Origin of the sequence: Saccharothrix sp., from assembly GCF_031180885.1 — a bacterium.
Classification (GTDB): domain Bacteria; phylum Actinomycetota; class Actinomycetes; order Mycobacteriales; family Pseudonocardiaceae; genus Actinosynnema.
In genome coordinates, this window is sequence record NZ_JAPSLK010000051.1 from 1 (window position 1) to 55,628 (window position 55,628).

General features: G+C 71.8%; 59 protein-coding genes and 1 riboswitch (1 of these 60 running past the window's edge). Of the genes, 19 read left to right on the top strand and 40 right to left on the bottom strand.

Annotation, left to right across the window (positions count from 1 at the left end; translation table 11 throughout):
- Positions 1 to 186 precede the first annotated feature (186 nt).
- Complete coding sequence (locus tag RIN75_RS34810; protein WP_309116337.1) at positions 187 to 1,119, top strand: TAXI family TRAP transporter solute-binding subunit; 933 nt, start codon at positions 187 to 189, stop codon at positions 1,117 to 1,119.
- On the opposite strand, the gene RIN75_RS34815 is transcribed toward RIN75_RS34810, so the two are convergent.
- The 8 genes from RIN75_RS34815 to RIN75_RS34850 form a co-directional block, all read right to left on the bottom strand.
- Positions 1,109 to 2,476 (bottom strand): HAMP domain-containing sensor histidine kinase, encoded by a 1,368-nt coding sequence (locus RIN75_RS34815; RefSeq protein WP_309116338.1) that lies wholly within the window; start codon positions 2,474 to 2,476, stop codon positions 1,109 to 1,111. The genes RIN75_RS34810 and RIN75_RS34815 overlap by 11 nt on opposite strands.
- A gap of 148 nt (positions 2,477 to 2,624) precedes the next feature.
- Positions 2,625 to 3,293, bottom strand: coding sequence for a response regulator transcription factor (locus tag RIN75_RS34820; protein WP_309116339.1), 669 nt, complete (start codon positions 3,291 to 3,293; stop codon positions 2,625 to 2,627).
- A 13-nt stretch (positions 3,294 to 3,306) separates the two neighbouring features.
- Positions 3,307 to 4,461, bottom strand: coding sequence for a prolipoprotein diacylglyceryl transferase (gene lgt, locus RIN75_RS34825; RefSeq protein WP_309116340.1), 1,155 nt, complete (start codon positions 4,459 to 4,461; stop codon positions 3,307 to 3,309).
- Between the two features lie 351 nt (positions 4,462 to 4,812).
- Positions 4,813 to 5,598: a tryptophan synthase subunit alpha gene (trpA, locus tag RIN75_RS34830; RefSeq protein WP_309116341.1), complete on the bottom strand. Its 786-nt coding sequence runs from the start codon at positions 5,596 to 5,598 to the stop codon at positions 4,813 to 4,815.
- Entirely contained in the window at positions 5,595 to 6,818 is a 1,224-nt protein-coding gene (gene trpB, locus RIN75_RS34835) for a tryptophan synthase subunit beta (protein WP_309116342.1), read from the bottom strand. The genes trpA and trpB overlap by 4 nt, the downstream gene beginning before the upstream one ends.
- Before the next feature lie 15 nt (positions 6,819 to 6,833).
- Positions 6,834 to 7,643 (bottom strand): indole-3-glycerol phosphate synthase TrpC, encoded by an 810-nt coding sequence (gene trpC, locus RIN75_RS34840; RefSeq protein WP_309116343.1) that lies wholly within the window; start codon positions 7,641 to 7,643, stop codon positions 6,834 to 6,836.
- Positions 7,644 to 7,886: 243 nt separating this feature from the next.
- Entirely contained in the window at positions 7,887 to 8,378 is a 492-nt protein-coding gene (locus RIN75_RS34845) for a Trp biosynthesis-associated membrane protein (protein ID WP_309116344.1), read from the bottom strand.
- Positions 8,371 to 9,924, bottom strand: a complete 1,554-nt coding sequence (locus tag RIN75_RS34850; RefSeq protein ID WP_309116345.1) for an anthranilate synthase component I — start codon at positions 9,922 to 9,924, stop codon at positions 8,371 to 8,373. The genes RIN75_RS34845 and RIN75_RS34850 overlap by 8 nt, the downstream gene beginning before the upstream one ends.
- Positions 9,925 to 10,018: 94 nt before the next feature.
- Between RIN75_RS34850 and RIN75_RS34855 the strand changes: the two genes are divergently transcribed.
- The gene (locus RIN75_RS34855) at positions 10,019 to 10,639 is read left to right on the top strand and encodes a TetR family transcriptional regulator (RefSeq protein WP_309116346.1); all 621 of its coding nucleotides are present in this window, start codon (positions 10,019 to 10,021) and stop codon (positions 10,637 to 10,639) included.
- Here the strand turns inward: RIN75_RS34855 and hisI are convergent.
- The 3 genes from hisI to hisF are packed head-to-tail and all read right to left on the bottom strand — an operon-like array spanning position 10,632 to position 12,128.
- Positions 10,632 to 10,991, bottom strand: a complete 360-nt coding sequence (hisI, locus tag RIN75_RS34860; RefSeq protein WP_309116347.1) for a phosphoribosyl-AMP cyclohydrolase — start codon at positions 10,989 to 10,991, stop codon at positions 10,632 to 10,634. The two genes, RIN75_RS34855 and hisI, sit on opposite strands and share 8 nt — an antisense overlap.
- Positions 10,988 to 11,353 (bottom strand): hypothetical protein, encoded by a 366-nt coding sequence (locus tag RIN75_RS34865; RefSeq protein WP_309116348.1) that lies wholly within the window; start codon positions 11,351 to 11,353, stop codon positions 10,988 to 10,990. Before RIN75_RS34865 ends, hisI begins: the two co-directional genes overlap by 4 nt.
- A gap of 1 nt (position 11,354) precedes the next feature.
- On the bottom strand, positions 11,355 to 12,128 hold the full coding sequence (hisF, locus tag RIN75_RS34870; protein ID WP_309116349.1) for an imidazole glycerol phosphate synthase subunit HisF: 774 nt from the start codon (positions 12,126 to 12,128) through the stop codon (positions 11,355 to 11,357).
- A 254-nt stretch (positions 12,129 to 12,382) separates the two neighbouring features.
- Between hisF and RIN75_RS34875 the strand changes: the two genes are divergently transcribed.
- The 3 genes from RIN75_RS34875 (at position 12,383) to RIN75_RS34885 (ending at position 13,768) form a co-directional block, all read left to right on the top strand.
- A complete protein-coding gene (locus tag RIN75_RS34875; RefSeq protein WP_121226921.1) occupies positions 12,383 to 12,586 on the top strand; it encodes a cold-shock protein in 204 nt (67 codons plus the stop codon).
- Between the two features lie 70 nt (positions 12,587 to 12,656).
- Positions 12,657 to 13,025, top strand: coding sequence for a PPOX class F420-dependent oxidoreductase (locus RIN75_RS34880; protein ID WP_309116350.1), 369 nt, complete (start codon positions 12,657 to 12,659; stop codon positions 13,023 to 13,025).
- 38 nt (positions 13,026 to 13,063) lie between these two features.
- On the top strand, positions 13,064 to 13,768 hold the full coding sequence (locus RIN75_RS34885) for a Clp protease N-terminal domain-containing protein (RefSeq protein ID WP_309116351.1): 705 nt from the start codon (positions 13,064 to 13,066) through the stop codon (positions 13,766 to 13,768).
- Here the strand turns inward: RIN75_RS34885 and priA are convergent.
- The 5 genes from priA to RIN75_RS34910 form a co-directional block, all read right to left on the bottom strand.
- Complete coding sequence (gene priA / locus RIN75_RS34890; RefSeq protein WP_309116352.1) at positions 13,752 to 14,483, bottom strand: bifunctional 1-(5-phosphoribosyl)-5-((5-phosphoribosylamino)methylideneamino)imidazole-4-carboxamide isomerase/phosphoribosylanthranilate isomerase PriA; 732 nt, start codon at positions 14,481 to 14,483, stop codon at positions 13,752 to 13,754. The two genes, RIN75_RS34885 and priA, sit on opposite strands and share 17 nt — an antisense overlap.
- 58 nt (positions 14,484 to 14,541) lie before the next feature.
- On the bottom strand, positions 14,542 to 15,174 hold the full coding sequence (gene hisH / locus RIN75_RS34895; RefSeq protein WP_309116353.1) for an imidazole glycerol phosphate synthase subunit HisH: 633 nt from the start codon (positions 15,172 to 15,174) through the stop codon (positions 14,542 to 14,544).
- A gap of 10 nt (positions 15,175 to 15,184) precedes the next feature.
- The gene (locus RIN75_RS34900; RefSeq protein ID WP_309116354.1) at positions 15,185 to 15,661 is read right to left on the bottom strand and encodes a hypothetical protein; all 477 of its coding nucleotides are present in this window, start codon (positions 15,659 to 15,661) and stop codon (positions 15,185 to 15,187) included.
- A 291-nt stretch (positions 15,662 to 15,952) separates the two neighbouring features.
- Complete coding sequence (locus tag RIN75_RS34905) at positions 15,953 to 16,837, bottom strand: transketolase (RefSeq protein WP_309116399.1); 885 nt, start codon at positions 16,835 to 16,837, stop codon at positions 15,953 to 15,955.
- 5 nt (positions 16,838 to 16,842) lie between these two features.
- The gene (locus tag RIN75_RS34910; RefSeq protein ID WP_309116355.1) at positions 16,843 to 17,529 is read right to left on the bottom strand and encodes a thiamine pyrophosphate-dependent enzyme; all 687 of its coding nucleotides are present in this window, start codon (positions 17,527 to 17,529) and stop codon (positions 16,843 to 16,845) included.
- Between the two features lie 73 nt (positions 17,530 to 17,602).
- Here RIN75_RS34910 and soxR point away from each other — a divergent pair, with 73 nt between their 5' ends.
- The gene (gene soxR / locus RIN75_RS34915) at positions 17,603 to 18,046 is read left to right on the top strand and encodes a redox-sensitive transcriptional activator SoxR (RefSeq protein WP_375296060.1); all 444 of its coding nucleotides are present in this window, start codon (positions 17,603 to 17,605) and stop codon (positions 18,044 to 18,046) included.
- 43 nt (positions 18,047 to 18,089) lie between these two features.
- Complete coding sequence (locus tag RIN75_RS34920; protein WP_309116357.1) at positions 18,090 to 18,620, top strand: RNA 2'-phosphotransferase; 531 nt, start codon at positions 18,090 to 18,092, stop codon at positions 18,618 to 18,620.
- Here RIN75_RS34920 and RIN75_RS34925 read toward each other — a convergent pair.
- The 5 genes from RIN75_RS34925 to hisD all read right to left on the bottom strand — a co-directional run bounded on the left by RIN75_RS34925 (position 18,580) and on the right by hisD (position 23,298).
- Positions 18,580 to 19,191 (bottom strand): helix-turn-helix domain-containing protein, encoded by a 612-nt coding sequence (locus RIN75_RS34925; RefSeq protein ID WP_309116358.1) that lies wholly within the window; start codon positions 19,189 to 19,191, stop codon positions 18,580 to 18,582. The two genes, RIN75_RS34920 and RIN75_RS34925, sit on opposite strands and share 41 nt — an antisense overlap.
- Before the next feature lie 872 nt (positions 19,192 to 20,063).
- Positions 20,064 to 20,219, bottom strand: a complete 156-nt coding sequence (locus RIN75_RS34930) for a hypothetical protein (protein ID WP_309116359.1) — start codon at positions 20,217 to 20,219, stop codon at positions 20,064 to 20,066.
- Positions 20,220 to 20,285: 66 nt separating this feature from the next.
- Complete coding sequence (gene hisB / locus RIN75_RS34935) at positions 20,286 to 20,885, bottom strand: imidazoleglycerol-phosphate dehydratase HisB (protein WP_309116360.1); 600 nt, start codon at positions 20,883 to 20,885, stop codon at positions 20,286 to 20,288.
- A complete protein-coding gene (locus RIN75_RS34940) occupies positions 20,882 to 21,985 on the bottom strand; it encodes a histidinol-phosphate transaminase (RefSeq protein ID WP_309116361.1) in 1,104 nt (367 codons plus the stop codon). The genes hisB and RIN75_RS34940 overlap by 4 nt, the downstream gene beginning before the upstream one ends.
- Positions 21,982 to 23,298, bottom strand: coding sequence for a histidinol dehydrogenase (gene hisD, locus RIN75_RS34945; protein WP_309116362.1), 1,317 nt, complete (start codon positions 23,296 to 23,298; stop codon positions 21,982 to 21,984). Before hisD ends, RIN75_RS34940 begins: the two co-directional genes overlap by 4 nt.
- A 151-nt stretch (positions 23,299 to 23,449) precedes the next feature.
- On the opposite strand from hisD, the gene RIN75_RS34950 reads away from it, so the two are divergent.
- Entirely contained in the window at positions 23,450 to 24,757 is a 1,308-nt protein-coding gene (locus tag RIN75_RS34950) for a M14 family metallopeptidase (protein WP_309116363.1), read from the top strand.
- A 124-nt stretch (positions 24,758 to 24,881) separates the two neighbouring features.
- Positions 24,882 to 25,403: a GNAT family protein gene (locus tag RIN75_RS34955; protein WP_309116364.1), complete on the top strand. Its 522-nt coding sequence runs from the start codon at positions 24,882 to 24,884 to the stop codon at positions 25,401 to 25,403.
- Here RIN75_RS34955 and RIN75_RS34960 read toward each other — a convergent pair.
- Both RIN75_RS34960 and RIN75_RS34965 read right to left on the bottom strand, forming a co-directional pair.
- Entirely contained in the window at positions 25,335 to 26,528 is a 1,194-nt protein-coding gene (locus RIN75_RS34960; protein WP_309116365.1) for an aminotransferase class V-fold PLP-dependent enzyme, read from the bottom strand. The genes RIN75_RS34955 and RIN75_RS34960 overlap by 69 nt on opposite strands.
- Positions 26,529 to 26,764: 236 nt before the next feature.
- Positions 26,765 to 28,312, bottom strand: a complete 1,548-nt coding sequence (locus tag RIN75_RS34965; protein WP_309116366.1) for an ABC transporter substrate-binding protein — start codon at positions 28,310 to 28,312, stop codon at positions 26,765 to 26,767.
- Between the two features lie 29 nt (positions 28,313 to 28,341).
- On the opposite strand from RIN75_RS34965, the gene RIN75_RS34970 reads away from it, so the two are divergent.
- Together RIN75_RS34970 and RIN75_RS34975 are read left to right on the top strand one after the other, a co-directional pair.
- Positions 28,342 to 29,115 (top strand): carbon-nitrogen hydrolase family protein, encoded by a 774-nt coding sequence (locus RIN75_RS34970; RefSeq protein WP_309116367.1) that lies wholly within the window; start codon positions 28,342 to 28,344, stop codon positions 29,113 to 29,115.
- 127 nt (positions 29,116 to 29,242) lie between these two features.
- A complete protein-coding gene (locus RIN75_RS34975; protein WP_309116368.1) occupies positions 29,243 to 30,070 on the top strand; it encodes a PRC and DUF2382 domain-containing protein in 828 nt (275 codons plus the stop codon).
- 288 nt (positions 30,071 to 30,358) lie between these two features.
- Here RIN75_RS34975 and nadC read toward each other — a convergent pair whose 3' ends face one another.
- The 3 genes from nadC to nadA are packed head-to-tail and all read right to left on the bottom strand — an operon-like array spanning position 30,359 to position 33,821.
- On the bottom strand, positions 30,359 to 31,189 hold the full coding sequence (gene nadC, locus RIN75_RS34980; protein WP_309116369.1) for a carboxylating nicotinate-nucleotide diphosphorylase: 831 nt from the start codon (positions 31,187 to 31,189) through the stop codon (positions 30,359 to 30,361).
- Entirely contained in the window at positions 31,186 to 32,805 is a 1,620-nt protein-coding gene (locus tag RIN75_RS34985; protein ID WP_309116370.1) for an L-aspartate oxidase, read from the bottom strand. The genes nadC and RIN75_RS34985 overlap by 4 nt, the downstream gene beginning before the upstream one ends.
- Positions 32,802 to 33,821 (bottom strand): quinolinate synthase NadA, encoded by a 1,020-nt coding sequence (gene nadA / locus RIN75_RS34990; RefSeq protein ID WP_309116371.1) that lies wholly within the window; start codon positions 33,819 to 33,821, stop codon positions 32,802 to 32,804. Before nadA ends, RIN75_RS34985 begins: the two co-directional genes overlap by 4 nt.
- 64 nt (positions 33,822 to 33,885) lie before the next feature.
- On the opposite strand from nadA, the gene RIN75_RS34995 reads away from it, so the two are divergent.
- The 4 genes from RIN75_RS34995 (at position 33,886) to RIN75_RS35010 (ending at position 37,605) form a co-directional block, all read left to right on the top strand.
- A complete protein-coding gene (locus RIN75_RS34995) occupies positions 33,886 to 34,575 on the top strand; it encodes an NUDIX domain-containing protein (RefSeq protein ID WP_309116372.1) in 690 nt (229 codons plus the stop codon).
- Complete coding sequence (locus RIN75_RS35000) at positions 34,572 to 35,240, top strand: LON peptidase substrate-binding domain-containing protein (RefSeq protein ID WP_309116373.1); 669 nt, start codon at positions 34,572 to 34,574, stop codon at positions 35,238 to 35,240. Before RIN75_RS34995 ends, RIN75_RS35000 begins: the two co-directional genes overlap by 4 nt.
- A gap of 299 nt (positions 35,241 to 35,539) precedes the next feature.
- Positions 35,540 to 36,856: an MFS transporter gene (locus RIN75_RS35005; protein ID WP_309116374.1), complete on the top strand. Its 1,317-nt coding sequence runs from the start codon at positions 35,540 to 35,542 to the stop codon at positions 36,854 to 36,856.
- Positions 36,853 to 37,605: a putative hydro-lyase gene (locus tag RIN75_RS35010; RefSeq protein WP_309116375.1), complete on the top strand. Its 753-nt coding sequence runs from the start codon at positions 36,853 to 36,855 to the stop codon at positions 37,603 to 37,605. Before RIN75_RS35005 ends, RIN75_RS35010 begins: the two co-directional genes overlap by 4 nt.
- On the opposite strand, the gene RIN75_RS35015 is transcribed toward RIN75_RS35010, so the two are convergent.
- From RIN75_RS35015 to bioD, 4 genes are all read right to left on the bottom strand, one after another.
- Complete coding sequence (locus RIN75_RS35015; RefSeq protein WP_375296061.1) at positions 37,602 to 38,192, bottom strand: DUF2567 domain-containing protein; 591 nt, start codon at positions 38,190 to 38,192, stop codon at positions 37,602 to 37,604. The genes RIN75_RS35010 and RIN75_RS35015 overlap by 4 nt on opposite strands.
- 78 nt (positions 38,193 to 38,270) lie before the next feature.
- Positions 38,271 to 38,465, bottom strand: a complete 195-nt coding sequence (locus tag RIN75_RS35020; protein WP_309116377.1) for a hypothetical protein — start codon at positions 38,463 to 38,465, stop codon at positions 38,271 to 38,273.
- On the bottom strand, positions 38,465 to 39,481 hold the full coding sequence (gene bioB, locus RIN75_RS35025; RefSeq protein ID WP_309116378.1) for a biotin synthase BioB: 1,017 nt from the start codon (positions 39,479 to 39,481) through the stop codon (positions 38,465 to 38,467). Before bioB ends, RIN75_RS35020 begins: the two co-directional genes overlap by 1 nt.
- A 93-nt stretch (positions 39,482 to 39,574) precedes the next feature.
- A complete protein-coding gene (gene bioD, locus RIN75_RS35030; RefSeq protein WP_309116379.1) occupies positions 39,575 to 40,291 on the bottom strand; it encodes a dethiobiotin synthase in 717 nt (238 codons plus the stop codon).
- Positions 40,292 to 40,351: 60 nt separating this feature from the next.
- On the opposite strand from bioD, the gene RIN75_RS35035 reads away from it, so the two are divergent.
- Together RIN75_RS35035 and RIN75_RS35040 are read left to right on the top strand one after the other, a co-directional pair.
- The gene (locus RIN75_RS35035; protein ID WP_309116380.1) at positions 40,352 to 40,591 is read left to right on the top strand and encodes a glutaredoxin family protein; all 240 of its coding nucleotides are present in this window, start codon (positions 40,352 to 40,354) and stop codon (positions 40,589 to 40,591) included.
- Positions 40,591 to 41,214 carry a hypothetical protein gene (locus RIN75_RS35040; RefSeq protein WP_309116381.1) on the top strand — a complete coding sequence of 208 codons (624 nt, stop codon included), beginning with the start codon at positions 40,591 to 40,593 and terminating at the stop codon, positions 41,212 to 41,214. Before RIN75_RS35035 ends, RIN75_RS35040 begins: the two co-directional genes overlap by 1 nt.
- A gap of 118 nt (positions 41,215 to 41,332) precedes the next feature.
- Here RIN75_RS35040 and RIN75_RS35045 read toward each other — a convergent pair whose 3' ends face one another.
- From RIN75_RS35045 to dnaE, 4 genes are all read right to left on the bottom strand, one after another.
- Positions 41,333 to 42,592, bottom strand: coding sequence for an adenosylmethionine--8-amino-7-oxononanoate transaminase (locus tag RIN75_RS35045; RefSeq protein WP_309116382.1), 1,260 nt, complete (start codon positions 42,590 to 42,592; stop codon positions 41,333 to 41,335).
- Entirely contained in the window at positions 42,579 to 43,802 is a 1,224-nt protein-coding gene (locus tag RIN75_RS35050; RefSeq protein WP_309116383.1) for a cytochrome P450, read from the bottom strand. Before RIN75_RS35050 ends, RIN75_RS35045 begins: the two co-directional genes overlap by 14 nt.
- 77 nt (positions 43,803 to 43,879) lie before the next feature.
- Positions 43,880 to 44,131, bottom strand: coding sequence for a hypothetical protein (locus tag RIN75_RS35055; protein ID WP_309116384.1), 252 nt, complete (start codon positions 44,129 to 44,131; stop codon positions 43,880 to 43,882).
- 45 nt (positions 44,132 to 44,176) lie between these two features.
- On the bottom strand, positions 44,177 to 47,713 hold the full coding sequence (gene dnaE / locus RIN75_RS35060) for a DNA polymerase III subunit alpha (RefSeq protein ID WP_309116385.1): 3,537 nt from the start codon (positions 47,711 to 47,713) through the stop codon (positions 44,177 to 44,179).
- Positions 47,714 to 47,943: 230 nt separating this feature from the next.
- Here dnaE and RIN75_RS35065 point away from each other — a divergent pair, with 230 nt between their 5' ends.
- Positions 47,944 to 48,846 carry an AsnC family protein gene (locus RIN75_RS35065; RefSeq protein ID WP_309116386.1) on the top strand — a complete coding sequence of 301 codons (903 nt, stop codon included), beginning with the start codon at positions 47,944 to 47,946 and terminating at the stop codon, positions 48,844 to 48,846.
- Positions 48,847 to 49,080: 234 nt separating this feature from the next.
- Here RIN75_RS35065 and RIN75_RS35070 read toward each other — a convergent pair whose 3' ends face one another.
- The 6 genes from RIN75_RS35070 to RIN75_RS35095 form a co-directional block, all read right to left on the bottom strand.
- Positions 49,081 to 50,280 carry a multidrug effflux MFS transporter gene (locus RIN75_RS35070; RefSeq protein WP_309116387.1) on the bottom strand — a complete coding sequence of 400 codons (1,200 nt, stop codon included), beginning with the start codon at positions 50,278 to 50,280 and terminating at the stop codon, positions 49,081 to 49,083.
- A gap of 68 nt (positions 50,281 to 50,348) precedes the next feature.
- Positions 50,349 to 50,600, bottom strand: a complete 252-nt coding sequence (locus RIN75_RS35075) for a hypothetical protein (protein WP_309116388.1) — start codon at positions 50,598 to 50,600, stop codon at positions 50,349 to 50,351.
- Between the two features lie 86 nt (positions 50,601 to 50,686).
- A complete protein-coding gene (locus tag RIN75_RS35080; RefSeq protein WP_309116389.1) occupies positions 50,687 to 51,616 on the bottom strand; it encodes an RluA family pseudouridine synthase in 930 nt (309 codons plus the stop codon).
- Entirely contained in the window at positions 51,613 to 52,185 is a 573-nt protein-coding gene (lspA, locus tag RIN75_RS35085) for a signal peptidase II (protein ID WP_375296059.1), read from the bottom strand. Before lspA ends, RIN75_RS35080 begins: the two co-directional genes overlap by 4 nt.
- A gap of 22 nt (positions 52,186 to 52,207) precedes the next feature.
- Positions 52,208 to 53,524: an aminotransferase class V-fold PLP-dependent enzyme gene (locus RIN75_RS35090; protein ID WP_309116391.1), complete on the bottom strand. Its 1,317-nt coding sequence runs from the start codon at positions 53,522 to 53,524 to the stop codon at positions 52,208 to 52,210.
- A gap of 46 nt (positions 53,525 to 53,570) precedes the next feature.
- Positions 53,571 to 53,685: riboswitch (SAM riboswitch) on the bottom strand.
- Between the two features lie 50 nt (positions 53,686 to 53,735).
- Complete coding sequence (locus RIN75_RS35095) at positions 53,736 to 55,208, bottom strand: potassium/proton antiporter (protein ID WP_375296062.1); 1,473 nt, start codon at positions 55,206 to 55,208, stop codon at positions 53,736 to 53,738.
- Between the two features lie 189 nt (positions 55,209 to 55,397).
- Between RIN75_RS35095 and RIN75_RS35100 the strand changes: the two genes are divergently transcribed.
- On the top strand, positions 55,398 to 55,628 hold the start of the coding sequence (locus tag RIN75_RS35100; protein ID WP_309116393.1) for a M28 family metallopeptidase. Its footprint extends 705 nt past the window's final position; only the first 231 of its 936 coding nucleotides appear in the window; the start codon lies at positions 55,398 to 55,400; the stop codon falls past the right edge of the window.

The window sequence follows — 55,628 nt, forward strand, 5'->3', positions numbered from 1 at the left end:
GCGGCGGCGCGGGCAGGCGCGGCGGCGCGGGCAGGCGCGGCGGCGCGGGCAGGCGCGGCGGAGCGGGCAGGCGCGGCGGAGCGGGAAGTGGGGCGTGGGGGCGGGGCGGCCGGCGCGAGGCGAGTGCGGCCGGTTCCTTGGGGTGCGCGGGGCTCCTTCTGAAGGTTGTGGGCTTAGGCTTCGGGGGTGCGGGTGTCCCGGCGGTCCTTGTTGCTCGCCGCGTTGACGGCGGGGGTGCCGGCGTGCGCGGCGGGTGGGCCGCCCGCGCCGGCCGAACTCGTGTTGGCGACCGGGCCGGACGGGGCGGTGTTCCGCGAGGTCGGCGGGGCGTTGGCGCAGGCCTTGGCGGACGAGTTGCCGGACACCCGGGTCGTGGCGCGGCCGACCGGGGCGTCGGTGGAGAACGTCCGGCTGCTCGGCAACGGCGAAGTCCACCTCGGACTGTCCTCTTTGGACCCCCTGATGGGCGGCGCCCTGCTCAGTGCCGAGGATCCCAACGGGATCAGCGCGGTCGGGCGGCTGTACGACAGCTTCCTCCAGATCGTCGTGCCCGCGGACGCGCCGGTCTACCGGGTGGCGGACCTGGTCGGGAAGCGGGTGTCGTTCGGGCCCCGCGAGTCCGGCACGGAGTTCACCGCGACCCGGCTGTTCCAACTGCTCGGGGTGAGCGTCGAGGCGTTGCGGATGGCGCACGCCGAGGCCGCGCGGCAGTTGGCGGCGAGGACCATCGACGCGTTGCTGGCGCTGACCGGCATCCCGACGCCCGCGATCACCGGGCTGCTCGGGTCGTTCCCGGTCCGGCTGCTGGACCTGCCCGGGGAAGCCACCGAGCTGGCCAAGGCGTACCCGGGTCCGTACGTGCCGGTGACGATCCCGGCGACCACGTACGGGGCTCTCGGGCCGTGCCAGACGTTCGCCGTGCCCAACCTGCTGCTCGCGCGGACCGCGCTGGACCAGGCCGTGGTGGAGGTGGTCACGCGGACGGTCTACACGCAGTCCGAGCGGATCGCCGCCGGGCACCCCGAGGCGTCGCGGATCAACGTGCGGACCGGGATCGCGACCGGGCAGGTGCCCCTGCACAAGGGTGCCGAGCGCTGGTTCCGGTCGGTCAAGCGCTGACCTGCGCCTTCAGGGTCACGACAGCGTCGAGGCCGTGCGGGGTGACCGGGTGCAGTTCGAGACGTCCGCCGGCACCCGCGATGAGTTCGGCGCAGATCGCCAGGCCCAGGCCGGTGCCCGCGGTGTTCTGGTGCCGGGGCGCGCGCCAGAACCGCTCGAACGCGAGCACCCGGTCCTCGTCGGACAGGCCTTCGCCGTCGTCGGTGACGTGCAGCTCGACCCGGTCGCCGGTCCGGTGGCCCCAGATGCGGATCGTGGTCGCGCCGGACAGCCGGATGGCGTTGCCGACCAGTTCGTCCAGCACGCTGCCCAGGCCGCCGGGCGGTTCGAGGACGTGCAGGCCGGGCGGGACGTCCACGTGCAGCTCGATGTCCCCGGCCAGGGCGCGCCAGCCCGGGGTGTGGGTGGCGAGGAGGGTGTCCACCTCGACCGGTTCGGCGGCGGACGCGCTGTCCAGGCGGGTCGCGGCGAGCAGGGTGTCGAGGACGCGGCCCATCTCCTCCGCCTCGTCGACGGCGATGCGCTGCGCCTCCCGGCCGGCGTCGTCGGTGACGTGGTGGGCGAGGTTGTCCACGGCCAGGCGCAGGCTCGCCAGGGGGTTGCGGAGCTGGTGGGAGGCGTCGGACACGAACGCGCGCTGCCGGCGCAGGGCGCGGCTCACGACGTCGACCATCGCGTTGAAGGAGGCGGCGAGGCGGCGGAGTTCAGGGGGTCCGTTGACCTCGTCGGCACGGGCGTCGAGTTCCCCGCCCGCGACGGCGGCCGTGGCCTCGTCCAGGGTCCGGACCGGCCGGAGCACCCACCGCGACATCGGCCACGCGACGGCGATGACCGCGAGCATCGGGACCAGGCCGATGAGCGTCAGCAGGCCCCACTGGCGCAGGATCGCCGCGCGGAGGCTGCCCGTGGGCGAGATCGTGACGACGGCGGCCACGACCTCGCTGTCCCGGCCGACGGGTTCGACGACGACCAGGTTCTTGTCGTCCCACGGCCAGATGGTCTGGTCGGTGTCGCCCCGGTAGCCGCTGAACGCCGCTTTGAGGCCGGTGTCGACGTCCGGGTCGGTGAGGGGGAACGGCTGGCGGGAGCTTTCGACGATGGTGCGGTCGGTGCTGACCAGGGCGGCGGCGATGCCGTAGAGCTGGTCGTAGCGGATCATCTCCTCGCGCAGGGCGGTGCGGCGGTTGGAGGCGAGGGCGTTCTCGGCGAGGGAGGCGAAGCGGCTGGCGTCGCCGAGGCGGTCGAGGTAGGTCTCCTGGCCTTCGCTCTGGACGACCGCGAAGGCGAGCGGCACGCCGAGGGCGGCGACGAGCGCCACCAGCAGGGGCACGATCAGGGAGAGCAGTCGACGCAGCATCACACCTCGTCCGGGGTTTCCGCCGCCATCCTGCCCCACACCGATCGACACTTCAGCCCGGACCGGCCCGGCTCGCTCCACGGCAGGCGGCTGTTCCCGGTGGGTGGCGGATGTGTGCGGCGGTTCCGGGTCTCCTGGTGGGCGCGGCTTAGGTGTCGGCGGCCACCCGGTAGCCGACGCCGCGGATCGTTTCGATCTTCAGGGCGTCGCCGAGTTTGCCGCGCAGGGCGGCGATGTGGGTGTCCAGCGTCCGTGACGGCGCCTCCCAGTGCGCCTGCCACACCTGGTCCACGATCAGGTCCCGGCTGACCACCGCGCCCGCCCGCCGCACCAGCAGCGCCAGCAGGTCGAACTCCTTGCGGGTCAGCGTGATCGGGACGCCGTCGATCGTCGCCTCGCGCGTGGCCGGGTCCAGCACGACCGGGCCCAGCGCGAGCCGGTCGCTGTGGTCCTCGGCCGCGCGGGCCGCGCGGGTGCGGCGCAGGACGGCTTCGATGCGCGCCAGCAGCTCGGCCGTGCCGAACGGCTTGACCACGTAGTCGTCCGCACCCGCGCGCAACCCCAGCACGCGTTCACGCTCCTCGCCGCGCGCGGTCACCGTGATGACCGCCGTGCCCGGCCGGTGGCGCAGCTCGCGCAGCACCTCCAGTCCGTCGCGGTCGGGCAGGCCCAGGTCGAGCAGCACCACGTCCGCGGGCGGCGCGGCCAGCGCGGCGGCGGCCGTGGCCGCCCGGTGGACCTCGTAGCCCGCGTGCTTCAAGGCGGTCAGCAGGCCCCGAGCCACCCGGTCGTCATCTTCGACGACGAGGATGCGCATCGGCCCTACCGCCTCACTCCGCCGGCTTCTCGCCCGGCTTGGTGTCCGGGACCTTGGCCCCCGCGTCCGGCACCTTGGCGTCCGCGTCCGGCACCTTGGCCCCGGTGTCCGGCACCTTGGCGTCCGCGTCAGCCTGGTCAGTGTCAGTGTCAGTGTCAGTGTCGGGCTTGTCGGGGTGCGGCTTGGTCTCGCCGTCCGTGTCCGCGTCGTGCGGCTTGGTGTTGCCGTCGGTGCCCGCATCGTGGGGCTTGGTGTCGCCGTCGGTGGTGGTGGCGTACGGGGATTCCGGTGTCTCCGCTTCAGCGGGCTCGTTGCGGACGATGACCTCGCGGTCACCTCGCTTCGCCGCGAGCACGAAGTAGACCACCGCGCCGATGAACACCACGACCGACGTGATGACGTTGATCCGCAGCCCGAACACCTGCGTGGCCGGGTCGACCCGCATGATCTCGATCCAGAACCGGCCCGCGGTGTAGCCCGCCACGTACAGCGCGAACACCCGGCCGTGGCCGAGCCGGAACTTCCGGTCCGCCCACACGATCAGCAGCGCGACACCGAGGTTCCACAGCAGCTCGTACAGGAACGTCGGGTGCACGATCTCCAGCGGCGTGTGGTCCAGCGCCACGCCGCCCAGCTCGTCCTCGAACCCGGTCGCCGGGTCGACCCGCTCGTAGATCTCCAGACCCCACGGCAGCGTGGTGGGACCGCCGTACAGCTCCTGGTTGAAGTAGTTGCCGAGCCGGCCGATGGCCTGCGCGGTCACGATGCCCGGCGCCAGCGCGTCGGCCATCGCGGGCAGCGGGATGCCCCGGCGGCGGCACGCGATCCACGCGCCGACACCGCCCAGCGCGATGGCGCCCCAGATGCCCAGGCCGCCGTTCCAGATCGCGAAGGCCTCCCACGGGTTCTTGCCCTCGCCGAAGTACTTCTGCCAGTCCGTCGCGACGTGGTAGAGCCGGCCACCGACCAGCCCGAACGGCACGGCGAACACGGCGATGTCGGTGACCTCGCCCTTCAGCCCGCCGCGGGCCACCCACCGGCGCTCACCCCACCAGATGGCCACGATGATGCCGAGGATGATGCACAGCGCGTACGCCCTGATGGGGATGGGCCCGAGCTGCCACACGCCCCGGTCCGGGCTGGGGATCGTCGCGAGGAAAGTCGTCACCACGGCCACCACCGTAGTGGGTGGGCCGGTCCGTCCTACGGGGACAGCTCGATTGTTACCGGGAAGGGTCGTTCGAGCCGCGTCCCCGCTGGTGCCGGTGCGATGTCGAGCCGTGTCGCGGAGGCACGCCCCACGGCCGGCTCCACGCGGCGCAGGTGTGCCGCCGAAGGTCGACGGGACGCGGTCGACAGCTCCCGGTCCCGGGTGGTCGAGCACCGGGTGCGGGCGGTCGGGGCGGGTTCGGGTCGGAAGTCCGGTCGGCTGGTTCATGGGAGCCGGCATGCGGACGGGCACCGACGATTCCGGGGGCTTGGCGGCCCCCGGAATCGTCAGTTCACTCGAACGTGCGTTCTAGGCCGGAGCGGGAACCTGGCGGACGCCTTCCGCCAATTCAGCCGTCAGCTCCGCCACCCGGTTCTCCGCCACCGCCGACACGAAAGCCGAGCCCACGATGACGCCGTCCGCGAAGGAAGCCAGCTCCGCCGCCTGAGCACCCGACCGCACGCCCAGACCCACCGCCACCGGCATCGACGTGTGCTCCCGCACCCGCTTGACCAGCGCCGGAGCCGCCGACGACACGACGTCGCGCGCCCCCGTCACGCCCATCACCGAAGTCGCGTACAAGAACCCGCTCGACGACCGCGCCGTCAGGTCGATCCGCTCCTCCGTGGACGACGGCGCGACCAGGAAGATCCGGTCCAGGCCGTGCGCCTCCGAAGCCGCCATCCACTCCGATGCCTCGTCGGGCACCAGGTCCGGCGTGATCAGGCCCAACCCACCGGCCGCCGCCAGGTCGCGGGCGAAAGCATCCACCCCGTACCGCAGCACCGGGTTCCAGTACGTCATCACGACCGCACGCCCACCAGCCGCAGCCACCGACTCGACCACGCCGAACAGGTCCCGCACCCGGAACCCGCCCCGCAGGGCCTCCTCCGACGCCCGCTGGATCGTCGGGCCGTCCATCACCGGGTCGGAGTACGGCAGGCCGACCTCGACGATGTCGCAGCCCGCCGAGACCATCGTCCGCAGCACGTCCTTCGACCCCTCCACCGACGGGAAACCCGCCGGCAGGTAGCCGATCAGCGCCGCCCGCCGCTCCGCGCGGCACGTCGCGAAAACCGAAGAAAGACCGCTCACGACGACGCCCCCAGTCCGAACCACTTGATCGCGGTGTCCATGTCCTTGTCGCCGCGACCGGACAGGTTCACCACGATCAGACCGTCCGGACCGAGTTCGCGGCCCAGCACCAGGGCGCCGGCCAGCGCGTGCGACGACTCGATGGCCGGGATGATGCCCTCCGTGCGCGACAGCAGCGCGAACGCCTCCATCGCCTCGGCGTCGGTCACCGGCCGGTACTCCGCCCGCCCGATGTCCTTCAAGTGCGCGTGCTCCGGGCCGACGCCCGGGTAGTCCAGACCGGCCGAGATGGAGTGCGCCTCGGTGATCTGGCCGTCCTCGTCCTGCATCACGTACGACATCGCGCCGTGCAGCGAACCCGGCGTCCCCACGGTCAGCGTGGCGCCGTGGCGGTCCGTGTCGATGCCGTCGCCACCGGGCTCCAAGCCGACCAGGCGCACCGACGGGTCGTCGATGAACCCGTGGAAGATGCCGATCGCGTTGGACCCGCCGCCCACGCACGCCGCCACCACGTCGGGCAGCCGACCGGCCTGCTCCAGCACCTGCGCCCGCGCCTCGATGCCGATGACCCGGTGGAAGTCGCGCACCAGCACCGGGAACGGGTGCGGCCCGGCCGCGGTGCCCAGCAGGTAGTGCGTGTCGTCGACGTTGGCCACCCAGTCGCGCAGCGCCTCGTTGATCGCGTCCTTGAGAGTGCGCGAACCCGTCTTCACGGGGATGACCTCGGCACCCAGCAGCCGCATGCGCGCCACGTTCAGCGCCTGCCGCTCGGTGTCGACCTCACCCATGTAGATGACGCAGTCCAACCCCATCAGGGCACACGCGGTCGCCGTGGCCACGCCGTGCTGCCCGGCGCCGGTCTCGGCGATCACGCGCTTCTTGCCCATGCGCTTGGTCAGCAGCGCCTGGCCGAGCACGTTGTTGATCTTGTGGGAACCGGTGTGGTTCAGGTCCTCCCGCTTGAGGAAGACCCGCGCCCCACCGGCGTGCTCGGCGAACTTCTTCGCCTCGGTGAGCAGGGACGGCCGCCCGGCGTAGTCGCGCAGCAGCCGGGCGAACTCGTCCAGGAAGTCCGGGTCGACCCGGGCCTTCTCGTAGAAGGCGGCCAGCTCGTCCACGGCCGCGATGAGCGCCTCGGGCATGTACCGGCCACCCCATCGTCCCCAGTGGCCGTGCTCGTCGGGGTCGTGGGGGGTGGGGGCCAATTGCCCAGGCGACATGCGCTCTCCTCCGATTTACCTGCTCGGCCGGGGACACGCGGGGTGCGACCCCGCCGTCACCAGCTTGTTCACGGCGACCTTGGGGTCGCCGCTGGTCACCAGCGACTCGCCGACGAGCACCGCGTCCGCGCCGGCGCCCGCGTACGCCATCAGATCACCCGGACCAGTGACACCCGACTCGGCGATCTTGATCGTCTCGAACGGCAGTCCGGGCGCGATCCGCCCGAACACGTCCTTGTCCACTTCCAGCGTGTGCAGGTTGCGCGCGTTGACGCCGATCACGCTCGCGCCCGCCTCCAGCGCCCGGTCGGCCTCCTCGGCCGTGTGCACCTCGACCAGCGCCGTCATGCCCAGCGACTCGACCCGGTCCAGCAGCGACACCAGGGCGTTCTGCTCCAGCGCGGCCACGATCAGCAGCACCAGGTCCGCGCCGTGCAGGCGCGCCTCGTGCACCTGGTACGGGCTGACGATGAAGTCCTTGCGCAGCAACGGCACGTTCACCGCGGCCCGGACCGCGTCGAAGTCCGCCAGCGACCCGCCGAACCGCCGCTGCTCGGTCAGCACGCTGATCGCCCGCGCGCCACCCGCCTCGTACTGCGCCGCCAGCTCCGCGGGCTCCGGGATCTCCGCCAGCGCGCCCTTGGACGGGCTGCGCCGCTTGACCTCGGCGATCACGCCCACGCCGGGCGACCGCAGGATCGACATCACGTCCAGTGGCGCGGGCACCTTGGCCGCGCGCTCCCTCAGCACGTCGAAGGGCAGTTCCGCCTCGCGCGCGGCGAGGTCTTCGCGAACGCCTTCGATGATCGACTCGAGAACGGTCATCCGAGCACCTCGCTCGTGTCCGTCGTCGATGTGCCGCCCACGGCGACAGCCATCCGATTGCCGCCTCCAAAGGCGGTCAGCCCGTCCTTCGCGCTCGCCAGCTCCCGCACGTCATGCTCCCCTTCCCGCCAGAAGGATGCTAACCCCGGCACGAACCGCTTCCCGCCACCGGGGTGGCCGGGTTCCCGCTGCTGAGGCGGGGCTGTCACGGGCCGACGTGCGCGGACGTGCGCAGCTTCGGCGTCAGTCCCGCTCCGTGGGATCGTCGCCGCGTTCCAGGGCGTTCCACATCTCACGTTCGGGATCGGCGCTCTTCTTGGCCGCGCCGGGGGTCTGGTACCCGCCGCCCAGGCGCGGCATGGCGCCGCCGCGCAGCAGCAACACGACCCCGGCGCCCACCACGCACGCCGTGCCCGCCAACGCCACCAGCAGCGCCACCACGGGCGGTCCGGCGGCCACCGAGGTGAACCCCACCGCGGCGGCCGCCAGCACGAGCACCGCGCCCACCAACCTGCGGACCCAACCGCCCAGCGCCACCACCGCGGCGATCGCCGCCGCGCTCAGCAACGCGGTCGGCAGGAGCGCGGGCGACACCTCGGCCCCGGTCGCTTCGGCCTTCACCCCGGTGGCGCCCCAGGTCATGCTCGACGCGCCCCACAGCGCGACCGCGCCCAGCACCAGCAGGGCGACCACGATCCACAGTGGACGCCGCCCGGCCCGCACCGGCTCAGACACGTGCCGTGTCCACCGCCGGGGCCACCGACTGCGACATGGTCCCGGCCGTGGCGATCGCCGACAGCACCGCGCCCGCCTTGTTCAGGCACTCGTTGTCCTCGGCCACCGGGTCGGAGTCGGCCACGATGCCGCCGCCCGCCTGCACGTACGCCACGCCGTCGCGCACCAGCGCGGTCCGGATGGCGATGGCGGTGTCCGCGTCGCCCGCGAAGTCCAGGTAGCCCACGACTCCGCCGTACAGGCCGCGCCGCGTGGGCTCCAGCTCCTCGATCAGCTCCATCGCGCGCGGCTTCGGCGCGCCGGACAGGGTCCCGGCCGGGAAGCACGCGGCCACCGCGTCGAACGCCGTCTTGCCCTCGGCCAGTTCGCCGCTGACCGTGGACACGATGTGCATGACGTGGCTGTACCGCTCGACCTTGAAGAAGTCGACCACGGTCACCGAGCCCGGCTTGCACACCCGGCCCAGGTCGTTGCGGCCCAGGTCGACCAGCATCAGGTGCTCGGCGCGCTCCTTCTGGTCGGCCAGCAGGTCCTTCTCCAGCAGGGCGTCCTCCTCGGCGTCCACGCCCCGCCAGCGGGTGCCCGCGATGGGGTGCGTGGTGGCCTTGCCGTCCCGCACGGTGACCAGGGACTCGGGGCTGCACCCGACGATGTCGAAGTCGTCCAGCCGCAGCAGGTACATGTAGGGGCTGGGGTTGGACGTGCGCAGGACGCGGTAGATGTCCAGCGGGTCGGCGGTGGTGCGCATCTCGAACCGCTGCGACAGCACGACCTGGAACGCCTCGCCCGCGCGGATGGCCTCCTTGGCCTTCTCCACGACCGCGTAGTGCTCCTGCTGCGTGCGGCGGCGCACGAACTCCGGCTTGGGGCGGGAGAACACGGCCACGGTGGGCGGTGCGGCGGCTTGCAGGTCCAGCGTCATGCGGTCCAGGCGGGCCACGGCGTCGTCGTAGGCCGCGTCGACCCGTTCGGGGCTGTCGTCCCAGTTGATCGCGTTGGCGATGAGCGTGACCGTGCCCTCGTGGTGGTCCAGGGCGGCCAGGTCGGTGGCGAGCATCATGACCAGCTCGGGCACCTTGAGGTCGTCCTCGGCCAGCGACGGCAGCCGCTCCAGGCGGCGGACGGCGTCGTAGCCGATGTAGCCGACCATGCCGCCGGTCAGCGGGGGCAGGCCGGGCAGGGGGTCGGTGCGCAGCACCTCGATGGTCTCGCGCAGGGCCAGCAGCGGGTCGCCGCCCTCGGGCAGGCCCACCGGGTGCTGGCCGGTCCAGTAAGCCTCGCCGCCGGTGGCGGTCAGCGCGCCCGCGCAGCGCGCGCCGACGAACGACCAGCGCGACCACGAGCGGCCGTTCTCGGCGGATTCGAACAGGAACGTGCCGGGCCGGTCCGCCGCGAGCTTGCGGTACAGGCCGACGGGGGTCTCCGCGTCCGCGAGCAGCCGGCGCACGACGGGGATGACCCGCCGCTGCGCGGCGAGTTCGCGGAACTCCTCGCGCGTCGGGCTGACCTCGCCCAGCCCCGCGCCGGCACCGATGACGCTCACCATGGGCGTCATTCTGCCGTGTGCATCCGTACGCGTTGTCGGCGGCACGAATTCATCGCACGTTGAAAAACTTGCGCGCGCCACTCATGATGGACAGGTGAACGAAGGCACGCAACAGGCCGAGCCGAAGCGCCGGGGCCGGCGCGCCGGCGGCGAGGACACCAAGGCCGCCCTGCTCGCCGCCGCCCGCGAGGTCTTCATGCAGCGCGGCTACGAGGGTGCGACGGTGCGGTCCATCGCGGCGCGCGCGGGCGTGGACGCGGCGATGGTCAACCACTGGTTCGGCGGCAAGGAGGGCCTGTTCGCCAAGGCCGTCCTGCAGGTCCCGATCGACCCGAACACGCTGGTCGTGCACCTGCTGGAGGGCGGCCCGCGGGACGAGATCGGCGAACGGATCGTGCGCACGTTCCTGGGCGTGTGGGACCCGATCGGCGGCGGTCAGTTCGCCGCCCTGATGCGCAGCGTCACCGCCCACGACCAAGTCGCGGACGTGCTGCGGGACTTCTTCGTGCACACCCTGCTCAAGAAGGTCGTCGCGGGCATCGGCACCGAGGACCGTCCCGAACTGCGCGCCACGCTCGCCGCCAGCCAGATCTTCGGCATGGGCATGGTGCGGTACGTGGTGCGGTTCGAGCCGCTGGCCTCGGCCGACGTGGAGACCATGGTCAAGGCGGTCGCGCCGAACCTCCAGCGCTACCTGACCGGCGACATCAGCTGACCTGTTCGGGAGCCAACAGCACGGTCGAGTCGAAGCACGTCTTGTCGCCGGTGTGGCACGCCGCGCCGACCTGGTCCACGACCAGCAGCACGGTGTCCCCGTCGCAGTCCAGCCGGACCTCGTGCACGTACTGGGTGTGGCCGGACGTCTCGCCCTTCACCCACAACTGCTGGCGGCTGCGCGAGTAGTAGGTGGCGCGGCGGGTGGTGAGGGTGCGGTGCAGGGCCTCGTCGTCCATCCACGCGACCATGAGCACCTCGCCGGTGCCCTTGCGCTGCGCTACCGCGCACACAAGACCGTCCGCGGTGCGCTTGAGGCGTGCGGCGATCGTCGGGTCGAGCGCGCTGGTCATCGGGCTGCTCCGAAGTGCTCACGGGCGGGCTTCATGTTCAGCAGCACCACGCCGAAGATGTGGCCCGCGGACAGCACGCCGGACAGCACGCGCACCCACAGCGGGCCTTCGTTGAGGGTGGCCAGCAGGTGCACCAGGCCGACCAGGCCGTAGATGAACGCGGCGGTCAGCCGCGCGGGCCGGAACCGGGCGATCAGGCCCGCCACCGCGATCAGCTCCAGCACCAGGACGATCAGCGGGAACTTGATCCACGCGGCATCACCGCTGGCCTGCCACCGGATCAGGCCTTCCAGCACGAACAGCGCGCCACCGGCCGCGCCGACGACCATCGCGAGGAAGACCTCGATGGGACCGTTGCGCACGTCAGCGCACCTCCACACCGGCGTCGCGCAGGGACTTCTTGACCTCGCCGATGCGCAGCGTCCCGAAGTGGAACACGCTCGCCGCCAGCACCGCGTCCGCACCGGCCTCGATGGCGGGCGGGAAGTGGTCGACGGTGCCCGCGCCGCCGCTGGCGATCAGCGGGACGTCCACGACCTTGCGCACCAGCTCGATCAGCTCCAGGTCGAAGCCCGCCTTGGTGCCGTCGGCGTCCATCGAGTTGAGCAGGATCTCGCCGACGCCCAGCTCCTGGCCCCGGGCCGCCCACTCGACCGCGTCGATGCCGGTGCCCTTGCGCCCGCCGTGCGTGGTGACCTCGAACCCGGACGGGGTGGGCTTCTCGCCTTCGGGGACGCGCCGGGCGTCCACGGACAGCACGATGCACTGCGCCCCGAACCGCTCGGACAGCTCCTTGAGCAGCTCCGGCCGGGCGATGGCGGCGGTGTTGACGCCGACCTTGTCCGCGCCCGCGCGCAGCAGCTTGTCGACGTCCTCGGTGGTGCGCACGCCGCCGCCCACGGTGAGCGGGATGAAGACCTGCTCAGCCGTGCGGCGGACCACGTCGAAGGTGGTCTCGCGGTCGGAGGAGGAGGCGGTGACGTCGAGGAAGGTCAGCTCGTCGGCGCCCTCTGCGTCGTAGGCGCGGGCCAGCTCCACGGGGTCGCCCGCGTCGACGAGGTTGGTGAAGTTGACGCCCTTCACCACCCGTCCCCGGTCGACGTCCAGGCAGGGGATCACGCGCACCGCGACTGACATGGGACAAAGCCTACGGGCAGGTCACCGGGCGTTCGCGGGCGGTGTCGGTCACATCTCGCGCGCCCGACGCGACGGGACTGGCCAAGATGTGGTTGACTGTTGTCGGTCGTAGGTTTTGTGTCCGTGTCATCCACGCTCGCGAAACGTTGTTCGAGCGTGTGGTTTTCCCCGGATCTTCCCGGGATCTCCTCATCTTGAAGCGGCCTCGGTGGCGCAAGGGCGTCACCGGCACCTTGTACGAGGAGAGAAAAAGCATGGCCAACGGCACCGTGAAGTGGTTCAACTCCGAAAAGGGCTTCGGCTTCATCGCCCCCGAGGACGGCGGCGCTGACGTGTTCGTCCACTACTCGGAGATCCAGGGCGGCGGCTACCGCAGCCTGGAGGAGAACCAGCGCGTGTCCTTCGACGTGGGCCAGGGCGCCAAGGGCCCGCAGGCGACCAACGTCGTGGCGCTCTGACCGAGCCACTGACTCGAACGGCCCCGTTCCCCTCCCGGGAGCGGGGCCGTTGTCGTCTAGTTTGGCGCTCATGAGCCTCGGCGACGAGAAGTACCTGCTGCTGACGACGTTCCGCAAGGACGGCACGCCCGTCCCCACGCCGCTGTGGGCGGTGCGCGACGAGGACGTCATCCTCGTGTGGACGCCCGTCGACTCGGGCAAGGTCAAGCGGATCCGGCGCAGCGGGGACGTCGAGATCGCGCCGTGCGACTTCCGGGGCAACCCCACCGGCGACCCGGTCAAGGCGCGGGCCCGGCTGCTCGACGAGTCGGGCAGCGACCGGGCGCGGCAGCTGATCGGGCGCAAGTACGGGGTGCTGGGGAAGGTGACCGTGTTCGGCAGCAAGCTGCGGCGCGGCAAGAACGGGACCGTCGGCATCGAGATCGTGCCGTCAACCTGAGGTTGACCTCTTTCGGTGCGTCAACTTAGAGTTGACGGGTGGTCACCGCACCCGTCCAGCTGACGGACCTCATCGTCACCGTCGCGCAGGAGCACGCCGACGTCCTCGGCCGGCTGGCCGCCGCCGTCGAGCTGAGCGCTCAACTCGACGAGCTGGGCGATCACCTGATCGGGCACTTCGTGGACGAGGCGCGGCGGGCGGGCGCGAGCTGGACCGAGATCGGCGAGAGCATCGGCGTCACCAAGCAGGCCGCGCAGAAGCGCTTCGTGCCGCGCGAGTCCCCGGACCTCAAGCCGAACTTCGACCGCTACACCGACCGGGCCCGGCGGGTGGTCGTGCTGGCCCGCCACCACGCCCGGTTCAGCGAGCGCATCGGCACCGAGCACCTGCTGCTGGGGTTGATGGACGAGTCCGGCGGCCTGGGCGCGAAGACCATCGCCAAGCTGGAGGCCGCCGAGGGCACCACCCGCCTGGCCACGCTCAACGCCCTGGACCACACCAGCCGGGAGCGCCCCGACCCGCAGCCGTTCAGCGCGGACTGCAAGAAGGCGCTGGAGCTGTCGGTCCGGGAGGCGCTGCGCCTGGGTCACACGTTCGTGGGAACCGAGCACGTCCTGCTCGGCCTGCTGTCCGAAGAGGACTGCACCGCGGCCAAGGTGATGGCCACGACGGGCATCACCAAGGCCGCAGCGGAGGCTTACGTGGTCGCGGAGTTCGAACGGGCGGTCAACGCACCGCGTTGAGGGCCTCCGGCAGCGTGAACGCGCCCGCGTACAGGGCCTTGCCCACGATCGCGCCCTCGACGCCGTCCCGGGACAGGGCGGCCAGCGCCACCAGGTCGTCCACACTGGACACACCGCCGGACGCGATCACCGGCGCGTCGGTCCGCGCGCACACCTCGCGCAGCAGCTCGACGTTCGGGCCGGTGAGCGTGCCGTCCTTGCTGACGTCGGTGACGACGTAGCGGGCGCAGCCGTCCCGGTCGAGCCGGTCCAGCACCTCCCACAGGTCGCCGCCGTCCTTGGTCCAGCCGCGCGCGGCGACCCGGTGGCCCTCGGCGGTGATCCGGACGTCCAGGCCGACCGCGATCTTGTCGCCGTGCTCGGCGATGGCCTTCGCGCACCACACCGGGTCCTCCAGCGCGGCGGTGCCCAGGTTGACCCGCGCGCACCCGGTGGACAGCGCGGCGGCCAGGGACGCGTCGTCCCGGATGCCGCCGGACAGCTCGACCTTGACGTCCAGCTCGCCCACGACCCGGGCCAGCAGCTCGCGGTTGCTGCCCCGCCCGAACGCGGCGTCGAGGTCGACTAGGTGGACCCACTCGGCCCCGTCGCGCTGCCAGGCGAGCGCGGCGTCGAGGGGTGAGCCGTAGTGGGTCTCGGTGCCGGCTTCGCCCTGCACGAGTCGGACAGCCTGGCCGTCGGCCACGTCGACGGCCGGAAGCAGCGTGAAAGTCACGCGAACAGCCTAGTTGCCGCTGGTCCGACGGCCACTCCCGGTCTCACCCACCGGACGCTCAGAAGCTCTTGAGCCAGTTCTCGAGCAGGTGCGCGCCCGCGTCGCCGGACTTCTCGGGGTGGAACTGGGTGGCCCACAGCGGGCCGTTCTCCACCGCCGCGACGAAGTCGTCGCCGCCGTGGGTGGCCCACGTCACCAGCGGCGGGCGGATGACGTCCGAGGCCTCCAGCTCCCACTTGCGGACGGCGTAGGAGTGGACGAAGTAGAAGCGGGTGTCCGGGTCGAGGCCGGCGAAGAGCTTGGTGCCCTCCGGCGCCTTGACGGTGTTCCAGCCCATGTGCGGCACGATCGGCGCTTCGAGCCGCTCGACCGTGCCCGGCCACTCGCCGCAGCCCTCGGTGAGGACGCCGTGCTCGATGCCGCGTTCGAACAGGATCTGCATGCCGACGCAGATGCCCAGCACAGGGCGTCCTCCGGCAAGCCGCTCGCCGATGATCCGGCCGCCCTTGACGGCGTTCAGGCCCGCCATGCACGCGGCGTACGCGCCCACGCCGGGGACCAGGAGGCCGTCCGCGTCGAGCGCCGCGCGATGGTCGGACGTGACCTCGACGGTCGCGCCCACGCGCTGGAGGGCGCGTTCGGCGGAGCGGAGGTTGCCTGATCCGTAGTCCAGTACGACGACTCGTGCCACGTCCACCAGGCTATGCCAACGGGGAGCCGCCCTGCGTCACCGGTACCACGGGGAGGACCGTGTTGATGGGCAGGCCGGCGCGGTCGGGGAGGGCGGTGACCCAGGTGTCGGCCCTTCCTTCGTCGACCAGGGCCTTGACCTCGGCGACGTCTTTGGGCAGCTCCAGCGTCCCGGCTTCGGCCTTCAGCCGCCACCAGGTGACCACCCCGACCAGCCTGCGCGCCCCGCCGCTGTACCCGGCGTTCTCCCCGTTCGACCAGAGGACGGCGTCCCCGGACCACCGCACCAGCAGGGCGTCGCTGTTTATCGTGCGGACCTGCGAAGCGAGCTTGGCCGCGTCCGAGAACCCGATCTGCCGGCGCGGGAGCAGCACCGTCCCGGACGGGATCGGCACGAGGGCGGCCGGACCCGCGACGGCGCGGTGCAGGGCGAGCTGCAACTCGGCGGTCGGTGTGGGTGTCCAGATCAGGGTTCTCGGCACGCTCACGGACGCAGATCATGCCGCAGTCCGCCCTGAACCCGTCAGCCGACACACGTTCAGCCCCCGCCACCGCACCCTCAGGAGACCCGTTCACCCGCCCCGCAACCACCGCCTTACCCAGCCGCAGCGTCTCAGCCGGCGCCACACCCCGGCCGCAGCGTCTCAGCCGGCGCCACACCCCGGCCGCAGCGTCTCAGCCAGCGCCACACCCCGGCCGCCGCCGCGCTTTGCTGCCGCACCCCAGCCGCCGCCAGACCTGGCTGAGGCCGTTGTCCCGGCGAGCACCGACAAAGCCGCTCAAGCCGCCACCGGATGGGTGAACAACCGCCGCGCGGCCGCGGCGATGCCCAGCACGTCCAAGTCGTGCGCGGCGTCGTGGTCGTCCGCCGTGCCGTACGCCCGCAACTCGGCGTCGCGCCGCACCCCCAACGACCGCAGCCGGTGCGGAACATCGGACAGCGCCTCCGACGCCAAGTGCGCCGACGTCCCCTCCAAGTACGGCTCCACCAGCAGCACGTCCGCCCGCGAAGCCGCCACCGCAGCCCGCAACCCAGCCCCGTCGAACGGCCGGATCGTGGTGGCGTACAGCACCGTCACGTCCAGGTCCGCGGTCGCGGCCAACACCGGGTCCAGCATCGGTCCCACGGCCACCACGACCCCGCCCGACCCCCGCCGAACCGCGGTGAACCCCTCGACCACCGGGAACGCGTTCTCGTTCTGCCGCAACGACAAGCGCAGGTACCGCCGGTCGTCCGCGGCCAGCGCCGCGCGCACCATCGGCTCGACCTCGTCGGGGTGGCCGGGCACCTGCACCCGCCACCCGGGCATGCTGTCGAACAGCGCGACGTCCCCCGGCGACTGGTGCGTCCGCCCCCACACCGGGTCGTCGTACGACCCGCCGATGCTGACGAACACGCCCCCGACGTCCTGGTGCCCGAAGTCCAGCTTGATCTGCTCGTACGGCCGCTCCACCAGGAACGGCGCGTAGGAGTGCACGACCGGCCGCATCCCGGTCAGCGCCAGGCCGCTCCCCACGCCCACCATCAGCTGCTCGCGGATACCGACGTTGACCACCCGCGGCGACGGGCGGAAGGCGTCGCGGGATATCTCCGCGATCACCACGGCCACCCGCGGGTCGTCCGCCATGACCTCCTGCACCGTGCTCGCGAACACCTCGCGCATCGTCTTCACGACGCCACCACCCGGGCCACCACGACCATCGGACGACCCGGGTGGGCCGCGGTGAAGGCCTCGTACAAAGATCCCTGATCACGTCCGTCCACTGTGGACGCCTCCCATCCCTCGACGGCGAACCGCGCCGCCACCCCGCCCGGCCACCCGTGCGTGCCGGATTCGTTGTCCACCACCACGACGGTCAGGTTGTCCAGCCCCAGCCGGCCGGCCAGCGCGATCGCCTCGTGGTTGCTGCCCTCGTCCAGTTCCGCGTCCCCGACCAGCACGAACACCCGCGACGACCGGCCCTGCAGGCGCAGCCCGACCGCCTGGCCGACCGCGATCGGCAGCCCGTGCCCGAGCGACCCGCTGCTGATCTCCACGCCCGGCACCAGCACCCGGTCCGGGTGCTGCCCCAGCGGCGAGTCCCACGACGTCCATTCGTCCAAAATGGACGGTTCGATGAACCCCTTGGCGGCCAACACGGCGTAGTACGCCATCGGCCCGTGCCCCTTCGACAGCAGGAACCGGTCGCGGTCCGGGTCGTCCACCCGGTCCGGCGACACGTCCAACACCCGGTCGTAGAGCACCCACAGCACGTGCAGCGTGGACGCGGCGGCCCACTCGTGCTTCTCGTCCCCGGTCATCCGTTCGAACAACGCGGGAATGTCCGCGAAGCCCGTCTTCTCCCCTACTCGCATGGCAACCAGCCAACAACTTCGACTTAGGTCGAGGTCAAGCACTAGGCTGGGCCGCGTGAGCAAGTTGCCGGAGATGTTGACCATCGGCCAGGTGGCCGAGCGCAGCGGAGTGCCGCACACCGCGCTGCGGTTCTACGAGGAGCGCGGCCTGATCCACTCCGAGCGCACGGCGGGCAACCAGCGCCGCTACGCGCGTTCGGTGCTGCGCCGGCTGGCGTTCATCCGCACCGCCCAACGGGTCGGCCTGAGCCTGGAGGACGTGCACGACGCGCTGGCCACGCTGCCGGACAACCGGACGCCCACCAAGTCCGACTGGAGCAGGCTGTCGACGAACTGGCAGGCCGAGCTGGACGCCCGGATCGACGCGCTGATCCGGCTGCGCGACCGGCTGACCTCGTGCATCGGCTGCGGGTGCCTGTCGCTGCGCAGTTGCACCCTGCACAACTTCGACGACGAGCAGGCGTCCGACGGCCCCGGCGCGCCCAAGCTCAAGCCCGCCAGCGAGGGCGGCACGTGAAACCGCTGGCCCGATCGGGCACGGGCGTGCTGCACTGTGGTCGATGGAAGAGAAAGACGTGGTCCGCTTGTCGAAGCGGATGTCCAAACACCTCCGCCACCAGCCCGAACGGCTCGGGCTGACGCTGGACGCGGCCGGCTGGGTCGACCTGGACGAGTTCGTCCGCAAGCTGGGGACCACCCACGAGGCGGTGCGCGAGGTGGTGGCGCGCAACGACAAGCAGCGGTTCACCATCGCGGACGGGCGCATCCGGGCCAACCAGGGGCACACCGTGGCCGTGGACCTGGACCTGCCCCCGGCCGAGCCGCCCGCCGTGCTCTACCACGGGACGGTGGCCCGGTACCTGCCCGACATCCGGCGGGACGGGCTGCTGCCCATGTCCCGGCACGACGTGCACCTGTCCGCGACCGTCGACACGGCGGTGCGGGTGGGTGCGCGGCGCGGGAAGCCGGTGGTGCTGGAGGTGGACGCGGCGGCCATGCACGCGGCCGGGCACGAGTTCCGGGTCAGCGCGAACGGGGTGTGGCTGACGGCTACCGTTCCGCCGGGCTACCTGCGAGAACGCGTCGGCTGAGGTACTCGAGGTTGGCCGCGACCTGCTCGGGCGTGAGGCCGCGGACCTGCCGCTGGTACCGGTAGACCTCGGGGGCGAGCGGGGCCATCAGGGTGTCCGCCAGTTCCTTGGGGGCTTGCGCCTGCTCCAGCAGGACCTCGACGTGCCGCCGCCAGAACGCGTAGACGCCGGTCCGGTAGCGGGCCTGGCCGGTCTCGGCGCCGAGCACGAGGTGCAGGTGCCGTTCGAGCAGCCCGACCAGCGCCCGGTAGAACGCCGCCAACCGCTCGTGCGGCGGCGCGCCCATGCCCAACGGCGGCGGACCGCTCAGGATGCCGGCCTGGATCTCGGACTCGTGCTCGTCCAGCAGGGCCTGGGCGATGGAGGTGGTGTCCGGGTAGCGCCGGTAGAGCGTGGCCCGCCCGACCCCGGCGGCCCGCGCGATCTCCTCCATGGTCACCCCGTCCGCGCCGCCCGCTTCGGCGAACACCTTCTCGGCGGCGGCGAGCACCCGCGCCCGGTTGCGCGCGGCGTCCGCGCGCTCGCGGGGGCGTTCAACGCTCACGCGGGGAGGGGCGACCTCGCTGGACATGGGAACACCATAACCCGGACCACTAAATGGGCGATATGTCCACTTTTGCGCTCTGAACAGCCTTGACGGGGGTCTTGTAGCGCTGGTGGGCGCTGGTAGGCGCGGCCTCCGGCCCCCGCTTCAATCATCCCACAACCCCCCGACACTTCCAGCCCCACCGCTCCCGCAACCCACTCCCCACCAGCCCTGACACACCCGCCCCCGCCCGACGCCAGCCACGCAGCGGCACACGAGCCAGCCAGCGGCAGCGGCGACGGCTGAGCGGCACCCACACCATCCCAGCGCCACCCGCGCCAACCTGATGGCACCCGCGCCACCCCAGCGGCACCCGCGCCGTCCCGGCGGCATCCATGCCAATCCGGCGGCAGCCGCCAAGCGACGCCAACCCGGCGGCGGCAGGGCGGCTAAGCGACGCCAACCCGGTTGCAGGGCGGCGGCGGATCGGCGCGCCCGCGGCTTGCGTGGCGGCGGCAACGGCGGCTCGGCAAGGCAGCGGTGGCAGAAGCGCCGGCGGCTGAACGGCAGCGGCAGTGTGTGGCAACGGCAGCGGCGGCGGCTGAGCGGCAGTGTGGCGACGGCGGCCAGAGCGGCGACAGTGCGGCAGCGGCAGAGACTGAGCGGCGGCGGCAGTGCGGCGGCGGCTGAGCGGCGGCGGCGCAGGGCGGCGGCGGGTCAGCGCGGCAATGGCTGGGCGGCGGTGGCTGAGGTTTAGGGGTGGTGCGGTGGCGGGGGGTGGGGCAGGGGGGCGTGGTTTGTGGGTGAGAGGTAGGGCGGCGGGCGGTTGGTGGGTGCTGGGTGCTGGTGTGGCCTCCGGCCCCCGGTTCCATTGTCTCACCGGGGACCGACAGGCTCAGGCTACGGCCGCCCGAAGATCACACCAGCCAGGCGATCGCGCCGCCCACCGCCAGCACCGCCAGCACGCCCAGCACCACGGCGAACCCCTTCGCCGTCTTCCACGTGCTGTACACCCCGCCGATCAGGAAACCCGCCAGCGCGAGCAGCCCGATGCCCACGTACTCCTTCGGCATCAGAGAACGCCCCGCATCAGAGAACTCCCGACATCAGAGAAAGCCCCACATCAGTGAAAGCCCGGCTCAGAGAACGCCCTTGGTGGACGGCACCCCGCCCACCCGCGGATCCGGCTCCACCGCCGCCCGCAGAGCCCGCGCGATCGCCTTGAACTGGGCCTCGGCGATGTGGTGCGGGTCGCGGCCGTACTCGACCCGCACGTGCAACGCGATGCCGGCGTGGAAAGCCAAAGAGTCGAACACGTGGCGGTTCAACACGAAGGGGTAGTTGCCACCGATCGTGAACGTGTTGAACTCCGCGGGCTCACCCACGTGCACGCAGTACGGCCGTCCGGACACGTCCACCGCCGCGTGCGCCAACGTCTCGTCCATCGGGATCCACGCGTCGCCGAACCGCCGGATGCCCGCCTTGTCCCCCAACGCCTCGCGCAGCGCCTGCCCCAGCACGATCGCCACGTCCTCGACCGTGTGGTGAGCGTCGATGTCCACGTCACCCGTGGCCCGCACCACCAGATCCAGCGACCCGTGCACGCCCAGCGCCGTCAACATGTGGTCGTAGAAGGGAACACCCGTGTTGATCTCGACCTGGCCGGTGCCGTCGAGGTCGACCTCGACGTACACCGACGACTCCTTGGTGGTCCGCTCCACCTTGCCGACCCGGCTCACCGGCCAACCTCCTTGCTCGCCGCGAGGAACGCGTCGTTCTCCTCCGGAGTCCCGACCGTCACCCGCAGATGACCCGCGATACCGACGTCCCTGATCAGCACACCGCGCTCCAGGTATGCCCGCCACTTGGCGTGCGCGTCCTCGAACCACCCGAACAGCACGAAGTTCGCGTCGCTGGGCACGACCTCGAAACCCAGGCCCGCCAACGCCTCCACCACCCGGTCGCGTTCGGCGGCCAGCTTGGCCACCGAGCCCAGGGTCTCCGCGGCGTGCCGCAGCGACGCCCGCGCGGCCGCCTGGGTCAGGGCCGACAGGTGGTACGGCAGGCGCACCAGTTGCAAAGCATCGACCACGGCCGGTGCGGCGGCCAGGTAGCCGAGCCTGCCGCCCGCGAACGCGAAAGCCTTGCTCATGGTTCGGCTGACGATGAGCTTGCCCGGGTAGTCCGCCAGCAGGCGCACGGCGGACGGGCGCGACGAGAACTCCGCGTACGCCTCGTCCACCACGACCATCCCGGGCGCGGCCTCGACCAGGCCGCGCAGGTCCTCGGTGGGCACGCTCTGGCCGGTCGGGTTGTTCGGGCTGGTCACGAACACCACGTCGGGCCGGCGGTCGGCGACGATCTCCGCCGCCTTGTCGGTGTCCAGCGAGAAGTCCGCGCGCCGGGGCGTCGGCGCCCACTCGGTGCGGGTGCCGGCGGCGATGATCGGGTGCATCGAGTACGACGGCTCGAAGCCCAGCGCCGTCCGACCCGGGCCGCCGAACGCCTGGAGGATCTGTTGCAGGATCTCGTTGGAACCGTTGGCGGCCCACAGGTTCGCGCCGGTCAGCGGCACGCCCGTGGACTCGGTCAGGTACGCCGCCAGGTCCTCGCGCAGCGCCACGGCGTCGCGGTCGGGGTAGCGGTGCAGGTCGGCCGCCACCTCCGCGACCTCGGCGACGACGTCGGCGACCAGCTCGTCCGACGGCGGGTACGGGTTTTCGTTGGTGTTGAGCCGAACGGGGACGTCCAACTGCGGCGCGCCGTAGGGCGTGCGGCCGCGCAGGTCCTCGCGCAGGGGCAGGTCGGCCAGTTCCACCCGGTCTCCGACGGGCCTCATCCGCGGAACCTCGCCGTCACGGCCTGGCCGTGCGCGGGCAGGTCCTCGGCGTTGGCCAGCGCGACGACCTTGTCCGCGACCTCGCGCAGCGCGTCCTCGCTGTAGTCCACGACGTGGATGCCGCGCAGGAACGTCTGCACCGACAGGCCCGACGAGTGCCGCGCGCAGCCCCCGGTGGGCAGCACGTGGTTGGAACCCGCGCAGTAGTCGCCCAGCGACACCGGGGAGTGCGCGCCCACGAAGACGGCGCCGGCCGCGCGGACCCGGGCGGCGACCTCGCGCGCCCGGTCGGTCTGGATCTCCAGGTGCTCGGCGGCGTAGGCGTTCACCACGGTCAACCCATCGTCCACAGTGGACACCAGAACCGTGCCGGACTGCTTGCCGCGCAACGCGGTCCGGATGCGCTCGGCGTGCTTGGTCGCGCCGACCTGGCGCTCCAGCTCGGCGTCCACGGCGTCGGCCAGCGCCTCCGACGTGGTCACCAGGACGCTCGCCGCGAGCGTGTCGTGCTCGGCCTGGCTGATCAGGTCGGCGGCCACGTGCACCGGGTCGGCCGTCTCGTCGGCCAGGATCGCGATCTCAGTGGGACCGGCTTCGGAGTCGATGCCGATCAGGCCGCGCAGCAGGCGCTTCGCGGCGGTGAGGTAGATGTTGCCCGGACCGGTCACCAGGTCGACCGGCGCGAGGTCGCCACCGTCGGTGTCCACGCCGCCGTACGCCAGCAGCGCCACCGCCTGCGCGCCGCCGACCGCCCACACCTCGGTGACGCCCAGCAGGGCGGCGGCGGCCAGGATCGTCGGGTGCGGCAGGCCGCCGAACTCCGCCTGCGGCGGCGAGCACACCACCAGCGACTCGACGCCCGCGGTCTGCGCCGGGACGACGTTCATGACCACACTGGACGGGTAGACCGCCAGACCGCCGGGCACGTACAGGCCGACGCGGGCGACCGGCACCCAGCGCTCGGTCACCGTCCCGCCGGGCACCACCTGGGTCGTGGTGTCGGTGCGCCGCTGGTCGGCGTGCACCTTGCGGGCGCGCGCGGCGGACTCCTCCAGCGCCTCGCGCACCGCCGGGTCCAGTTCGGCCAGCGCGCGGTCCAGTTCGGCCGCCGGCACCCGCACGAACTCCGGCCGAACCTTGTCGAACCGCTCGGTGACCTCCAGCACGGCCTCGACGCCGCGTTCCCGCACCGAGTCCACGATGGGCCGCACATGGTGCAGAACCGCGTCCACGTCCACCTCGGCGCGCGGCAGCGCGGCGCGCAGTTCGGCAGGCGACGGGACCCGACCACGCAGGTCTATGCGGTTCAGCATGCTCCTAGGGTAAGCGGTCGCCAATTCCGTCAACTGTCAGCCCGCCCCTGGAGTGGGGAACCGACAAACGGCGGCTATGCCGATCTGTGACACCCACGCCACGCTGCGTAGGCACCACTCCGTCGCAAACCCTGCTGATGATGGAGGAGCAATGTCACCCAAGCGGCGCGGCCTGATGGCCGCCGCGCTCGGTGCGTGCGTGGCCCTGGTACTCCCCTTGCACACCGGGTCGGCGCAGTCGAGCACCACGAGCACCCCCGAGCGGGCCCTCTTCGAGGTCACCGCGAGCACACCCGAGGCCCGGACCAGGGTCGCCCGGACCGGGGTGGACGTCCTCGGCCAGGACGGCGACAAGCTCACCGTCGTCGCCGAGCCCCGCCAGCAGTGGGCGCTGCGCGCCACCGGGCTGCGGGTCAAGGACCTGGGCGACTACGACGCCCAGCTCCAGTCCCTGGGCAAGGTCGACTTCACCGACCCGCAGGTGGGCACCCAGGACTTCCCGTCCGGCTACACCGGCTACCACAACTTCCAGGAGATGGTCACCGAGCTGAACCAGACGGTCACCGACCACCCGAACCTGGTGCGGCTGTCCTCGGTCGGCAAGTCCTACCAGAACCGCGACCTGTGGATGCTCAAGATCAGCGACAACCCGGCCGTGGACGAGGCCGAGCCCGAGGTGCTGTTCACCTGCAACATGCACGCCCGGGAGCACCTGACCGTCGAGATGTGCCTGCGGATCATCCAGCAGTACACCGACGGCTACGCCACCAACCCGACGATCAAGAACCTCGTGGACTCGCGCGAGATCTGGATCATCCCGATGGTGAACCCGGACGGCGTCGAGTACGACATCGCCACCGGCACGTTCCGGTCGTGGCGCAAGAACCGCCAGCCGAACTCCACCGCGGTGGGCACCGACCCGAACCGCAACTTCGGCTACCAGTGGGGCTGCTGCGGCGGGTCCAGCACCAGCGGGTCCAGCGAGACCTATCGCGGCCCGTCGGCGTTCTCGGCCCCCGAGGTCGCCCGCATCCGCGACTTCGTCAACACCCGCGTGGTCGGCGGCGTGCAGCAGATCAAGACGCACATCGACTGGCACACCTACTCCGAGCTGATCCTGTGGCCGTACGGCTACACCTACAACGACACCGCTCCCGGCCTGGACTCCACCCAGGCCAGCGCGTTCTCGACGCTGGGCCGGCGGATGGCGTCGCTGAACGGGTACACGCCCCAGCAGTCCAGCGACCTCTACATCACCGACGGCACCATCGGCGACTGGATGTGGGGCGTGCACAAGATCTGGAGCTACACGTTCGAGATGTACCCCAGGTCCAGCAGCCCCGGCTTCTACCCGCGTGACACGGTGATCGCCACGCAGACCTCGCGCAACGACAGCGCTGTGGAGCTGTTCCTGTCCTACTCGGACTGCGTGCCCCGCATCATCGGCCGCACCTGCTAGTTCCCGCTGTTGGACGATCGCGATGGTTCGGGGCTCGGAAATAAGCGAGCGTCCAACACCGTCGAACGGGGTGGGCCCGGAAAACCCCGTGCCCGCGCCCACCCCGTTCCGCCACCCTCACGAGGTGACCCCGCACTTCGTGGTGGCCCCGCTGACCACCGAGCACGCGCTGTCCATCACCACGTGGCGCTACGCCGGCAAGTGGTCGGTCTACGACTCCAGGCCCGAGGAAGGTCCCTACGAGGCGGAAGAGGGCTACGCGGCCGTGCTCGACGGAGACACCCTGGCCGGGTTCCTCTGCGTCGGTGCGGAAGCCCGGGTCCCCGGCCTGACCGAAGAACCCGGCGTGGTGGACCTCGGCGTGGGCATGAACCCGGCCCTGGTCGGACAGGGCCACGGCCGACGGTTCGGCACAGCCGTCCTGGACCACCTGCGCGCCACAGGGACCGACCGGGTCCGGATCGTGGTCCAGTCGTGGAACACGCGCAGCCTCCGCTTGGCCGCCCGCATCGGCTTCACCGAAACCGGCCGGCACCACGCCGACGTGGAGTACGTGGTCCTGCACGCCGACCTGAGGTCAGGTGAGGGCGGCGACGGCCTCCACCGCGCGGTCGAGCTGGTCCGGGGAGACGAAGTAGTGCGGTGACATCCGGACCAGGCCCTCGATCCGCCGGCGGGTCATGTCGATCCGGGTGGAACTCAGGTGGCTGCTCGTCGCCACCACGTCGTGCCGGGCCAGGTGGTCCCGCACCGCCACCGCGTCGTGGCCCTCGACGGTGAACGTGACGATGCCGGACAGCTCAGCGCCGATGTCGCGCACCTCCACGCCCGGCAGCGCCCGCAGGCCCGTGCGCAGGTGTTCGGCCCGTGCGCGGACCTCGGCGGTGATCTGGTCGATGCCCAGGTCCAGGGCGTAGCGGGCGGCGGCGATAAGGCCCAGGCGGTCCGCGACGCTGGTCTCCCAGAGTTCGTAGACGCGCGCGTCGGACCGCAGCTCCACCTCGTCCGGGCCGACCCACTCGGCGCTGTGCAGGTCCACCAGACGCGGCCGAAGACGGTCGGCCGCCGTTCGCCGCACCACCAGGACACCCGTCCCCCGTGGGCCGCGCAGCCACTTGCGGCCGGTCGCGGAGATGATGTCGACGTCCAGGTCGTCGGCGCGGACCGGGAGCTGGCCCATCGACTGGCAGGCGTCCAGCAGCACCAGGGCCCCCGCCTCGTGCGCGGCGGACGCGACCTCGCGCACCGGGTTCACCAGGCCGCCGTTGGTGGGCGCGTGCACGAGCGACACCAGCTTGACCCGCTCGTCCAGCAGGTCCTTCAAGGCCTCGACGTCGACCTGGCCCACGGCGTCTGACGGGATCGTCAGCACCTCGGCGCCGACCTCCTGCGCCCGGTGCAGGATCGGGATGGCGTTGCCCGCGTACTCGACCTCGGTCACCAGGACCCGGTCGCCCTTGCCGAGCGGGACGGCGTCGAAGGCGGCCAGCCAGGACCGGGTGGCGCTGTCGGTGAAGGCGACCTCGTCCGGGTGCGCACCCAGCAGCTCGGCGAAGACCCCGTAGCCCGCTTCCAGGTCGTCGGCACGCTCACGGGCGGCGACATACCCGCCGATCTCGGCCTCACGCCGCAGGTGGCCGATCACCTCGTCGAGCACCGGGCGCGGCGGCAGGGACGACCCCGCCGAGTCGAGGAAGACCCGCTCGGCCGCGCCCGGCGTGTCCGCGCGCACTGCGGTCAGGTCGATCACGTCCGCCTCCCCCGAAGTCATGTCATCCCACGTCTACACGATCCGCAGGACGGCGACTAGCTCTTGCTTTACGCCGCGCAGCGACCGCTTTTGCGCCCTGCGCTCCCTTTTGGGCTATCAGCCACAGGAAGGGCCTGCCGCGCGGCGAGCGCCGCTTGTAGCTTTTGATCTTGCGAGCGCGCCGGCGCGTACGTCCTGAGAGCGCGAAGCGCGTCCAAGAGCGCGAAGCGGGTCCCTCCAGCAGCGCGAAGCGCGGCCTAGCGAGGTGTCCACCGCTCCAAGTTCCACCACGGTCCCCAAGACAGGGCACCGTGCGTGTACGGGTCGACGACCTCCTGGTAACCGGTCCAGTTCTCGCGCACCACGTACATGTGCTGCACCGCCGCCACCACGACCATCGCGGGCGCGGCCAGGTAGGCCCGCTGCAACTGCCGGTAGGCCGCCGCGCGCTGGGCCGGGTCCAGCAGCGTCCGCCCGGTGTCGAGCAACGCGTCCACCTGCGGGTTCGCGTAGCCCCAAGGGTTGCCGGTGTGCAGGGCCGGGTAGACGGTCAGGTCCGGGTCGAACGGGCTGCCGCCGCCGTAGACCAGGGCGTCGGCGCCCAGGCGCGGGGTGATGGCTTCCCAGCTCAGGCCGGCCAGCTGCACGTCCACGCCGACCGCCTTGGCCTCGGCCGCGAACGCCGTGGCCAGGTCCGCCCGGACCACGTCCCCGATCGGGAACATCAGCGTGAACCGGGCCGGGACGCCGTCGCGCGCCCGCACGCCGTCCGCGCCGCGCACCCAGCCGGCCTGGTCGAGCAGCAGTTCGGCCTGGGCCTTGTCGTAGGCGAACACCGCGGTCGGGTCGTGGAACTCGGGCAGCGTGTCCGGGATGGGCGTGCTGGCCGGGGAACCCTTGCCACCCAACAGGTTGTCCACGATGCCCTTGCGGTTCACCGCGTGGTTCAACGCCATCCGCAGCGCCGGGTCGCCGGTCACCGGGCCCGCGGGCAGGGTGATGCCGCGCAAGTCCGTGGACCGGTGGGTGACCACGCGCATCCCGCCGGTGTTGGTGAAGCCGGACGCCAGCCGGGGCGGCAGTTCCGCCCCGTCGAACTCGCCCGCCTGGAGGCGCTGGGCGCGGGTGTTGTCGTCGGGCACGAACACCACGGTCAGCTTGCGGATCTTGGGCTCGCCGCTGAAGTGGGCAGCGTTGGACTCCAGCACCATCCGGTCGCCCTTGCGCCAGTCGGCGAGCTTGTACGGGCCGGTCCCGATGGGTTTGACGTCCTTCAGAGCGACCCCGTCGAGGGCCTCGCTGGGCAGCACGCCCAGCACCAACTGGTGCGGGAACGCCGCCCACGGCTTGGCCAGCGCGAACCGCACGGTGTGCACGTCGAGCTGCTCGACCCCGGTGAGCACCGGGAACGCGCCGCGCTCGGTCGCGCCGCGCGCCGGGTCGAGCAACGCGCGGTAGGTCGCGACGACGTCCTCCGGGCCGAACGTGGTGCCGTCGGTGAACTTGACGTCGTCGCGCAGCCGGACGGTCCAGGTCAGGCCGTCGGCGGAGGGCTGCGGCAGGTCGGCGGCCAGGTTGGGGCGCAGGGTGCGGTCGGCGCGGTGCTCGACCAGGCCGTCGTAGAGCTTGGAGACGCCGTCGCGGCCGTAGCCCAGCAACGGGTTGAGGGTGGTCGGCTCGGTGCTGTCGGCCAGGACGATCGAGCTGCCGTCCGCGGTGCCCTCGGCGCTCGGTGTCGTGTTCCCCGTGCACGCGGAGGCGGCGAGGGCAGCGACTAGTACGAGCGGGGGCAACAGGGAGCGCACGAGACCCGACACTACCTAGAGTGGGCACCATGCGTGTCGCGCTCTGCCAGATCAACTCCTCCACCGACCCGGTGGCGAACCTCGACCTGGTGCGGACCGGTGTGGCGCAGGCCGCCGGCGCGCGGGTCGCGGTGTTCCCCGAGGCCACCATGTGCCGGTTCGGCGTGCCGCTCGGGCCGGTCGCGGAGCCGCTGGACGGGCCGTGGGCCACCGCCGTGCGGGAGATCGCGGACGCGGCCGGCGTGGTCGTGGTGGCCGGGATGTTCACGCCCGCGCCGGACGGCCGGGTGGCCAACACGCTGCTGGTCACGGGCGGCGGGCTGCACGTGGGCTACGACAAGATCCACCTGTACGACGCGTTCGGGTTCGAGGAGTCCCGCACGGTCGCGCCGGGGACCAAGCCGGTCGTGTTCGAGGTCGACGGGCTCACGCTGGGCCTCGCCACCTGCTACGACGTGCGGTTCCCGGAGCTGTTCCGGGCGCTGGCCGACCAGGGCGCGGCGGCGGTGCTGCTGTGCGCGTCGTGGGGCGCGGGGCCGGGCAAGCGGGAGCAGTGGGAGCTGCTGGTGCGGGCGCGGGCGCTGGACTGCACGTCGTGGGTGCTGGCGTGCGGGCAGGCCGATCCCGGGGTGGACCTGGGCGGCGCGCCGACCGGTGTGGGGTTCAGCACGGTGGCGTCGCCGCTGGGCGCGGTGGTCGGGCAGTTGGGCGGCGCGCCGGAAGTGCTGGTCGTCGACATCGACGCGGCGGCGGTCGAGGAGGCCCGACGCACGCTCCCGGTGTTGGCCAACCGGCGGCTCTGACCGCGCTCCGAGGGACGCGAATCCCTTTCGAAGGATGTTGCTCCACGTCCGGGTGAGGGGCCGTGGGTCGGCTCAGATCATGGGTAACCCCGCTTTCGCAGCACAGGACCATGCGAAGGGTGAACCCATGATCAACCAGGCGGAAGTGGACCGGCTGTACGACTGCGACGTCCTCGACGCCCACGGTGAGCGGATCGGGTCGGTCAAGCAGGTGTGGCTGGACGACCGGGACGGCCGCCCCATGTGGGCGTCCGTGCACACCGGCCTGTTCGGCATGAAAGAGTCCTTCGTCCCGATCCAGGACGCGACGGTCAGCAAGGGCCACATCGTGGTCCCGGTGGAGAAGCAGCAGGTCAAGGACGCGCCGCGGATCGACACCGAGGACCAGCACATGTCCGACCAGCAGCAGGACGAGCTGTACCGGTACTACGGGATGATCCCCGGGGTGCGGTCGGGCGAGCACGACAAGCTGCGCGGCGAGCAGCAGGCGCGCGGCCGGGAGACGATGGCGGGCAAGCTCACCGACGACCGCGCCGCGAAGGACCGGGGCGACTCGGTGACCCGCTACGAGGAGCAGTTGGACGTCGGCACCCGGGACGTCGAGGCAGGTCGCGTGCGGCTGGTCAAGCACACCGTGACCGAGCACCGGGGCGTCACCGTGCCGGTGACCCACGAAGAGGTGCACGTGGTGCGCGAGCCCGCCGACGGCACCGAGCGCGGCCGCCCGTTCCAGGACGAGGAGGCCGAGGTGTCGGTGCGCCGGCAGGAGCCGGTGGTGGACAAGCACGCCGAGGCGGTCGAGCGGGTGCGGCTGGAGAAGGAGGCCGTGACCGAGCAGCAGCGGATCGGCGGCGACGTGCGCAAGGAGCAGGTGGACGTCGAACACCCGGAGGGCCGCGTCCCCCGCGACCCCAAGACCCCGCGCAACCCCCGGGACCCGCGCAGCAACCGCTGACCGGGCCCCAGCGGCGATCCCGCACCGAGCGCGCGGAAGTGGCCGGCCGTCCGGCCGGATTTGTCGGTACCCCGTGGGACGATGGAACCGGGGGTCGGAGGCCACGCCGCCGCGCCGGATCGCCGGCCGAGGTCGGCTCGGCGGTGTCCACGCCACCGCGCGAGCCGGCGGGTGGCGGCCCCGACACACCGGGCCGGGCCGCCACCCGCCATCAGCTTCCAGACCCGCTCAACGCAGACCCGCTCAACGCAGGCCGGCCCAGCGCGGGCCGGCGCAACTCAGGCCGGCTCAGCGCAGGTCCATGCCCAGGTCGAGGGCCGGGGCCGAGTGGGTCAGGCCGCCCACCGCCAGGTAGTCCACGCCGGTCTCGGCGTAAGCCCGGGCCACGTCCAGGGTCAGCCCGCCGGAGGCCTCCAGTGCGACGCCCCCTGCCCGACGCACCGCCTCCACGCACTCGGCGACGCTGAAGTTGTCCAGCAGCACCAGTTCCGCGCCCTCGGCGATGGCCTCGTCCAACTGCGCCAACGAGTCCACCTCGACCTCGCACGCCAGGTGCGGCGCATGCGCCCGGACGGCGGCCATCGCCGCGCGCATCGAACCCGCGGCTTGGACGTGGTTGTCCTTGATCAGCACCGCGTCCCCGAGGCCCATCCGGTGGTTGACGCCGCCTCCACAACGCACGGCGTACTTCTCCAGCAGCCGCAAGCCCGGGAGGGTCTTGCGGGAGTCCCGGATCTTCGCCTTGGTGCCCTCGACCTCGTCCACCCACGCGGCGGTGAGCGTGGCGATGCCGGACAGGTGGCACAGCAGGTTCAACGCGGTGCGCTCGGCGGTCAGCAGCCCGCGCACAGGCCCCCGCACGACCAGCGCGGGCTCGCCGGGCACCGCCTTGTCGCCGTCCTGCGCGCGGTCCAGCACCTCGACGTCCAGGACCTCCTCGAACACCGCGACCGCCACCGGGATGCCCGCGAGCACACCGGCCTTGCGCGGGGTCAGTTCGGCGACGGCCACGGCGTCGGCGGGCACGGTGGCCTCCGTCGTCGCGTCCGGGCCGTAGCGCAGGTCTTCGGCCAGCGCCGTCGTGATGACGCGGCGCACGTCGTCCATGTCGAGTGTCATGCCACCGTCCTCGCGGTCGTGACGGGGTCGGCCAGCACCGGCTGGCCGGACGGGGTGAGCCGGACGACCTGGCTGCGCAGCCAGTTCACGTCGTCCCGCTGCGGGAAGTCGGTGCGGACGTGGCAGCCGCGGGACTCGGTGCGCTCGGCCGCCGCGGCGATGAGCGCCCGCGCGGCCACGGTGAGCGCCGCGTCCTCCACCAGTTCCCGGGTGTCCAGCCGTCGGTCCACAGTGGACAGGTCGAGCACCGAGCCGACGACGGCCAGGCCCTCGGCGTCCCGCCCGATCGCCGCGTACCGGCTCATGACGCGCTGCAACGCGTCCCGGTCCGCGACCGGCGCCACCGGTAGTTCGGCGGTGCCTGTGCACTTCGCCTGCAGGCCCAATGCCAGGTCGCTCGCCACCGCCTCGGCGGCGCGGGTGCCGACCACCAGACCTTCGAGCAAGCTGTTGGACGCCAACCGGTTCGCGCCGTGCAACCCCGTCCGCGCCACCTCGCCCGCCGCGTACAGGCCGGTCACCCCGGTCCGTCCGTCCACATCGGACACCACGCCGCCGCACGCGAAGTGCGCCGCCGGGGCGACCGGGATGGGGGCGGTGGCCGGGTCGATCCCCGCCGCGACGCACGCCGCGTGCACCGTCGGGAACCGCCGGGCGAAGTCGGAGATGCTGGTGGCGTCAAGGAAGACGTGGTCGTCGATGCCGCCGGGGCCGCCCGCCATGTGCCGGGTGATGGCCGCCGCCACGACGTCGCGCGGCGCCAGGTCCTCCAGCGGGTGGACGCCGCGCATCACGCGCGCGCCGGTCGCGTCGACCAGCACCGCGCCCTCGCCGCGCACCGCCTCGGTGACCAGCGGGCACCGGCCGCGCGCGCCGCGCCCGGTGTAGAGGACGGTCGGGTGGAACTGCACGAACTCGACGTCCGCCGCCACCGCGCCGGCCCGCAGGGCGAGCGCGAGCCCGTCGCCGGTGGCCACCTCCGGGTTGGAGGTCGCCTGGTAGAGCTGCCCGAGGCCGCCGCTGGCCAGCAGCACGGCGGGTGCGGTCAGCACACCCGGCACACCGCCGCCGTCCAGCACCAGCAGGCCGCACACCTGGCCCAGCGGGGTGCGCACCGCGTCCACCGCGATGTGGTTCTCCAGCACGGGGACCCGACCGTCGCGGGCCGCCGCGAGCAACGCCCGCTCGACCTCGGCACCGGTCGCGTCGCCGCCGGCGTGCACCACGCGGAACGCGCTGTGCCCGCCTTCACGGGTCCGCGCGAGCCGACCGTCCACACCGGAGTCGAACACCGCGCCGCGTTCACGAAGCCGCGCCACGGCCGCCGGTCCACCCGCGATGATCGCCCGCACGGCGTCCTCGTCGCACAACCCCGCGCCGGCCACCAGGGTGTCGCGGACGTGCGCCTCGACGGTGTCGCCCTCGTCGTGCTCACCGGGCAGCACGACGGCCACGCCGCCCTGCGCCCACCGGGTGTTGCCGTCACCCTGCTCGGCCTTGGTGACCACGAGGACTCGAAGTCCCAGCTCACGCGCGCGCAACGCGGCCGTCAGCCCCGCGACGCCCGTGCCGACCACCACGAGGTCGGCCCGCGCCTCCCACACCGGGGTGGTCACTCGCCGCCGCCGGGCTGCCCGATCTCGATCATCCGCTGCACGGCGCCCTGCGCGCGCTCGGCGGTGTCGAGGTCGACGAACACCTCGTCCTTGCCCTCGCGCAGGCAGCGCAGGAGGGCCGCCGGGGTGATCATCTTCATGTACCGGCACGAGGCCCGGTCGTTCACCGCGCGGAAGTCGATCTCCGGCGCGGCGCGGCGCAGCTGGTGCAGCATGCCGACCTCGGTCGCCACCAGCACCGACTTCGCGCTCGTGCGGCGGGCGGCGGTGATCATGTCGCCGGTCGAGAGGATCTTGACCTTCTCCGCCGGGACGGTGCCCTCGCCCGCCAGGTACAGCGCCGAGGTGGCGCAGCCGCACTCCGGGTGGATGAACAGGTCCGCGTCCGGGTTCGCCGCCGCGCGCTCGGCCAGCTCGGGGCCGTTGATGCCCGCGTGGACGTGGCACTCGCCCGCCCAGATGTGCAGGTTGTCCCGGCCGGTCTCGCGCTTGACGTGCGCGCCGAGGAACTGGTCGGGCAGGAACAGGACCTCGCGGTCGGCCGGGATGGACCGCACGACGTCCACCGCGTTCGAGGACGTGCAGCAGATGTCGGTCTCCGCCTTCACCTCGGCGGTCGTGTTCACGTAGGACACCACGACCGCGCCCGGGTGCTCGGCCTTCCAGGCGCGCAGCTGCTCGCCGGTGATCGAGTCGGCCAGCGAGCAGCCGGCGCGCTCGTCCGGGATGAGGACGGTCTTGTGCGGGGCCAGGATCTTCGCGGTCTCGGCCATGAAGTGCACGCCGCAGAACACGATGGTCGACGCGTCGCTCGCGGCCGCGATGCGGCTGAGCGCCAGCGAGTCGCCGGTGTGGTGGGCGATGTCCTGGATCTCGGGGAGCTGGTAGTTGTGCGCGAGGATCACGGCGTCCTGCTTGCGCGCCAGTTCCAGCACCTCGTCCCGCCACGCGGCGTCCGGCGCGATGCCGTCGTACGCACCGTCGGCGGTTCGCTCCACGTAGGCGGTAGCGACCATCGTGATCCTCCTTGTGCCAGGTTTTCGCCTTCCGGGCGAAAACGTGGCCGATAGTATCAGCCAAGTGGGTCTCGCGGGACATGAGGTACTGGCCGCAGTGCTCCAGGTGAGAGACGGATCACTCCAGGTCATGCTGTGGGAGCGCGCGCGGGAACCGCACGCTCACCGCTGGTCACTGCCCGGTGGCGGGCTCGGCGCCGACGAGGACGTGGAGGCGTCGATCCGCCGCCAGCTCGCGGAGAAGGTGGACGTGAGACAGCTCTCCCACGTGGAGCAGCTCGCCGTTTTCAGCGCGCCGACGCGGGTGCCCGGGCCGCGCGTGGTGGCCACGGCGTTCCTGGGCCTGGTGCCGTCCGACACGGACCCGGTGGTGCCTTCGGACACCGCGTGGCACCCCGTGGACGCCCTGCCCGCGACGGCGTTCGACCACGAGGCGATCATCCTGCGGGCGCGGCACCGGCTGGCGTCCAAACTGTCCTACACGAACCTGGGCTTCGCCCTCGCGCCGCCGTCGTTCACCATCTCGGCGCTGCGGTCGCTGTACTCGGCGGCGCTGGGGTACAAGGTGTCGGCGACCAACCTGCAACGCGTGCTGTCCCGGCGCGGACTGCTGGAGCCGACGGGCGGGGTCGCGCCGGTAGGTCCGTCGGGTGGGCGGCCGGCGGCGCTGTTCCGGTTCGTGTCGCGGGAGATGCGGGTCACCGATCCGTTCGCCGTGCTGCGGCCACCGGCCGGCCGTAGTTTGGGCATGTGACGACGACGCTCCCGCTGTTCCCCCTGGGCACCGTGCTGCTGCCGGGAACGTCGCTGCCGCTGCACGTGTTCGAGCCCAGGTACCGGCAGTTGACCGTGGACCTGGTGACGGGGCAGTTGCCGAACCAGAGCTTCGGCGTGGTCGCGATCCGCCAGGGCTGGGAGGTCGGTCCGGGAAACGCGACCGCGCTGCACACGGTGGGGTGCGAGGCGCTGCTGCACGACGCGAAGCCGTTGCCGGACGGGCGTTTCGACCTGTCGTGCCGGGGCGGGCGGCGGTTCCGGCTGGTGTCGGTGGACACGGAGAGCGCGCCGTACCTGATGGGGACGGTGGAGTGGGTGGCGGACGTGGCGTCGCCGCCGGAGGTGGCGGAGATGCTGCCGTTGCTGGAGGAGCGGGCGCGGGCGGCGTTCAGCCGGTACCGGCGGGCGGCGTTCGAGGACGACCCGGTGGTGGCGGCGGAGGGTGAGGCGCTGGCGTACTCGCTGGCGAACGACTGCCTGTTGACGTTGGAGGACCGGCAGCGGTTGTTGGAGGAGCGGTCGGAGGCGCGGCGGCTGCGGATGGTGCGGCGGGCGATGCACCGGGAGGCCGGCATCATCGCCGCTCTCCACGCGGTCCCAGCCCCTCTGGCCGAACTGGGCCACCTCCCCCACCGCAACTGACCCACCGCAGCCGGCCCGCCGCGCGACCGGACTCCGCCACGCTGACGCCACGCCCGCGCCGCGCTAGCCCGCGCCGCGCTGCCCGCGCCAAAGCCAAGCCCCGCCGCGCCAGGCCAAGCCACGCAGGCCCCGCGCCGCTGTGCCCTACTCACCCAGGCCGAGCCCTGCCCTGGGTTGCGGCCGAGTGTTCGCGTGTTGATTAATCCTATTGCCCCCTAGTGGGATTGTTCAACAATCCTCTAGCGTGTGGGCCAGCGCACACCCCGGAGCACACCCGAGCCTGCGAGGTGAGAGTCGACATGACCAGCCACACCGCCCCAACGGACCCAGCCGGCACCAACAGCAGCGCCACCGACAGCGGGACCAGCGACAACAGCGCCACCGACACCGGTGCCTTCGCCTGGTTCCGGACCCTCGGCACCAAGGGCAAGCGGGCCTTCGTCGGCGCCGCCGGGGGCTGGGGCCTGGACTCCTACGACTTCCAGGTCCTCCCCCTCAGCCTCGTCGCCATCACCGCCTACTTCGGCATCTCCACCGGCCAGGCCGGCCTCCTGACCACCGTCACCCTCCTGGTCAGCGCCCTCGGCGGCGTCATCGCGGGCATCATGGCCGACCGCATCGGCCGCGTCCGCACCCTGATGATCACCGTCATCACCTACGCGGTCTTCACCGTCCTCTGCGGCTTCGCCACCAGCTACGAAACCCTCCTGGTCTTCCGCGCCCTCCAAGGACTCGGCTTCGGCGGCGAGTGGGCGGCGGGCGCGATCCTCGTCGCCGAGTACTGCAAACCCCGCTACCGCGGCCGGGCCGTCGCGTTCGTGCAGAGCAGCTGGGCGGTCGGCTGGGGGCTCGCCGTCGTCGTCTACACGCTCGTCTTCAACCTGTTCCCCCAGGACATCGCCTGGCGCGTCCTGTTCTGGACCGGCGCCCTCCCCGCCGTCCTGATCATCTACCTCCGCCGCAACGTCGAAGACGCCCCGCAGGTCACCGAACGCCGCCAGACCACCAAGGACAAGGGCTCCTTCACCGCCATCTTCAAGCCCGGCACCCTCAAGACCACCTTCTTCGCCGCCCTCCTCGCCACCGGCGTCCAAGGCGGCTACTACACCCTCGCCACCTGGCTGCCCACCTACCTCAAGAAGGAACGCGACCTCACCGTCATCGGCACCGGCGGCTACCTGGCGTTCCTGATCACCGGCGCGTTCATCGGCTACGTCACCGGCGGCTACCTGACCGACCGGCTGGGCCGCAAGAAGACCTTCGCGCTGTTCGCCTTCCTGTCCGCCGTCCTGATCGTCCTCTACACCCAGATCCCCGAAGGCGCGAACACCGTCATCCTGTTCCTCGGCTTCCCGCTCGGGTTCTGCATGTCCGCGATCTTCAGCGGCTTCGGCTCGTTCCTCGCCGAGCTGTACCCGACCGCCCTGCGCGGCACCGGCCAGGGCTTCACCTACAACTTCGGCCGCGCGGTCGGCGCGTTGTTCCCCGCGCTGGTCGGGTTCATGGCGAGCACCATGGGTGTCGGCGGCGCGATGGTGTTCGGGGCGGTCGCGTACGGCATCGCCGTGCTGGCCCTGCTCGGCCTGCCGGAAACCCTCGGAAAGGAACTCGCATGACACCCGAGGAGGTCCGCCGCACGGCCCACGGCCCCACCGCCGGACTCGCCCCGGGCTACGCGCAGGCCAACCTGATCGCCGTCCCCCGGGACTGGGCCTACGACGTGCTCCTGTTCGCCCAGCGCAACCCGAAACCCTGCCCGGTCCTGGACGTCACCGATCCCGGCGTCCGGACCACGGTCCTCGCCGAGCACGCCGACCTGGCCCGGGACATCCCCCGCTACCGGATCTGGGAGCACGGCGAGCTGAAAGTCGAACCCACGGACGCCACCGACCACTGGCGCGACGACCTGGTGGCGTTCCTGATCGGCTGCAGCTTCACCTTCGAGTCAGCCCTGCGCCGGGCCGGCGTCCCCCTCCGGTACGTCGACCAGGGCCGCAACGTCCCGATGTACGTCACGGACCGCGAATGCCGCCCGGCCGGGCGGATCCACGGCCCCCTGGTCGTCAGCATGCGCTACGTCCCCGTCGACCAGGTCCACACCGCCCACGCCACGACCGCCCGGATGCCCGCCGTGCACGGAGCCCCCGTGCACGCGGGCAACCCCCGCGACCTGGGGATCAAGGACCTCGACCACCCCGACTTCGGCGACCCCACCACGCCGGAACCGGGCGATGTGCCGGTGTTCTGGGCATGTGGCGTGACACCTCAAGCGGCCGTGATGGCGTCCAAGCCGCCGTTCGCGATCACGCACGCGCCCGGCCACATGTTCGTCACGGACGTCCGGGACGACCACTACACGATCTAACCGAGACGGCGACCCAAGTCGTCCAAGCCGTTCCACGCGGCCAGACAGCCATAAGCCAGCGCCGTCCCCAACGGCCACGCCAGCACGCCCCACCAGGTCTCCAACACCGGCGCGAGGGCGATCATGTCCCCCACCTTCGGCGGGTTCTCGATCGCGTAACGGCTCGCCGCCGACCCGACCCCGGTCCGCTGCCCCAGGTACGCCGCCAACGCGCCGCCACCCGTGGCCGCCAGCATCACCACGGGGCCCCGGCGCTCCCGGAGCAGCCACACCGCGATCCCGGTCAGCAGCCCCGCCCCCAGGCCGATCAGCACGAACAGCATCAAGCCGTCCAGCCGGTGGTAGCTCTCCCCGGTCACCGGCACCAGGGCGCCGTCCTGTGCCACGACCACGTTCTGCGGCGGCGCGATCCGCGCCCACAGCCAGCCGGCGGGCAGGCCCAGCAGGGCGATCGTGGACAGCACGGCGAAGCCGGGCAGCAGGTCGCGCTTCACCACGACCCGGGGACGTGGGGGCAGGTAGCGGTAGACGAAGACGGGCGGCACGCGCACGGGGGCGGCGCGTTCGTCCACCGGTTGTTCCGCCACCACGCACGCCTCCCCTGCCCCGATGAACCGACGCAGGGGAGGTTACCGCGCGTGCGTACAACCCTCGTGATGGCCGGGTCAAGCCGAGGAGCTGATCTCCCCGTGCCGGCTGCAGGTGGCGGTCCACCCCGACGGCGTCACCTGCACGACCATGCGCCGGGCGCACGCCGAGCAGAACCGGGGCGGGTCGATCACGCGCAGGCGCTTCGTGCACGCGGCGTGGTCGACCTCCTCGAGGCCCTTGCCGCAGTACCCGCAATACACGGCCGTCATCACAGCGTCTTGCTCAGTTCCTTGATCGGCATGGACAGCTCTTCCAGCATGTCCAGGTCCTCCTGCGCCGGGCGGCCCAGGTTGGTCAGGTAGTTGCCCACGATGATCGCGTTGACGCCGCCGAGCATGCCCTGCTTGGCGCCCAGGTCGCCGAAGGTCAGCTCACGGCCGCCCGCGAAGCGCAGGATCGTGCGCGGCAGGGCCAGCCGGAACGCGCCGACGGTCTTGAGCGCCTCGGTGCCCTCGACCACCGGGTAGTTCTCGTAGGGCGTGCCCGGGTTGGGGATGAGGAAGTTCAGCGGCACCTCGTCCGGCTCCAGCGCGGCGAGCTGCACGGCGAACTCCGCGCGCTGCTCCAGCGTCTCGCCCATGCCGATGATGCCGCCGCAGCACACCTCCATGCCCGCCTCGCGCACCATCTTCAGCGTGTCCCACCGCTCCTCCCAGGAGTGGGTGGTGACGACGTTCGGGAAGTGCGAGCGGGCGGTTTCGAGGTTGTGGTTGTAGCGGTGGACACCCATCTCGACCAACTCGTCCACCTGCTCCTGGGTCAGCATCCCCAGCGAGCACGCGATCTGGATGTCGTTGCCGTCCTCGCGGATGGCCTTGATGCCGTCGCGGACCTGCGAGAGCAGCCGCTTGTCCGGGCCGCGCACGGCGGCCACGATGCAGAACTCGGTCGCGCCGGTGTCGCGGGTCTGGCGGGCCGCGCGCACCAGGCCGGGGATGTCCAGCCACGCCGAGCGCACCGGGGACGGGAACTGCCCGGACTGCGAGCAGAAGTGGCAGTCCTCGGGGCAGCCGCCCGTCTTGAGCGACACGATGCCCTCGACCTCGACCTCCGGTCCGCACCAGCGCATCCGGACCTGGTGGGCCAGCTCCAGCAGCTCGGGGATGCGGTCGTCGTCGAGGGAGAGCACGGCGAGCACCTGCTCCTCGGACAGGCCGACACCGCGCTCCAGCACCTGCTCACGGGCAACGCCGAGGACATCGACCTGTTCGGGGGCTGCGGTCACGGTGGTTCTCCCAGGGGTCGTCCGGCGGTGGTCCGGCGGTCAGTCTGCCGCACACCCGCGCCCCCTACCCAGCGACGTACGTCACTGACACGGTCAACAAACGTGTGGCGCGGCGAACTTCTCCGGGTCGAACGTGCCGCCGAACCACGGCGACAGCCCCTCGCGCGCGACGGCCAGGAACTCGTCGCGCCCCAGCCCGGCCGCGCCATCGGGCAGCACGCCCAGCAGCGGCGCGCCGGCCGCCTCGGGCAGGTCGACCAGGTTGCACCGGGCCGCCAGGTCCGGCGCCGCGGGCCACCGCCCGACCACCACGCCCACCGACTCCAGGCCGCGGCGCAGCAGGGCCTCGGCGGTCAACGCGGTCGCGTTCAGGGTGCCCAGGCCGGCCTGCGCGACGACGAGCACGGGTGCGTTGAGCGCCCAGGCGGCGTCGGCGATGGTCGTGCCCTCGTCGTCGAACCGCACCAGCAGCCCGCCCGCGCCCTCGACCAGGACCAGGTCGTGCGACTCGTCCAGCTCGACGGCCGCCGCGGCGACCTCGCTCGGGTGCACGCCGGGCAACCCGGCCCGCCGCGCGGCCGTCGCCGGCGCCAGGGGCTCGGGGTATCGCCGCAGCTCACGGGTGGTGACGGGGCCCGCCAGGCGGACCACCTCGGCCAGGTCACCGGGCTCACCGTCGGCGACCCCGGTCTGCGCGGGCTTAAGCACGGCGACCCGGCGCCCGTCGGCGACCGCGAGGGCGGCCAGGGCGGCGACGGTCACCGTCTTGCCGACCTCGGTGCCGGTACCGGTGATCACGAGGACGCTCACGGGTGCTCACCCTACGACTGCACGCACCGTGACGACCGGCAGCGTTCTACGCTCACCCTCATGGCTGAGATCGTTCTCTATGGTGCGGACTGGTGCGGCGACTGCCGCCGGGCGAAGGCGTGGCTGCGGGAGCACGAAGTGCCCTTCACCGACGTCGACGTCGAGCACGACGACGCCGCCCGGGACAAGGCGATCGAGATCGCGGGCGGGCGCAAGAACATCCCGGTGGTCGTGCTGCCCGACGGCACGGTCCTGGTCGAGCCCACGAACACCCAGTTGGCCGAAGCCATCCGGGTCTGATGGCGAAGAACAGGTCCAACCGGAGCCGCAAGGCCACCGCCAAGCCCGACGCGAAGTCCACCGACTCGAAGACCGCCGACGCGACGCCCAAGCCCAAGAACTGGTTCCAGCGCTTGAGCAAGGCGCAGCAGACCGGGGTGATCGTCGGCGGCACGTTCGCGGCCGTCGGCGGTCACTTCCTGATGTGGGGCGCGGTGATCCCGGCCGTGGGCAGGGTCGTCGGCCGGGTCCCCGTCGTGTCCACGGTGGCGGGCTGGCTGTTCGCGGGCGGGGCGTTCGCGGCGATCGGCGTGCTGCTGATCAACCACGACAACGCGCGGCCCGCCACCCAGAAGCGCCTGAAGCGGGTCGCCGGGGTGTGGGGCGCGGTGGCGTTGCTGTGCATCCCCAGCGGGTTCGCCAACGACGTCGTGCTGCCCACCGACTACTGGGCCGGTGTCTACGCGGGCGCGTACGGCGTGGTGGTGATCCCGGCGGTGTTCGTCGTCGGGGTCCTGCTGCTGGCGCTGGGCGCGAAGCTGTTCAAGCGCGAGAAGGGGCCGACCGAGACCGGTTTCGGGTGGGTCCTGGTCGGCTACAGCTTCCTGCTCCTCGTGTGGGGCTCAACCCTGCTGCGCATGTGACGCTCGGCCGCGTCGGCCTGTCGCGCCGCCTTTTCGGTCGGTCGAAAAGCGCGAACGGCCGAAAAGGCGGCACGATGGGCCGACCTCCAGGCGGCCGAGCCGACCTGCCGGAGGCAGGTCAATTCGACGCAGCCTCGGCGGCTGCCACCACGGCCGCCGAGATCGTCGCCACGTCATCGGGAGTGCTGATGAACGGCGGCATGGTGTAGATCAAGTCCCGGAACGGCCGCAGCCAGACACCGTGATCAACTGCCGCCGCCGTTGCCGCCGCCATGTCCACCGGGTGATCAAGCTGCACAACGCCGATCGCGCCCAGCACCCGCACCTCACCGGGCGCATTCGCCAGTCCGGTCTTCAGACCCGCCTCGATACTCGCCACCTCGGCCCGCCAGTCACGGGACAGCAGCAAGTCGATCGACGCCGAAGCGACCGCCGACGCCAGTGGGTTGCCCATGAACGTCGGCCCGTGGGCCAGCACCGGCACCTCGCCGCGCGAGATCCCGTCCGCCACCCGAGCCGTGCACAAAGTGGCCGCCATGGACAGGTAACCACCGGTCAGGGCCTTGCCGACGCACATCACGTCCGGGCTGATCCCCGCGTGGTCGGCGGCGAACAGCTCGCCGGTCCGGCCGAACCCGGTGGCGATCTCGTCGAAGACCAGCAGCACGTCGTGCGCCAGGGTCAGCTCGCGCAGCACGTGCAGGTAGCGCGGGTCGTGGAAGCGCATGCCGCCCGCGCCCTGCACCACCGGTTCGACGATCACGGCGGCCAGTTCGCCGGCGTGCTCCTCGATCAGCCGCGCCAACTCCTCGACGTACGCGGTCTCCAGGTCGCGCGGCGGCGGGCCGGCGAAGACCTGGTCGGGCAGCACGCCCCGCCACAGCGCGTGCATACCGCCCTCGGGGTCGCACACGGACATCGGCTGGAACGTGTCCCCGTGGTAGCCGCCGCGCCAGGTCAGCAGCCGCCGCTTCTCCGGACGCCCCCGCGACCGCCAGTACTGCAGGCACATCTTGACCGCGACCTCGACCGACACCGAGCCCGAGTCGCACAGGAACACGTGCTCCAGCGGCTCGGGCGTGATGTCGACCAGCTTCTTCACCAGCGCGACGGCGGGTTCGTGGGTCAGCCCGCCGAACATCACGTGGCTCATCCGGCCGAGCTGGTCGCGGACGGCGGCGTCGAGCACCGGGTGCCGGTAGCCGTGGATCGCCGCCCACCACGACGACATGCCGTCGACCAGCTCGCGGCCGTCGTCCAGCCGGAGCCGGACACCCTCCGCCGAGTCGACGACCAGCGGCTGGTGGGTGCCCGGCATCGGGGCGTACGGGTGCCAGACGTGCGCCTGGTCCAACTTCAGCAGCTCAGTGCGCTCCACGGTCCGAGAGGCTAACCGGCAGCGAGTACAGGCCCCGCATCAGCGTGCTCTCGCGCCACCGCAGGGTGTCCGGCTCGGCGGCCAGGCCGATGTCGAACCGGTCCAGCAGCGAGCCCACGGCGATCTCGCCCTCCAGCCGGGCCAGCGGCGCGCCCAGGCAGTAGTGCACGCCGTGCCCGAACGCGAGGTGCCCGCCCGCCGGCCGGGTGATGTCGAAGGTGTCCGCGTCGGGGAACCGCGACCCGTCCCGGTTGGCCGCGACCAGCGACACCAGCACGAAGTGGCCCTCCGGGATGAGCACGTCGCCGACCTGCACGTCCTCCGTGGTGAAGCGGAAGGTCGCCTGGTTGACCGGCCCCTCGTAGCGCAGGAACTCCTCGATCGCGCCGGGCAGCAGGGACCGGTCGGCCCGCAGCTTCTCCAGCTGGTCGGGGTGGCGCAGCAGGTTGAACACGCCGTTGGCGATCAGGTTGACGGTCGTCTCGTGGCCCGCGACCAGCAGCAGGAACGCCATGGAGATCAGCTCGACCTCGTCCAGCCGGTCGTCGTCCTCGGTGGCGTGCACCAGGGCGGAGAAGAAGTCGTCGCCCGGGTCGGCCCGCTTGTCGGCGACCAGGCCCGCGAGGAAGCCCGCCATCGCGGCGCCGGCCTCGTGCATCAGTTCCGGCTGGTTGCCCGCGACGAGGATGTTCGACCAGCGGCGGAAGTCGTCCCGCTGGTCCATCGGGACGTTGAGCAGCTCGCAGATCACCGTGATGGGCAACGGGAACGCGAGCGCCTCGACCAGGTCCACCTCGCCCTGGCCGGCGGCGTCGAGGAGTTCGTCGGTGATCTCCTGGATGCGCGGGCGCAGCGCCTCGACCCGCTTGGGCGTGAACGCCTTGGTGACCAGCTTGCGCAGCCGGGTGTGGTTGGGCGGGTCGGTGTTGAGCATGTGCCGGACCAGGGACTGGTCGAACATCACCGGGTCGCCCTCGCCCGTCCAGTGCCGCGCGGCCAGCTCGTTGGTCCGGGCGTGGTCCTTGGCGAAGCGCGGGTCGGCCAGCACGAAGCGGGCCTCCTCGTAACGGGTGACCAGCCAGACCCGGAGGCCGCGCGGCAACACGATCCGCGTCGCGGCGGACTCCTCGCGAAGGCGCGCGTGCACGCTGTGCGGGTCCTCGAAGTACTCCTCGCCGATGATCAGCGGACCCGTCGCAGTCTCCCCCATGGTGCAACCCTTCCGTTGAGTTAACTCTGTTTACTCAACGCGCGTGGAGTTCGGGGAGTGCCCACTTCGTCGCAATGTCACTCGAACGGCCTAGCGGCTCGGCTGATCAAGTTCGGCGAGGCTCGTGCCGGGCACGCCGGGTCGCCGAGTTCCTGGCCCAGTGTGAGTGCGTGTTGGAGGTGCGCGATGGCCTCGGTGCGGCGCGCCGGCCGGAAGCAGGCGGTGCTGATGAGGCGGTGCGTGCACGCCCGGGCGTCGCCGTCACCGAGCCGCTCGGCGACAGCCAGGGCAGTCTCGTGCGTCCCGGTGCGCAGGTGGAAGTCCAGCACCCGGTGGAGCGCCGCCCGCCCGCGCAAAGCTCATGAGCGCGGGCGTCAGCCCAGGCAGCCGGGTCCCAGCAGCGCCTTCAAGTCGCCCATCAACGACGGCGTCGGGCTGACCCGCAGCGCGTCGTCCAGCTTCAGCACCGTGTTCCGGCTCGCGTTGATGATCAGGTTCAAGTGCACCTCCGTCGTCCCCGGATGCGCCCTCAACACTTCCTTCAACGACGTCACCAGCTTCGGATCGCACCGCGACGCCTGGACCTTCAGCCGCAACGCCTGCGCGCCCAGCTCGGACAGGTCCGGCACCACCAGGTCGTTGGCGATCAGCGAGATCCGGTCCTCCCGCTTCGCCACCCGGGCCTTGACCAGCACGATCGCGTCCTCCGCGACCGACATGCCGTGCACCATGTAGCTCTTCGGGAAGAACAGCACCTCGATGCCACCGGCGAGGTCCTCCAACTGCGCCGACGCCCACGGCTCGCCGTTCTTGTTCACCCGCCGCGTCACCGACGCCAGGATGCCGCCCAGCGTGACCTGGGTGCCGTCCGGCACGTCGCCTTCCAGGATCCGGGCGATCGAAGCGTCCGAATAGGACTCCAGCACCTGCTCGACCCCGTTGAGCGGGTGGCCGGACACGTACAGGCCCAGCATCTCGCGCTCCAGCGTGAGCTGGTGCTTGGGCTCCCACTGCTCGTCGGGGATCTTCACGTCGAAGGCGCTGCCCACGCCGTCGTCGCCGCCGCCGTCGCCGAACAGGTCGAACTGGCCCCGGGCCTCTTCCTTCTTGGTGACCATGATCGCGTCGACCGCTTCGACGTGGATCATGTGCAGGCCCTTGCGCGGGTGGCCCAGCGAGTCGAACGCGCCGGCCTTGATCAGGGATTCCACGACCTTCTTGTTGCAGACCGTGGCGTCGACCTTGCGCAGGAAGTCGGAGAAGTCGGCGAACTTCCCCTTCTCCTTGCGCGCCTTGATGATCGCCTCGACGACGTTCGCGCCGACGTTGCGGATCGCGCCCAGGCCGAAGCGGATGTCGTCGCCGACCGCGACGAACTCGCGCTCCGACTCGTTGACGTCCGGCGGCAGCACGGTGATGCCCATGCGCCGGCACTCGGCGAGGTAGATCGCCGACTTGTCCTTGTTGTCCGAGTTCGTAGTGAGCAGGGCGGCCATGTACTCGCCGGGGAAGTTCGCCTTCAGGTAGGCGGTCCAGTACGCGATCAGGCCGTAGGCGGCGGAGTGCGCCTTGTTGAACGCGTAGTCGGCGAACGGGACCAGGATGTCCCACAGCGTCTTGATGGCCTCGGGCGTGTAGCCGTTGTCCAGCATGCCCTTCTCGAAGCCCTCGAACTCCTTGTCGAGGATCTCCTTCTTCTTCTTGCCCATCGCGCGGCGGAGCAGGTCCGCTTGGGCCAGCGAGTAGCCCGCGACCTTCCGCGCGATCGCCATGACCTGCTCCTGGTAGACGATCAGGCCGTAGGTCGTGTCCAGGATCTCGGCCAGCGGCTCTTCGAGTTCCTTGTGGATGGGCACGATCTCCTGCTGCTTGTTCTTGCGCAGCGCGTAGTTCGTGTGCGAGTTCGCGCCCATCGGACCCGGCCGGTACAGGGCGATGACGGCGGAGACGTCCTCGAAGTTGTCCGGCCGCATCAAGCGCAGCAGGTCGCGCAGGGCGCCACCGTCGAGCTGGAACACGCCCAGGGTGTCGCCGCGGCCCAGCAGCTCGTAGGTCCTCTTGTCGTCCAGCGGGACCTTGGTGATGTCGACGTCGCCCTTGCCGTTGAGCTTGATGTTCTTCAGGGCGTCGTCGATGGTGGTGAGGTTGCTCAGGCCCAGGAAGTCCATCTTGAGCAGGCCGAGCGTCTCGCACGTCGGGTAGTCGAACTGGGTGATGATCGACCCGTCCTGCGGGCGCATCCACACCGGGATGTGGTCCATCAGCGGTTCCGCGGACATGATCACGGCGCAGGCGTGCACGCCGGCGTTGCGGATCAGACCCTCCAGGCCGCGGCCGGTGTCGATGATCTCCTTGACCTGCGGGTCGGTCTCGTACAGCGCGCGGACCTCGGCGGCCTCGGAGTACCGCTTGTGCGACGGGTCGAACACGCCGGACAGCGGGATGTCCTTGCCCATCACCGCGGGCGGCATGGCCTTGGAGATGCGGTCGGCCACCGCGTAGCCGGGCTGGCCGTACAGGACGCGGGCGGAGTCCTTGATGGCCGCCTTCGCCTTGATGGTGCCGAACGTGATCACCTGGGCGACCTTGTCCTGGCCCCACTTCTCGGTGACGTACCGGATCACGTCACCGCGCCGGCGCTCGTCGAAGTCGATGTCGATGTCGGGCGGCGACACGCGGTCGGGGTTGAGGAACCGCTCGAAGATCAGGCCGTGCGCCAGCGGGTCCAGGTCGGTGATGCCCATCGCGTACGCGATCAGCGCGCCCGCGGCGGAACCACGACCCGGGCCGACCCGGATGCCGTTCTCCTTGGCCCAGTTGATGAAGTCCGCCACGACCAGGAAGTACGAGGGGAACCCCATCTGCAGGATGACGCCGATCTCGAACTCCACCTGCTTGCGGTGGACCTCGTCCACGCCGTCCGGGAACCGGCGGCGCATCCCCTCCCAGACCTGCTCGCGGAAGTAGTCGGCCTCCGTCATGCCCTCGGGGACCGGGTAGCGCGGCATGAGGTTCTGGAACGCGAACATGCCGGTGGTGTCGACCTTCTCGGCCACCAGCAGGGTGTTGCGGCACCCCTCCTGCCAGGCGTCGGAGGAGTCGATCGCGCGCATCTCCGCGGGCGACTTCAGGTAGTAGCCCGAGCCGTCGAACTTGAACCGGGTCGGGTCCTGGAGGGTCTTGCCGGTCTGCACGCACAGCAGCGCGTCGTGCGCCTCGCGGTCCTCGGCGAAGGTGTAGTGGCTGTCGTTGGTCACCACGAACGGGATGGAAAGCTTCTTGGCGATCTCCAGCAGGCCGCCGCGGACCCGGCTCTCGATCTCGATGCCGTGGTCCATGAGTTCGACGAAGAAGTTGTCCGCGCCGTAGATGTCGCGCCACTTGGCGGCGGCCTCCAGCGCCTCCTTCTCGTGGCCGAGCCGCAGCCGGGTCTGCACCTCGCCGGACGGGCAGCCGGTGGTGGCCATCAGGCCCGCGGAGTGCTCGGCGACCAGCTCGGCGTCCATGCGCGGCCACTTGCCCAGCTGGCCCTCGGTGGAGGCGCGGCTGGACAGCTTCATCAGGTTGTGCAGGCCCTCGTTGTTCCGGGCCCAGATCGTCTGGTGCGTGTACGCGCCGCTGGCGGAGACGTCGTCGGCCTTCTGGCCGGGGTCGCCCCACAGCACGCGCTTCTTGTTGAACCGGGAGTCGGGCGCCATGTAGGCCTCGATCCCGACCACGGGCTTGATGCCGGCCGCCGTCGCCTGCTTGTAGAAGTCGTAGGCGCCGTACATGTTGCCGTGGTCGGTGATGGCGGCGGCGGTCATGCCGAGGCGCTCGCACTCGGCGAACATGTCCTTCAGCTTCGCCGCGCCGTCGAGCATCGAGTACTCGGTGTGCACGTGGAGGTGCACAAACGAGTCCGCCACCATGCCTCCTCGAAGATCGGGACTGCCCGGTGGGAAGGCACGGGCAAGACTGCCTCGACCCTACATCCCGACGCCTGCCCGAGCCCCTCCGCCGGCCCCGATTTTCGCGCACCGGACCGACGACCGCCCGCACCCCCGCCGCGCGAGTCGCGAACCGGTCCCGATGGGTCGATCCGGTGACCGGCGGCGGGGCGATGGCGCGGAGATCTTGCCGGCCGGGTAGCGTTCCCCGTGTGGTAGCGCCGGATCCCGTCGACGCCCGTCTCCTGGCCATGCTCGCCGAGATGGGGCGCGCCGCCGTGCACGAGATCGCGGCCCGGCTGGGGATGGACCCCCGGGAAGCCGCGACCCGCCTGATCACGCTCTCCGGCAGCGGCCTGCCGCTGCTGGTGGGCGTCGAGTGCGACCCCAACGGCATCCGCAAGGCCCTCGCCAACAGCGTGGCCTGGGGCAACTACAACGGCCCCGCCGGCGCCGCCCGCGGCACCCCCAGCGGCCCGTACCCGCCCCCGCCCCAGCCCGGCACCGTCTCGGGCCCCTACCGCCAGGGCCCGCCGAGCGGCCCGTTCCCGGCCCAGTCCGGCCCGACGCCCGTGCACTCGGGACCGACACCCGTGCAGTCGGGTCCTCTGCCCGTCCAGGAGCCCCAGAGCACGTGGGGCGTCCCCGGCACGTCGAACTGGGCCCGCGGCGAACAGGCCCCCGCCCCCAGGTCCCGCACCGGCAAGATCGGCAGCACCCTGGAGACCGAGGGCCTGGAGGGCGCCCGGTTCACCATCCAACTGGTCGAGGTCGTCGACCCGGCCGACTTCCTGTTCACCGCCGCCGGCTACAAGCTGGCCGACGGCGAACGCTCGGTCGTGGTGCACACCGAGCTGAACAACATCGGCACCGTGCCCTTCAACGCGCTGCCGGACATGTACCTGGTCCTCATGACCAACACGGGCGAAACGGTCACCAAGGCGCCCGTCTCCCTGTCGTCGAGGCCACCGCACAAGATCGGCGTCCAACCAGGCGAAACCGCCGGCGGCCACACGGTGTACATCCTCCCGGAGAACACCCGGGTGACCTCCATCCGCTGGAGCGCACGCCCCGAAACCGACCTCAACACACTCGTGTGGGTCGTCGAGGACTAGCTCGCGTTCCAAAGGTCACTCGCGCCGCGCAGCGGCTGCTTTTTCGGCGGGCTATCAGCCACAGGAAGGGCCTCGGGGGCCTGCCGCGCGGCGAGCGCCGCTTGTAGCTTTTGATCTTGAGAGCGCGCCAGCGCGTCCTTCTTACAAGCGCGGAGCGCGTTCAAGAGAGCGAAGCGCGTTCCTCCCAAGCAGCGCGAAGCGCGTCGCGTCAGCCCCCCGAAGCGAAGCGCGGGCCTAAACGGACACAACAGGCTCCCGAGGCACGCCGGCGTCCCCCCTGGTCAACACCAGCCCCACCACCAGCGCCGACACGCTGGCCCCCGCGATCACCACGATCATCGGCACCACGCTCGCCGACCCACCCGCCCCCACCAGCGGCGCCATCGACCCGGCCACCACGAACCGCGTCACCCCCAGCACCGCCGACGCGCTCCCCGCCGACTCCGCGTACCGCGCCATCGCCAGCGTCGCCGCGTTCGGCGTCAGCACGCCCACGCTGGTCGTCACCAGGAACATCGGCACCAGGAACGCCACCAGCCCACCGCCGAACACCCCGGTCGCCACCAGCCCCAAGCCGCCGACCGCACCCATGCCCAGCCCCAGCCACAGCAGCGCCTTGGGCACGACCCGACCGGTGAGCGCCGTGTTCAGCAGCCCGGCGATGAAGATCGCCACGCTGTTCGCCCCGAACACCACGCTGAACTGCTGCGGCGACAGCCCGAACACGCCCTGGAGCGCGAACGACGCCCCCGCCACGTACCCGAACAGCGCCCCCAAGGACAGCGCCGACGACAACGCGTACCCCAGGAACGCCCGGTCGGTCAGCAGGGCGCCGAAGACCCGGGCCGTCGCCCACCAGGCGGTCGGTCGACGCCGGTCCGGCGGCAGGGTCTCCGGCAGCGCGATCGCCAGCACCGCGAACAGCACCACCGCGATCAGCGCCAGCGCCACGAACGTCCCGCGCCACGTCGTGAACCGCAGCAACTGCCCGCCCAGCACCGGGGCGAGCACCGGCCCCAGGCCGTTGGTCAGCAGCAGCAGCGACATGAACCGGGCCATCGCCAAGCCCTCGAACCGGTCCCGCGCGATCGCCAGCGCCACCACGAAACCCGACGCCACGCTGAACCCCTGCACCAGCCGCAACGCCGCCAGCGCACCCGCCGACGGCGCGACCGCGCACACCAGCGACACCACCGCGTACAGGGCGACGCCGAACAGCAGCGGCCGGCGGCGGCCCAACGAGTCGGACAGCGTGCCGATCACCAACTGGCCGATCGACATCCCCACGATGAACGTGGTCAGCGACAACTGGACCTGCGACGGCCCCGCCCCGAACTCCTCGGCCACCGCCGGGAACGCGGGCAGGTAGGTGTCGATGGACAACGGGCCCAGCAGGCACAACGCGCCCAGCAGCACGAGCAGTCTCGTCCTCATGGATCCCCCCGGTTCCAGTCGGAGCTACGCGGAAGTGGAGGGTCCCCGCGGCGCCGAGATCCGGTGGGTCACCCGTTCCGGCGAAGCAACCTGCCGAAGAACGACCGTTTCGGGGGTTCCTCCGGCTGCTCGCCCGCCTGCCGGAAACCCCCCTGCCCCGACTCCCGAACAGGATCGACCGGCGCCGGTTCGGCGCCGAACCCCGCCGGGGGCAGGTCGCCGCCGATCACCGCCGGCGCGACCGTGAACCCGTCCGGGTCCTCCGGGCGCGCGAACCCCTGCGGCGGTGTGAGATCCGCATCGCCGTACTGCGTGGACACCACACGTACCTCCCCCTGATCACCGTGCCGTTGATCCGAACGTTACGCGAACGCGACCTTCGGGGGGAGGCGGTGATCGGGGGAGGTCAGCCCTCCGCGCGCAGCAAGTCCAGCGCCCCGGCCAGGTCCGCCGGGTACTCGCTGGTGAACTCGACCCACTGGCCGTCCGCCGGGTGGTGGAACCCAAGCGTCCGGGCGTGCAGCCACTGCCGGGTCACGCCCAGCCGCTTGGCCAGCACCGGGTCCGCGCCGTAGGTCAGGTCGCCGACGCACGGGTGGCGCAGCGCCGAGAAGTGCACGCGGATCTGGTGGGTGCGCCCGGTCTCCAGGTGCACGTCCAGCAGCGACGCCGCCCGGAACGCCTCGGCCACCTCGTAGTGGGTGATGCTGGGCTTGCCGTTGGCCATCACGGCGAACTTGTAGTCGTGCTTGGGGTGCCGGTCGATCGGCGCGTCGATGGTGCCCCGGATCGGGTCCGGGTGGCCCTGCACCAGCGCGTGGTACAGCTTCTCGACGGTCCGCTCCTTGAACGCCTGCTTGAGCACCGAGTACGCGTGCTCGCTCTTGGCGACGACCATCACGCCGGTGGTGCCGACGTCGAGCCGGTGCACCACGCCCTGCCGCTCGGCCGCGCCGGACGTGGCGATGCGCACACCCGCCGCCGCCAACCCGCCGACCACGGTGGGCCCGGTCCAGCCGGGGCTGGGGTGCACGGCCACGCCGACCGGCTTGTCGACCACGATCACGTCGTCGTCCTCGTGCAGGACGATCAGGCCCTCCACCGGCACGGCCTGCACCTGCACCGGCCGCTCCGGCTCGGGCAGGGTGACCTCCAGCCACGCGCCCGCGACCAGCCGGTCGGACTTGCCCGCCGGACGCCCGTCCAGCACGACGTCCCCGGACTCGGTGAGCGCCGCGACGGCGGTCCGGGACAGGCCCAGCAGCTTGGCCAGGCCCGCGTCGACGCGCATCCCGTCCAGGCCGTCGGGCACCGGCAGCGTGCGGTAGCCGCTCATGCCTTCTTCTCCACGCGGGTCCCGTCGTAGTCGCGCTGAAGGATCGCCATCAGCACGATCACGGCGCCACCCGCGCAGATGGCGGAGTCGGCGACGTTGAACACCGGGAAGAACGCCCCGTAGGGCTCGACCACGGAGATGAAGTCCACGACGTGCCCGCGCAGCGGCCCCGGCCCCCGGAAGATCCGGTCGGCGAGGTTGCCCACCGCGCCGCCCAGCACCAGGCCCAGGCCGATGGCCCAGCCGACGGACCGCAGCTTGCGCGCGATCCACAGGATGAACCCGACCACGCCGCACGCGATCAGCGCGAGGATCACGGTGTAGCCCTCGGCCATGCCGAACGCGGCGCCGGAGTTGCGCAGGAACGACAGGTAGACCAGGCCGCCGAGCAGCTCGACCGGGGCCTGCCCTTCGAGCTGCCGCACGGCGATGACCTTCGTCACCAGGTCCAGCGCGAAGACGACCGGGGCGATGGCGGCCAGCAGCCACACCCGCTTCTTGGGCAGCGGCTTGTCTGCCTCAGCCACCTCCGAAGGCTCGGCGGGCTCGGCGTTGGACTCGGTGCTCACCGGGCCATTGTCCAGCATGGCCTCAGCGCAGGAACGGCGGGAGCGGGCGCTGGTCGTCCACCGGGGTCCAGCGGCCGTCCACGACCTCGTACTCCCAGCGCGGCCCCTCGGTCACCAGCGACCGCAGCGCCGCCACCAGCCGGTCCACGTGCTCGACCGTGGTGCCCAGGCCCAGCGAGGCCCGCAGCGCCCGCTGCCCGTCGGTCAACCGGTGCACGGCGACGTGTGCGCAGAACGCCCCGTCCCGCACGCCGATCCCGTGCTCGGCGGACAGCGCGGCGGCCAGGAAACCGGCGTCCTGCCCGCGCACCACGAAGCTCACCACGTCGACCCGGTCGTGCCCGGCCCCGAACAGCGCCAGCTCGCACGCCCCGGGCACGGTCTTGAGGCCCGCCCGCAGCCGGCCCAGCAGCTCCCGCTCGTGCGCCACGGTCTGCTCCCAGTGCCGGCCCAGCACGTCGCAGGCCACCGCGAGGGCGTGCACGCCGACCACGTTGGGCGACCCGGCCTCGTGCCGCTCGGGCACCGCCGACCAGGCCACGCCCAGCCGGTCGCCGTGGTCGCTGACCCGGGCCGTCGCACCGCCGCCGACCAGGTACGGCTCGGCCGCCTGCAACCAGTCCGCGCGCCCGACCAGCACGCCCGCGCCGAAGGGCGCGTAGATCTTGTGCCCGGACAGCACGGCGTAGTCCACGTCGAGCGCCTTGAGGTCCACCGGCCGGTGCGGGGCGAGCTGGGCGGCGTCCAGGGCGATGCGGGCGCCGTGCCGCCGGGCGACCGCCGCCAGCTCGGCCACCGGCCAGACCTCGCCGGTCACGTTGGACGCGCCGGTCACCACGACCAGCCGCGGCCCGACCGGGGCCGCCCGCAACGCCCGGTCCAGCTCCAGCACCGCCTCACCCGCGCTCGAAGGCGTCCGCAGCCGCCGCACGTGCGGGCCGCGCCACGGCAGCAGGGCCGCGTGGTGCTCGGTGTCGAACAGGACCACGGCGGTCTTCCGCGGCAGGCTGCGGGCCAGCAGGTTCAGCGCGTCGGTGGTGTTGCGGGTGAACACGACGGTGTCGCCGGTGCGGGCCCCGAGGAACCGGCGCACCGAGTCCCGGGCCTGCTCGTAGACCCGCGTGGACACCTGGGAGGCGAAGCCCGCGCCCCGGTGCACGCTCGCGTACCAGGGCAGCAGCTCGTCCACCGCGTCGCGGACCTGCTCCAGACAGGGCGCGCTGGCCGCGTGGTCGAGGTTGGCGTACTCGACGCGCTCACCGGTCACCAGCGGCACGCGCAGGGAAGCGCCGACGACGCGGGGCAGAGCGGCGATGGATCCGGGGACTGCGACAGTCACGACACCCTCCGGCGGGGTCCAGGCGGACTCCGCTGACGAGAGTGGAGGCCCGCGCTTGCCCGACGCCCTCCGCGCCAGGCCAGGTCCTCATCGGGGGCACCCCACCGCGGTAGGAGGGTTGCCGGCCAGCTAGCCCGAGCTTCGCGCTGGCACTCATGACCTTGGGCCCGACGTTAACCCACCGCCGACCACGAGTCGAGAGGCGTTCACATCATGGGAGACCGGTGTCGCCCTTCCACCGCGCGTACCGGCCCGCCCGGTCGACAGCGCGGATGCGCTGCTCAGTGGCGGTGCGGGCGCTCTCGGTGCAGACCACGAGGAGCTGGTCGTACTCCTGGAGCCGGGTCGTGGGCTGCGGCGTGAACCCTTCGTCACCGCGCACCACCAGGCTCACCGCCGCGCCCGGCGGCAGCCGCAGCTCGCTCAGGTAGACGCCGTGCAGCTTGGAGCCGCGCTGGATGCGCACCTGGAGCAGCTCCGCGCCCAGCTCGTCCAGCGCGGACGAGTCGACCTGGACCTCCCGGGCCTCCCCGGACTTCTCCAGCTTCAGCCAGCGGGCGAGCCACGGCAGGGTGCTGCCCTGCACCACGGTCAGCACCACGACCAGCACGAACACCGCGTCCACCAGGTCCTGCGCGCCGGGCACGTTCTGGATCAACGGGATCAGCGCGAACACGATCGGCACCGCGCCGCGCAGCCCCGACCACGAGATGAACACCTGCTCGCGCCACGGCACCCGGAACGGCAGGGCCGCGCACAGCACCGACAGCGGCCGGGCCAGCAGCACCACCACCCCGCCCGCCACCAGCGCGGGGACCAGCGCCTCCAGCAGCCGGCCGGGCGAGGCGTACAGGCCGAGCAGGACGAACAGCCCGATCTGGGCGACCCAGCCCAGGCCCTCGGCGAACGACAGGGTGTCCGCGCGGTGCGGCAGGCGGGCGTTGCCCAGCACCAGCGCGGCGGTGTACACGGCGAGGAACCCGGACGCGTGCGCGAGGTCGCCCGCCGTGTAGGCGAGCAGGCACACCGCGACCGTGGCCAGCGGGTACAGGCCGGTCGCGGGCAGCGCCGCGCGACGCAGGCCCTCCGCGCCCAGCCCGCCCAGCACGACGCCGATCGCCGCACCCGCCGCCAGCTCGTAGAGCATGAGCAGCGGGGCGGTCCACGTGATCGGGTCCGGTGAGGCGAGCAGGACGACCGCGATGTAGACGGGGGCGTCGTTGATGCCCGACTCCAGCTCCAACGCGCCGGTCAGCCGCTTGCCCACGCCGACCCCGCGCAGCACGCTGAACACCGCCGCCGCGTCGGTCGACGACAGCACCGCGCCCCACAGCAGGGCGGTGCGCCAGTCCAGGCCGAGCAGTTCGTGCAGCGCCAGGCCGGTGATCCCGATGCTGACCCCGACGGACACTGTGGACAGTGCGATCCCCAGGCCCAGCGCGGGTTTCACCGCGGTCCACCGGGTGGTCAGGCCGCCTTCGGTGAGGATCAGCACGAGCGCGGCCGTGCCCAGCGAACGGGTGAGGTCGGCGTCCTCGAACTGGATGCCGAGCACCGCCTCGCCCAGCAGCACGCCGATGCCGAGGTAGAGCAGGAGCGAGGGCAGACCGAGCCGGATCGACACCCGCACCGCGATGACGGAGAGCAGCAGGACCGCGGCGCCGATGCCGAGGAAGGCCGTCACACCACCCACTCGACCTCCATGTTGTTCACCCGGTGGGGGCATTCTCCCCCGGCGACACCGATCTGGACTAATCGGGCGGGCGCACAGCGTCACCAGCCGAACGCAGGTATCGCGACGCATGCGGGTGCGTGCATGTTGATGAGCGGGTCCGCCGCCCCGGTGCACACCCCCATCCCTGCGGGAGAAACCGTGAAAGCACTCCTCACCGCGCTGGTCACCGCCGGCGCGCTGGTCGGATCCGGTGTCGCGGACGCCCAGCCCGTCCGCCTCGCCGCGGCCCCGGACATCCCGGTGTCCGCCGTGCGGGCCGACCTCGACCAACTGCAGTCCATCGCCTCGGCCAACGGCGGCAACCGGGCGCACGGCCGTCCCGGCTACCTGGCGTCCGTCAACTGGGTGAAGTCCAAGTTGGACGCGGCC

Coding starts and splice junctions, on each gene's coding strand:
- nadC (WP_309116369.1), bottom strand. CDS start 31,189: ATGACACTCGACATGGACGACGTGCGCCGCGTCATCACGACGGCGCTG.
- RIN75_RS35050 (WP_309116383.1), bottom strand. CDS start 43,802: ATGGGGGAGACTGCGACGGGTCCGCTGATCATCGGCGAGGAGTACTTC.
- trpB (WP_309116342.1), bottom strand. CDS start 6,818: ATGTCGCCTGGGCAATTGGCCCCCACCCCCCACGACCCCGACGAGCAC.
- RIN75_RS34925 (WP_309116358.1), bottom strand. CDS start 19,191: ATGTCCAGCGAGGTCGCCCCTCCCCGCGTGAGCGTTGAACGCCCCCGC.
- RIN75_RS34815 (WP_309116338.1), bottom strand. CDS start 2,476: ATGCTGCGTCGACTGCTCTCCCTGATCGTGCCCCTGCTGGTGGCGCTC.
- RIN75_RS35020 (WP_309116377.1), bottom strand. CDS start 38,465: ATGACGGCCGTGTATTGCGGGTACTGCGGCAAGGGCCTCGAGGAGGTC.
- RIN75_RS34875 (WP_121226921.1), top strand. CDS start 12,383: ATGGCCAACGGCACCGTGAAGTGGTTCAACTCCGAAAAGGGCTTCGGC.
- RIN75_RS34850 (WP_309116345.1), bottom strand. CDS start 9,924: ATGGTGAGCGTCATCGGTGCCGGCGCGGGGCTGGGCGAGGTCAGCCCG.
- soxR (WP_375296060.1), top strand. CDS start 17,603: ATGTTGACCATCGGCCAGGTGGCCGAGCGCAGCGGAGTGCCGCACACC.
- hisI (WP_309116347.1), bottom strand. CDS start 10,991: ATGACCAGCGCGCTCGACCCGACGATCGCCGCACGCCTCAAGCGCACC.
- hisD (WP_309116362.1), bottom strand. CDS start 23,298: ATGCTGAACCGCATAGACCTGCGTGGTCGGGTCCCGTCGCCTGCCGAA.
- dnaE (WP_309116385.1), bottom strand. CDS start 47,713: ATGGTGGCGGACTCGTTTGTGCACCTCCACGTGCACACCGAGTACTCG.
- RIN75_RS34970 (WP_309116367.1), top strand. CDS start 28,342: ATGCGTGTCGCGCTCTGCCAGATCAACTCCTCCACCGACCCGGTGGCG.
- RIN75_RS35005 (WP_309116374.1), top strand. CDS start 35,540: ATGACCAGCCACACCGCCCCAACGGACCCAGCCGGCACCAACAGCAGC.
- RIN75_RS34950 (WP_309116363.1), top strand. CDS start 23,450: ATGTCACCCAAGCGGCGCGGCCTGATGGCCGCCGCGCTCGGTGCGTGC.
- RIN75_RS34975 (WP_309116368.1), top strand. CDS start 29,243: ATGATCAACCAGGCGGAAGTGGACCGGCTGTACGACTGCGACGTCCTC.
- RIN75_RS35070 (WP_309116387.1), bottom strand. CDS start 50,280: ATGAGGACGAGACTGCTCGTGCTGCTGGGCGCGTTGTGCCTGCTGGGC.
- RIN75_RS34820 (WP_309116339.1), bottom strand. CDS start 3,293: ATGCGCATCCTCGTCGTCGAAGATGACGACCGGGTGGCTCGGGGCCTG.
- RIN75_RS35010 (WP_309116375.1), top strand. CDS start 36,853: ATGACACCCGAGGAGGTCCGCCGCACGGCCCACGGCCCCACCGCCGGA.
- RIN75_RS34940 (WP_309116361.1), bottom strand. CDS start 21,985: ATGAGGCCCGTCGGAGACCGGGTGGAACTGGCCGACCTGCCCCTGCGC.
- RIN75_RS35040 (WP_309116381.1), top strand. CDS start 40,591: ATGGCGAAGAACAGGTCCAACCGGAGCCGCAAGGCCACCGCCAAGCCC.
- RIN75_RS34920 (WP_309116357.1), top strand. CDS start 18,090: ATGGAAGAGAAAGACGTGGTCCGCTTGTCGAAGCGGATGTCCAAACAC.
- RIN75_RS34880 (WP_309116350.1), top strand. CDS start 12,657: ATGAGCCTCGGCGACGAGAAGTACCTGCTGCTGACGACGTTCCGCAAG.
- RIN75_RS34930 (WP_309116359.1), bottom strand. CDS start 20,219: ATGCCGAAGGAGTACGTGGGCATCGGGCTGCTCGCGCTGGCGGGTTTC.
- trpC (WP_309116343.1), bottom strand. CDS start 7,643: ATGACCGTTCTCGAGTCGATCATCGAAGGCGTTCGCGAAGACCTCGCC.
- RIN75_RS35080 (WP_309116389.1), bottom strand. CDS start 51,616: ATGAGCGGCTACCGCACGCTGCCGGTGCCCGACGGCCTGGACGGGATG.
- hisF (WP_309116349.1), bottom strand. CDS start 12,128: ATGTCAGTCGCGGTGCGCGTGATCCCCTGCCTGGACGTCGACCGGGGA.
- RIN75_RS35035 (WP_309116380.1), top strand. CDS start 40,352: ATGGCTGAGATCGTTCTCTATGGTGCGGACTGGTGCGGCGACTGCCGC.
- RIN75_RS34910 (WP_309116355.1), bottom strand. CDS start 17,529: ATGCGAGTAGGGGAGAAGACGGGCTTCGCGGACATTCCCGCGTTGTTC.
- RIN75_RS34905 (WP_309116399.1), bottom strand. CDS start 16,837: ATGCGCGAGGTGTTCGCGAGCACGGTGCAGGAGGTCATGGCGGACGAC.
- RIN75_RS34960 (WP_309116365.1), bottom strand. CDS start 26,528: ATGACTTCGGGGGAGGCGGACGTGATCGACCTGACCGCAGTGCGCGCG.
- nadA (WP_309116371.1), bottom strand. CDS start 33,821: ATGGTCGCTACCGCCTACGTGGAGCGAACCGCCGACGGTGCGTACGAC.